Genomic DNA, 54738 nt, shown 5'->3' with positions numbered 1-54738 from the left:
GGAGCGCGTGCTCGACACCTTCCCCCGGCTCGCGGAGCGCCTGGCCAACGGCGGCGACCAGCTCTCTGGCGGCGAGCAGCAGATGCTGTCCATAGGCCGCGCGCTGATGACGCACCCGCGCCTGCTCATCCTCGACGAAGCCACCGAAGGCCTGGCCCCCCTGGTCGTCGCCGAAATCTGGCGCGTGATCGCCGCCATCCGCAGCACCGGCATCTCCACCCTGATCGTGGACCGCGACTACAAAAAGGTCCTGGCCCACACCGACCGCGCCGTGATCATGGCCAAGGGCCGGCTGGCGCTGCAGGCCGACTCGCGGGAGCTGCTGGCGCAGCCGGAGCGCCTGTCGGAGTTGCTGGGGGTTTGATCAGGGCTGGGCCGCCACTGGCGGCTGCGCCGCGAGCTTGACGTTCTGCGCATGCGTGGGCGGCAGCAGCGCCATGGTCAGGCTGCAGGTGCAGGTCAGGCGGCCGGTTTCGTCATGCAGTTCGATGGCCCAGACATGGGTGGTCTGGCCCAGGTGCACGGGGCGGGCCGTGCCCGTGACCCAGCCCTGGCGCGCGGCGCGCACATGGTTGGCCGAGACGTTCAGGCCCACGCTGCGCCAGCCATCGGGGATGGAGCAGGCCGCGGCCACCGAGCCCAGGGTCTCGGCCAGCACCACGTTCACGCCGCCGTGCAGGATGCCGTAGGGCTGGCAGGTGCGCTGGTCCACGTGCACGCGGCCGCGCAGGAAGTCGTCACCGATCTCGGTGAACTCGATGCCCAGGTGCGAGACGGCCGTGTCGGCGCTCAGCGAGGTGATGTCTTCAAGGGTGAAGCTGCGCTTCCAGATCGGCATGGGAGAAGTCCTGTGGGTGCAACGAAAAAGACGGCCCCGTGGGCCGTCCTTGCATGCTACGCCAGTCCAGGCAGCCATGCCGATGGCTGCCTGTAGCCCAGGAGACTGCGCGCTGGCGCGCTTGCGCGGTTCAGGCGCGCATGTCGCCCGTTTCGACAAAGCGCTGGTGCCAGCTCAGCGCTTCGCCCAGGATGTGCGGCGTGTGCAGCGCGCCCTGGCGCTGGGCGCGGTCGAAGTAGTCCTGCAGCTGGGGACGGAAGTCGGGATGGGCGCAGCGGTCGATGATGACTTGGGCGCGCTTGCGCGGCGACAGGCCGCGCAGGTCGGCCAGGCCCTGCTCGGTGACGATGATCTGCGTGTCGTGCTCGGTATGGTCCACGTGCGAGCACATGGGCACGATGCAGCTGATCTTGCCGCCCTTGGCCACCGAGGGCGTGACGAAGAAGGACAGGTAGCCGTTGCGCGCGAAGTCGCCCGAGCCGCCGATGCCGTTCATCATCCCCGTGCCCATGACGTGGGTGGAGTTGATGTTGCCGTAGATGTCGGCCTCGATCATGGAGTTCATGGCGATCACGCCCAGCCGGCGCACCAGCTCGGGGTGGTTGCTGATCTCCTGGGGGCGCAGGATGATGCGCTCGCGGTAGAAGTCGATGTTCTCCTCGAAGTCCCTGTAGGCGCTGCCGGACAGCGAGATCGAGGTGGCCGAGGCGCGGCTCATCTTGCCCGCGCGCAGCAGGTCCAGCATGCCGTCCTGCAGCACCTCGGTGAAGCCCAGCAGGTTCTCGAACGGCCCCGTCAGCAGGCCGGCCAGCACGGCGTTGGCCACGTTGCCCACGCCTGACTGGATGGGCAGCATCTCCTTGGGCAGGCGGCCCATCTTCATCTCGTGCGCGAGGAAGTCGATGATGGACGCGGCGATCAGGTTGGAGTTGGCGTCGGGCTGGGCGAAGACGTTGTCGCGGTCGCCCTTGTGGGTCTCGACCACGGCGACCACCTTGGCCGGGTCCACGCGCAGGTAGGGCTCGCCGATGCGGTCATCGGCATGGGTCAGGGCAATGGGCACGCGGCGCGGCGGGATGGCCGTGCCGTAGTAGATGTCGTGCATGCCTTCCATCTTGGCCGGCGGCTTGGTGTTGACCTCCAGGATCACCTTGTCGGCGATCTCCAGCCAGGTCTTGTTGTTGCCCACGGCGGTGGAGGGGATGAGGCGTCCGTCCTCGGTCACGCCCAGCACCTCGACCACGGCCACGCTCATGGGGCCCAGGAAGCCGAACCACGCATGCTGGGCCACGTGGGACAGGTGCATGTCGATGAAGTCGATCTCGCCGGCATTGATCCTGGCGCGGCAGGTCGGGTCGGTGTTGAAGGGCAGGCGCTGGCCCAGTGCGCCGGCCTCGGCCAGGGCGCCGTCCATCTCGGCAGCCGTGGAGGCGCCGGTCCAGACATTGATCTTGTAGGGCCGGCCGGCCGCGTGTTCGCTCTTGGCGTGCTGGGCGATGGCCTGGGGCAGGGCCTTGGGGTAGCCCGCGCCCGTGAACCCGCTCATGCCGACGTTGACGCCGTGGGGGATCAGGGCGGCGGCCTGCTCGGCCGTCATGGTGCGCGAAAGGAATTCTGGGAAACGTACGCGGTCTGCGAGGGACATCTATGGCTCCGGCTGACGGCTCGCGCCAGCCGGCAGGGTGCCGCAGCGCTGGCTTGCAAGCCTAAAAAAAACCGCCCCGTGCAAGAACGCAAGGGCGGTATATCTCCGGAAACCGATGGTAGCAGCGCTGGCAGCGGCCCTCGGGTTTCCCCGTAAAGGCCCTGCCGCGCAGTCAAAGGCTCAAAGAATGTTTGTGCGCGCTCACATTCAATGAATCAGCGGCTGATCGTCGCGTGCGTGATCCAGCAGCGCGTACAGGATGATGGCGCCGAAAGTCGCGGTCCCGATGCCGCCCAGCGCGAAGTCGCCGAACTTGAGCGTGAAGTCGCCCGTGCCCAGGATCAGGGTGATGGCCGCCACGATCAGGTTCTTGTTCTGCGAGAAGTCCACGCGGTTGTCCACCCAGATCTTGGCGCCGGCCACGGCGATCAGGCCGAAGACCACGATGGACACGCCGCCCATCACGGGCAGCGGGATCGCCTGGATCAGCGCGCCGAACTTGGGCGAGAAGCCCAGCAGCACGGCCAGGACGGCGGCCACGAAGAACACGGCCGTCGAGTAGATGCGCGTGGCGGCCATCACGCCGATGTTCTCGGCATAGGTGGTCACGCCGGTGCCGCCGGCCGCGCCGCTGACCATGGTGGCCACGCCGTCGCCGATGAAGGCCCGGCCCATGTACTGGTCCAGGTTCTTGCCGGTCATGGCGGTAACGGCCTTGATGTGGCCCAGGTTCTCGGCCACCAGGATGATGACCACGGGCACGATGAGCACCATGGCCGGGCCGCTGAACACGGGCGCGTGGAACTGGGGCAGGCCGAACCAGGCGGCATTGGCCACGCCCGACAGGTCCACGGGCTTGCCCATGCCCAGCACATTGGTGAACAGGCCGTACAGCAGGCTGGCGGCGATCAGGCCCACCAGGATCAGCAGGCGCTGCACCATGCCGCGCGTGAACACGGCCACCAGGCCCACGCAGACGAAGGTCAGGGCCTGCATCCACGACTCGAAGTTGTTGGCCGCCATGTTCTTGACGGGGATGGCCGCCAGGTTCAGCCCGATCACGGCCACCACGGCGCCCGTGACCACGGGCGGCATGAAGCGCTCGATCCAGCGCGTGCCCACCATCTGCACCACCAGGCCGATCAGCGCATAGACCGCGCCGCAGGCAATGATGCCGCCCAGCGCCACTCCGATGTTGCCGTTGGCGCCCTTGCCGCCATAGGCCGTGGCTGCGATCACCACGCCGATGAAGGCAAAGGACGAGCCCAGGTAGCTGGGCACCTTGCCGCCCGTGATCAGGAAGAAGATCAGCGTGCCGATACCGCTCATGAGCACGGCCACGTTGGGGTCGAACCCCATGAGGATGGGCGCCAGCACGGTGGAGCCGAACATGGCGATCACGTGCTGTATGCCCATCAGCCCGGTCTGGGGCCAGGGCAGGCGCTCATCGGGGCCGATCACGCCTCCCCGTTGCAGCTGGTCGGCGGATTTCTCCGTCCATTGGAAAAGGCCCATGTGGCATCGCTCCTTGTAAAAAATTGGCGCGATATTAGAGGCATTTGTTTTCTGGCAGGAGGGGGCGAGCGGAAATTTTTTCCCAGTGTTTGTGCGCAGATACGCGATCCGGCCCGCAGACTTTGTCGCCCAGGTGCCAGGCTAGTGGCTTTCCCGTCTGGGCTCGCGGGCAGCGCGCGCGTACCGTGGCCGGTCATGAGCCACACCCCTGCCTTCATCCCCCAGATCCGCCTGTACCAAGACTGGCTGCGCGAGCGCCACGGCCTGCAGTTCGACAGCTACGACGCGCTGTGGCGCTGGTCGGTGACCGACCTGGACGCCTTCTGGCAAAGCATCTGGGACTACAACGCGCTGCAATCGCCTACGCCGCACACGGCCGTGCTGGAGCGCAACACCATGCCCGGCGCCCAGTGGTTTCCGGGCGCCCAGATCAACTACACGCGCCAGGCGCTGCGCCATGTGGATGCCGCCCATGCGGCCGGCATGCCCGCCGTGGTCAGCCGCAACGAGACGGGCCGCCACCGCGAACTGTCCTGGCCCGACCTGCGCCGCCAGGTTGCCGCCCTGGCCCTGCACCTGAAGGCCCAGGGCGTGGGCCGCGGCGACCGCGTGGCTGCCTACCTGCCCAACATCCCCGAGGCCATGGTCGCCCTGCTGGCCACGGCCAGCCTGGGCGCCGTCTGGAGCATCTGCGCGCCCGACATGGGCACCAACGCGGTGCTGGACCGCTTTCGCCAGATCGCGCCCAAGGCGCTGATCGCCGTCGATGGCGTGCACTACGCCGGGCGCGATATCGACCGCATGGCCGTGCTGGCGGAGCTGCGCGCAGGCCTGCCCAGCGTGGAGCATGTGGTCCTTGTGCCCAACCTGGACCTGCAGGCCAGGCTGGCCGATGCCGCCGACTACGGCCAGGTCACGGCCCGCGACGACGCGGCCACGGCGGCCTTCGAGCCCGAATGGCTGCCCTTCGACCACCCGCTGTGGATCGTCTACTCCAGCGGCACCACCGGCCTGCCCAAGCCCATCGTCCACGGCCATGGCGGCATGGTGCTGGTGGCCCTGCAGCTCAAGGCCCTGCACAACGACGTGGGCTGCAGCTACCACCCCAACAGCTGGGGCGAGCGCTACCACTGGTACAGCTCCACGGGCTGGGTGATGTGGAATGCCCAGGTCTCGGGCCTGCTGGGCGGCACCACCTGCGTGATCTTCGACGGCAGCCCCGGCGGCAGCAAGGACAGGCCCGACTGGGGCGTGCTGTGGCGCTTCGCGGCCGAGACCGGCGTGACCAGCTTCGGCTCGGGCGCGGCCTTCTACGCCAACTGCATGAAGGCCGGCATGGACCTGGCCCAGTGCGGCGACCTGTCGCGCATCCGCAGCCTGGGCACCACGGGCTCGCCGCTGTCGCCCGAGGTGCAAAGCTGGGGCACGGCGCAGTTCGCAGGCATGGGGCGGCCTGACATCTGGTGGAACAACATCTCGGGGGGCACCGACTTTGCGGGCGCCTTCATCGGCGGCCACCGCGAACTGCCGCAGCAGCCGGGCATCATGCAGTGCCGCCAGCTGGGCGCGGCCGTGGAAGCCTGGAACGAGCAGGGCCAGCCCGTCATCGACGAGGTGGGCGAGCTGGTCTGCACCCAGCCCATCCCCTCCATGCCGCTGTACCTGTGGGGCGATGCGGACGGCAAGCGCTACCTGTCCAGCTACTTCGACATGTACCCGGCCGGCCATGGCCGCGCGCCCGGTGGCGGTGACGGCCCCGCCGCCATGGGCCCGGTCTGGCGCCACGGCGACTGGATACGCATCCTCCCGGACGGCGGCTGCATCATCTACGGCCGCAGCGACGCCACCATCAACCGCCACGGCCTGCGCATGGGCACCAGCGAGATCTACAGCGCCGTCGAGGCCCTGCCCGAAGTGCTGGACTCCATGGTCGTGGACCTCGAATACCTGGGCCGCGAAAGCTACATGCCGCTGTTCGTGGTGCTGCGCCCGGGCGTGGATCTGGACGACGCCCTGCGCGCGCGCCTGCAGGACGCCATCCGCCAGGCCCTGTCGCCGCGCTTCGTGCCCGACGAGATCGTGCAGGTGGCTGAGATCCCGCGCACGCTCAGCGGCAAGAAGCAGGAGCTGCCCATCAAGAAGCTGATGCTGGGCCAGCCGCTGGACAAGGTGGTCAACAAGGAGGCCATGGCCAACCCGGGCTGCCTGGACTGGTATGTGGGTTTTGCGGCGCAGCATGCCAAGGCACAGGTTGCCTGATATTCAAACGGTATCAGTGGCTCGGTTTTTAATATTGGACTGCGACAGACCGGCTGCCTAGAGTGGGGTCCAACCATGGAGCCCTGCAATGAGCGTGCTTGATTCCCTTGCCCTGACCCGCATCCCCGCCGAGGACGAAGCCCTGCGCGCCGAGGTGCGCGCCTTCCTCGCCCAGGCCATAAGCGGCCTGCCGCCCCATGTGCGTGCGCGCTCCTGGGGCGGCTACAGCGCCGAACTGAGCCGGCAGCTGGGCGAAAAGGGCTGGATAGGTGTCACCCTGCCGCGCGAGTACGGCGGTGGCGGGCGCAGCGCCTTCACGCGCTACGTGCTGGTGGAGGAATACCTGGCCTGCGGCGCACCCGTGGGATCGCACTGGATTGCCGACCGCCAGAGCGGCCCGCTGATCCTCAAGTACGGCACCGAGGCGCAAAAGCAGTTCTACCTGCCGCGCATCTGCCGGGGCGAGGCCTTCTTTTGCATCGGCATGAGCGAGCCCGGCGCGGGCTCGGACCTGGCCAGCGTGAAGACGCGCGCCGTGCCGAACGGCAAGGGCTTCGTGCTCAACGGCCAGAAGATCTGGACCACCAACGCCCACCACTGCCATTACATGATCGCCCTGGTGCGCACCTCGGGCGAGGCGGGTGACCGGCACAAGGGGCTGTCCCAGGTCATCGTGGACCTGTCGCTGCCGGGCGTGACCGTGCGGCCCATCACCGACCTCTCGGGCGACAGCCATTTCTGCGAAGTCTTCTTCGACAACGTGCAGCTGCCGCCCGACGCCCTGATCGGCCAGGAAGGCCAGGGCTGGGAGCAGGTCACGGCCGAGCTGGCCTTCGAACGCAGCGGGCCCGAGCGGCTGTTCTCCAGCATCGTGCTGTTCGACGAATGGCTGGCCTGGCTGCGTGCAACGGGCGAGCGCAGCGAAGGCGCGCTGCGCCTGGCCGGCCGCGTGTTCACCGAGCTGGCCCCGCTGCGCGCCATGTCGGTGGCCGTGCAGGACAAGCTGGTGCGCGGCGAAAGCCCCATCGTCGAGGCGGCCCTGGTCAAGGAGCTGGGCACGACGCTGGAGCAGTCCATTCCCGCCGCCATTGCCGACGACCTGTTCGCACGCGAGGCGTCCGAGGTTCCGCTGGAGCTGCTGCGCACCCTCAACTACGTGACGGAGGTGGCACCTTCGTATTCGCTGCGCGGCGGCACGCGCGACATCCTGCGCGGAATGATCGCGCGTGGCCTCGGCCTGCGTTGAATAAGGTTCCCCTTGAGTTGGGGCGCGCCAGTTTCAAACGGAACGCCCAAGGCCTGGCGTCATGTGTCATGAATGGAGAGAGACATGGAAGACGATTTGTTTGCCGATGCCGCACGCCAGCTGCTGCAGGGCGAGTGCACGCCCGCGCGGGTGCGCGCCATCGAGGCCGGGGGCTCGCCCCGGGCGCTGTGGCAATCGCTGGAGCAGGCCGGCTTTGCCGATGCCCTGGTGCCTGAGCACGCGGGCGGCGCGGGGCTGGCGCTGGCGCAGCTGTTCGATGTGTGGTCGCAGGCCGGCGCCCATGCGCTGCCCGTGCCGCTGGGCGAGACCATGCTGGCGCGCGCGCTGCTGGCGGGGGCGGAGCGTCCACCAGGCGCCATCGCGTTGGCGCAAGGCCTGCTCCAGCCGGATGGCAGCCTGCACTGCGCACCCGTGCGCCTGGGCGCGGTGGCGGACAGCGCGCTGGTGCAGCATGCGCAGGGCTGGAGCCTGCTGCCCGTGGCGCAGGCGCAGTCCGAGCCGGCGGCCTTCTGCCTGGACGTGAACCTGCGCTGGAGCGCCGATCAGGTCCGCGCAGCACCTGCTCCCGATATCGCCCTGCCGGATGGGCTGGACCTGCGCACGCTGCAGGCCGGCCTGGTGGCGGCGCAGCTGGCGGGCGCGCTCATGGAGGTGTTCCAGCGCACGCTGCAGTACGCGAACGAGCGCCAGCAGTTCGGGCGCCCCATCGGCAAGTTCCAGGCCATTCAGCACCAGCTGGCGGTGATGAGCGAGCATGTCTTCGCCGCGCGCATGGCGGCCCGGCTGGGCTGCGCGGGGCAGGGCATCTTCCCCGATCGGCTGCGCGTGGCCGTGGCCAAGGCGCGCTGCAGCCAGGCCGCGCTGGCCGTGGCCGAGGCGGCCCACGCCATCCACGGCGCCATGGGCTTCACCGAGGAATACGACCTGCAACTGCTCACGCGCCGCCTGCATGCCTGGCGCCAGACGGCGGGCTCCGAGTCGTACTGGCACGGTGTGGCAGGCGCCGCGCTGGTCCATGGCCACGCGGGCAGCACGCTGGACCTGATCCGTTCGACCACCGACATCACCGCATAAACCCTTGCTCAAGGAGTCTTCTCCATGTCCTTTCTGAACATCGCCCGCGACGGCGCCATCTGGACCCTCACCATGAACCAGCCCGAGACGCGCAATGCGCTCACGGGCAACACGGCCGTGGAGGAATTCGTGCAGGTCTGCGACGAGATCCGGCGCGACGCCTCGGTCAAGGCCGTCATCCTCACGGGCGCCGGCCCCATCTTCAGCTCGGGCGGCAACGTCAAGGACATGCAGCGCTTCTTCGACGACGCGCTCACGCCCGACGCCATCCGCGAGGAGTACCGCCAGGGCATACAGCGCATTCCGCGCGCCCTGACCCAGCTGGACGTGCCCGTGATCTGCGCCGTCAACGGCCCGGCCATCGGCGCGGGGCTGGACCTGACCTGCATGTGCGACATCCGCATCGCCAGCGAGACGGCCACCTTTGCCGAGAGCTTCGTGCGCGTGGGCATCGTGCCGGGCGACGGCGGCGCCTGGCTGCTGCCGCGCGCCGTGGGCCGCGCCAAGGCGGCCGAGATGGCGTTCACGGGCGAGGCCATCGACGCGCAGCAGGCCCTGGCCTGCGGCCTGGTCAGCCGCGTCGTGCCGGCGGACCAGCTGCTGCCCACGGCACGCGCGCTGGCCGACAAGATCGCCGCCAACCCCGGCGCCGTGATGCGCATGACCAAGCGCCTGCTGCGCGAGGGCGAGCACAGCACGCTGGAATCGCTGCTGGAGCTGTCGGCCGGCTACCAGGCCCTGGCCCACAAGACCGCCGACCACCGCGAGGCCGTGATGGCCTTCGTGGAGAAGCGTAAGCCCCGGTTTCAGTGACCGGGCCTGCCCGGCCCCCGCCACGGGGGCATGGGCCGTGTGTGACACAACACAAATGGACACTCCCCGGTGCCGGCCTCCCGGCGGGAGTGGGCGCCCATGTACTGCACACACAGTACACTTTGCGCGTCGAGAGGCAACTCTCCCATCCACCGCACTCCCAGTCCCATGGCCGTTGAAACGACGAGTACTGCCCGCCCCAGCTTCGACCTCAAGAGCGCGCAGCTGCCCGTGGTGGCCGTGGCCCTGCGGGACACCGATGTCAGCGTGCTCGTGGCCGACCTGGCCCAGCGCCTGGCCGACGACCCGGATTTCTTCGACAACGACCCCGTGCTGATCGACCTGGCCCATGTGCGCGAGGCCGAGGAGTCCATCGACTTCGCCGTGCTCGTGGAGGCGCTGCGCTTTCACCGCACCGTGCCCGTGGCCGTGCGCGGCGGCAGCCCCGCCCAGATGGAGGCGGCGCGCGCCGCAGGCCTGGCGCCCGCGCCCGAGGCCGCACCCGTGCGGCCCACGGTGCCCGAGATCGAGATCCAGGAAGTCGTGCGCGAGATCGAGGTGGTGCGCGAGGTGCCTGCTCCCCAGGCCGACGCTCTCATCGTGGACAAGCCGCTGCGCTCGGGCCAGCGCGTCTATGCGCGCGGCACCGACATCGTGGTGCTGGCCATGGTCAGCTATGGCGCCGAAGTCATCGCCGACGGCAATGTCCATGTCTACGCGCCGCTGCGCGGCAGGGCCATCGCCGGGGCGCGCGGCAACACCGAGGCGCGCATCTTCAGCACCTGCATGGAAGCACAGCTGCTGTCGATTGCCGGCATCTATCGCACAATCGAGACCGATCTCCCGGCGGATGTGGCCGCCAGGCCCGCCAAGGTACGTCTCGACGGCGAGAAAATCCTCATCGAGCCGGTATGACACCGGACCCTTCTTCTTTGCTCTCCAGTCTTTAAGGAACCGTGCAAACATGGCCAAAATAGTCGTCGTGACCTCCGGCAAGGGTGGCGTGGGCAAGACCACCACCAGCGCCAGCTTCGCATCGGGCCTCGCATTGCGCGGGCACAAGACCGCCGTCATCGATTTCGACGTGGGCCTGCGCAACCTGGACCTGATCATGGGCTGCGAGCGCCGCGTGGTCTACGACCTGATCAACGTCATCCAGGGCGAGGCCAACCTCAACCAGGCCCTGATCAAGGACAAGCAGTGCGACAACCTCTTCGTGCTGGCCGCCTCCCAGACGCGTGACAAGGATGCGCTCACGCAGGACGGCGTCAAGAAGATCCTGGACGACCTGGCGAGCATGGACTTCGAGTACATCGTCTGCGACTCGCCGGCCGGCATCGAAAGCGGCGCGCTGATCGCCATGCACTTCGCCGACGAGGCCCTGGTCGTGACCAACCCCGAAGTCTCCTCCGTGCGCGACTCCGACCGCATCCTGGGCATGCTCAGCTCCAAGACCGCGCGCGCCATCGCGGGCGAGACCGTCAAGGAACACCTGCTGATCACGCGCTACAACCCCAACCGCGTGCAGGACGGCCAGATGCTGTCGCTGGAGGACATCCAGGACATCCTGCGCATCGAGCTGATCGGCGTCGTGCCCGAGTCCGAAACCGTGCTGCAGGCCTCCAACCAGGGCATTCCCGCCGTGCACATGCAGGGCTCGGACGTGGCCGAGGCCTACCAGGACGTGGTCGCGCGCTTCCTGGGCGAGGAAAAGCCCATGCGCTTCACCGAAGCGCAAAAGCCCGGCTTCTTCAAACGCATGTTCGGGGGGAGGTAAGCGGCCATGTCCATGCTCTCTTTCCTGCTCGGAGAAAAGAAGAAGACGGCCTCGGTGGCCAAGGAGCGCCTGCAGATCATCCTCGCGCGCGAGCGCGTGGGCGGCAATGGCGGCGGTCCCGACTACCTGCCTGCGCTGCAAAAGGAGCTGATGGCGGTGATCTCCAAGTACGTGGACATCGACGTCAACGACATCAAGGTGCACCTGGAGCGCCAGGAAAACCTGGAAGTGCTCGAAGTCAAGATCGAACTGCCCGACGCCGCGCGCTGAGCGCCGCCCGGCGCCGTGCTCAGCCCAGGCGCAGCGTGCAGCGCAACCCGCCCAGCGGGCTCGGCCCCATCTCCAGCGATCCACCATAGGTCTCGGCGATGTCGCGCACGATGGCCAGGCCCAGGCCGTGGCCCTGGGCCTGTTCGTCGAAGCGGACACCGCGCTCCATGGCCTGCGCGAGATGCTCCGGCGCCAGGCCTGGGCCGTCGTCATCGATCTGCAGCAGCGTCGTCGTGCCATCCTGGCACACGGCCAGCGTGACGCGGCTGCGTGCCCACTTGCCGGCGTTGTCCAGCAGGTTTCCCGCCATCTCCTCCAGGTCCGAGGCCGCGCCGCGCCAGCGCAGCCCATGGCCGGGCAGCGGCGTGGAGGTCTGGATGGACCAGGACAGGCGCCGCTGGGCGTGGATCTGGCGCATGGCATCCAGCAGCCGGGCCAGCACCTCATCCAGCGCCACGCTGCCGGCGCTGCCGGCGCCGCTGGCGAAGCGCGCCAGATGGCGGTCGATGGTGTGGGACATGGCCTGTACCTGGTCACGCAGCCACGGGCCATCGACCTGATGGCCGCGTGCCTGGATGCCGAGCACGGCCAGCGGCTTCTTGAGCGCATGGCTCAGGTCGGCCGCCTGGTGGCGCGCGCGCTCCACGACCTGGGCATTGCGCTGCAGCACCTGGTCCACGGCCTCGGCAATCGGGTCCAGGTCGGGGCCGAAGTGCCGCCCCAGCTGCGTGCGTGTGCCGTCTTCCATGTCCTGCAGCGCCTGCTGCAGGCTGCGCAGCGGCTGCAATCCCAGGCGCACCAGCGCCACCGTGCACAGCAGCAGCGCGGCGACCAGGCCCAGCTCGGTGACCAGCAGGATGCGGTCGATGCGGCGCCATTCCTGGCGCGTACCGTCCAGCGGGCCGAAGACATGCAGCTGCACGCGCCGGCCCGCGACATCGAAGCTGCGGCGCAGGCCCAGCAGTTCGCGCCCCTGCGGCCCGCGCAGCGACAGCAGCGTCTCGCTGCCCTTGTGCCGGGGCCAGGGACGGGCGTCGTCCAGCTCCAGGCTGTCGTCCCAGACCGAGCGCGACTGCTGCAGCCGCCCGTCCTGCTCCAGTGTCCAGTACCAGCCCGAGAAAATGCGGCCGAACTCGCCGCGATTGAGCCGCGTGCCCTGCCCGGTCAGGGGCCCCGGGGACTGCAGCTCGGCCTGCAGCCGCTCGGCGCGGTCCTGCAGGCCGGCCTTGAAGCCGCGCAGCACCGCATCGTGCAACTGCTCGCGCAGCAGCCAGCTGGCGGCCGTGCCGCAGGCCAGCGTGGCCACCAGGCTCAGTGCCAGCAGGCGCTCCGACAGGCCCCAGTGCCTAGGACGCATGGTCGCCGCTGGCCTGCTGCAGGCGAAAGCCCCGTCCGCGCTCGGTATGGATCAGGCCATGCGGGGACAGTTTGCGGCGGATGCGGCCGACCAGCACGTCCACGGTGTTGGAGTCCGGGTCCAGGTCGCGTGCGTAGACATGCTCGCTGATGTCGGCGCGGCTGACGAGCTGTCCATGCCGGTTGGTCAGAAAGCTCAGGATGCGTTGCTCCTGCGCGGTCAGCGCAAGCGGCCGACCTTCGAGCGTGAAGCGGTCTGCCATGGTGTCGTAGGCCAGCGGGCCTATCTGCACCAGGGGCCGGCTGCTGCCTGCTGCGCGCCGGTGCAGCACGCGCAGCCGCGTGACGACCTCCTCGTGCAGAAAGGGCTTGGTCAGGTAGTCGTCTGCGCCGGCCTGGAAGGCCGTGAGCTTGTCGCTCCAGCGGTTGCGGGCCGTGAGCACCAGCACGGGAAAGGAGCGGCCCTGCTCGCGCCAATGGCGCAGCACCGAGACGCCGTCCTGTCCTGGCAGCCCCAGGTCCAGCAAGGCGGCGTCATAGTGTTCGACGCTGCCCAGTTCCTGGGCGAGGCGGCCGTCCGCGCAGCACTCGGCCAGCATGCCGGCCTCCTGCAGGATGGCCTGCAGGCCTGCAGCAAGATCGGCGTCGTCTTCGACGATGAGCACCCGCATCAGCGCAGTCCGTCCTCTTCGATGGGCTGGCCGCTGTACGCATCCACATGCACTTCGATGCTGCGGCCGGCGCTCAGCTGCAACTCGACCTCGTAGTAGGCGCGCTGCCGGACGTCGATCTTGAGCTCGGCCTCTGTGGCGCGGGCCTGGTACTTGCGCTCCAGTTCCTCAAGAATGCGCGGCAGCGGTTGCAGCGTGGCGGCCTGCTCCCGGCTCAGGACAGGCTCCACCAGGATGCGGCCCGTCTGGGCGTCGGCGCGCAGCAGCTGCTCACGGCCTTCGCGCGTGAGCAGCTGGATCTCGTAGTAGGGCCTGGGGCTGCGCGTTTCCTCCAGCTCGATCTGCAGCACGGTGCCGGGATGCAAGCGGGTGACGGCTGCCGCCACGGCGGACATGGGTATCAGCACGGCGGTGGTCGCGCCCGGCCGGGGGATGTCCTGTCCCGTGACTGCATCGATATAGATCTCCGTGCGCTGGCCATTGGCGAGCTTGATTTCGTACCAGCGCCGGCCGTCGGCGCCGCGCTCGAGTTCGATGTCGATGACGCGCCCTTTGTGGCGCTGCTGCACGTCCTGGAGGATTTCCGCCAAGGGCCGCAGGCGCTTCGACTGCACCTCGCGGCGCACGCTTTCATGCTCCGCTGGCGTGGTGGCAGAGGCGGGCGCCAGCGGCAGGGCCAGCAAGGCAGCAAGTGCGAGGCGGAGTTTCACGGCCACGCATCTTATGTGCACGTTCTTAAACAGTGCATGAACGCGCCATTCATGCGCGGTTTAGGCGCCTTTGCCGACACTGCAGGCGGTTGCACCGATGGCCTCGCCGCGGTGCCTTTTCATCTGTTTCTTTCTGGCATCGAACACCATGCATTTTCTTCGCTTTTCCCGCTCTGCCCCGCCATTGCACCGGGTCCTGGGCGCTGGCGCGCTCTCGCTGTCCGTGCTGCTGGCCGCCTGCGGCGGTGGCGGCGGCGGGGCTGACAAGCCCGCCCCCACGCCGGTCACTCCCAGCGCCAGCTATGCGTCGGGCACCATTGACGGCTTCGGCTCCATCCTGGTCAATGGGGTGCGGTATGACGAGCGCCAGGCCCGGATCACCGATGGCGATGGCGTCCTGCTGGCCAGCGATGCGCTCAAGCTGGGCATGGCGGTCCATGTCACGGCCGACCCCGTGACCACCGGCAGCGATGGTGTGGCGCGCGCCATGGCCCGCCAGATTCTTGTGCGCAGCGATCTGGAAGGTCCGTTGAGCGCGGTCGTGGGCGACCGGCTGACCGTACTGGGCCAGACCGTGATCGTCGATGCGGCCACGGTGTTCGAGGACGGCCGCGCGGCGGCGCTGCAGGTCGGCCGTGTGCTGGAAGTCCACGGCCTGCGCGATGCGCAGGGCCGCATTCTTGCCAGCCGCATCGAGATCGAGGATGACGCCGACGAGCCCTGGCGCCTGCGCGCGCCTGTGGATGCCGTTGACATGTCGCGCCGCACCCTGCGCATCGGCGAGGCCGTCGTCAACTGGAGCGGCGTGCAGGTTGCCGCCGCGCTGGCTGCCGGCGACGTGGTCAGCCTGCGCCTGGCGCGCCAGCCCGATGCCGCCGGCCTGTGGGTGGCCACCGCACTGTCGGTGCAGCGTCCCACGCTGCCCGAACAGGCGGGCGTGGAGGCCGACGTCACCGGCCATATCACCCGCATGGACTCGCCGACCCGCTTCGTCGTGGACGGCCTGAGCGTGGACGCGGGCAGCGCCACAAGCCTGCCCGCAGGCCTTGCCGTGGGCGACCTGGTCGAGGTCGAGGGCATGTTCCAGGACGGGGTGCTTCGCGCCTCCGAGGTCGAGCGCAAGCTGCGGCTGGACAGTGACGATGGCTTCGAGATCGAGGGCCGCATCACCGCTGTCGACAGCCTGGCCGGCATCTTCGAGCTGCGCGGCGTGCGCGTGGACTATCGCAATGCGCGCTTCGAGGATGGCAGCGCTGCCCAAATTGCCGTGGGGCGCGTGGTCGAGGTCAAGGGCCGGCTCTCGGTCGATGGCGCGATGGTGGTGGCCACCGAGGTCGAGTTCGACTAAGGGTTCGCGTTCGCCGCAGGCCGCATCGCCTCGCTCTGCGCACGCGCGGCGGCGGGGCGCACCCACAGCAGGTAGGCGGCGCCCAGCAGCACGATCCACAGGCCGCCCACGACCAGCGCGGCACGGGTGTGGGGGAAGTAGCCGAGCACGCCCAGCACCAGCAGCATGAAGCCGATGGCGGCCAGCGGCGCGGTGGGCCACAGCGGGACCGGGAACTTCAGCGCGGCCACCTGCCGCGGGCTCATGCGGCGGCGCGCCGCGAACTGCGACAGCAGGATCATCAGCCAGACCCAGACCGTGGCGAAGGTGGCGATGGAGGCGATCAGCAGGAACACGTCCTCGGGGATCAGATAGTTCAGCACCACGCCGGCCAGCAGCGCCACGGCCATCACCACCACCGTCATCCAGGGCACGCCATGGCGCGAGACACGGCCGAAGCCGGCGGGGGCCTGGCCCTGGTGCGCCATGCCGTAGAGCATGCGGCCGGCGCCGAAGATGTCGCTGTTAATGGCCGACACGGCCGCGGAGATCACCACGATGTTGAGGATGGTGGCGGCCGAGGAAATGCCCAGGCCGCTGAAGATCTGCACGAAGGGGCTGCCCTGGCTGCCGATCTGCGGCCAGGGGAAGATGCTCATCAGCACGAACAGCGTGAGCACGTAGAACAGCAGGATGCGCAGCGGCACGGCGTTGATGGCGCGCGGGATCACGCGCGCCGGGTCCTTGGCCTCGCCGGCCGAGATGCCGATGATCTCGATGCCGCCGAAGGCGAACACCACCACCGCCAGCGAGGCGATCAGGCCCGGGAGGCCATTGGGCATGAAGCCGCCGTGCGCCCACAGGTTCTGCATGCCGGTGGGCGCCTGGCCGGCCGCCATGCCGAAGCCGAACACCATGATGCCCAGGCCGCCGCCGATCATGGCGATGATGGCTGCCACCTTGAGCAGGGACAGCCAGAACTCCATCTCGCCGAACACCTTGACCGAGCACAGGTTGAGCGCGCCGATGAAGCAGACGATGGACAGCACCCAGATCCAGCGCGGCACCTCGGGAAACCAGAAGCCCATGTAGATGCCGAAGGCCGTCACGTCGGCCAGGCAGACGATGACCATCTCGAAGGTATAGGTCCATCCCGTGACGAAGCCGGCGAACGGGCCCAGGTAGTCACTGGCGTACTGGCCGAAGGAGCCGGGCACGGGGTTGTGCACGGCCATCTCGCCCAGCGCGCGCATCACCATGTAGACCGCCGCGCCCGCCAGCAGGTAGGCGATCAGCACCGAGGGCCCCGCCTGCTGTATGGCCTTGGCCGAGCCGTAGAACAGCCCCGTGCCTATGGCCGAGCCCAGCGCCATGAAGCGTATGTGGCGGGCCGACAGCCCTCGGTGCAGGCTGCCTGCAGATGGTGAACTCATGTGCTGTCTCCCCCCGTCATTGGTGAAATGGCCGCCGCATCCACGGGCTTCATCGGCCTGCGGATGGGTCTGCGATCAGATGTATAAGCCTGTATATACAATATGCGCAGACACCGATTTCCCGGACCGGGGATTACCCGGAGGCGGGAAGGCACGGGAATGGGGGAGCTGCCGAGAGAGCCGACGAGAGGGCTGCCGCGGGCCCGGGCTCAGCCCAGGCCGCCCGTGTGCATGCGGCCTGCGTGGTACAGCAGCGGCGTGTGTCCGGCCTGGTGGCTGCACTGCTCGACCTCGCCGATGAAGATCACATGGTCGCCCTCTTCATGGCGATGGCGATTGCGGCACTCGAAGACGGTGGTGGCTTCGGACAGCAGGGGCACGCCTTGTGCCGAGCTGCGCCAGGCGGTGTTGGCGAAGCGGTCCACGCCCTTGCGCGCGAACAGCTCGGCCAGGGGCTTTTGCGAGGCCGACAGCACGTGGATGGCGTAGTGCGAGCAATGCTGGAACACGGGCAGCGAGGCCGCTGACAGCGCCATGCTCCACAGCACCAGCGGCGGTGTGAGCGAGACGGAGTTGAACGAGCTCACGGTGACGCCCACCGGATGGCCCTGCGGGCTGCGCGCGGTGACGATGGTCACGCCCGTGGCGAACTGGCCCAGCGCGTCGCGGAACTCGCGCGACGAGAACGGGGCCTGAGGGGCCAGGTTGGCCATGGCGGCAGGAGGCAGGGCGGAATTCACGGGTGCAAGAACCAGGCGGCAGCAAGGCGGCAGCAGGGCTGCCGCGTTTGGGACGGGCGCCCGTAGCCGGGCAGCAACCGTGCATTATGGGTGCGGATGCCGGCAGATGCGGCCGATGGGGATTTGGCCAGGGAGGTCTTTGCCTTGCGTGCGCCGTGCCGGCTCACAGCGCCATGCGCATCTGGGCGGGCGCGGCGTTCTCCTGCAGCCAGCCTGCCATGCGGGCGCGCGCGCAGCGCTGCAGCCGCATCAGCAGGGCATGCTCGGGCCAGGCCAGCGCATAGCGCCGGCACAGGTCCTGCTGCATGCGCGCCAGCAGGGCGGCGGCCATCTCGGCATCGGCCAGCGCCCGGTGGGCACGCTCGGCCACGGGCAGGCCCAGGTGGGCGGTGAGCCGGCTCAGACTGTGGCTGGGCGCGTCGGGATAGATGCGGCGCGACAGCAGCACGGTGCAGGCAAAGGGCTGGGGCGCGGCCTCGCCGGCCAGGGCCAGTTCGGACTGCCAGAACTTGCTGTCGAAGGCCGCGTTGTGCGCCACCATGGGCGCGCTGCCCACGAAGCGGGCGGCATCGCGCATCACCTCCTCGGCGGGCGGCGCGGCTGCGACCATGGCATTGGTGATGCCGGTCAGCCGCGTGATGAAGGGCGGTATCCAGGCACCCGTGCGCATCAGGCTCTGGAAGCGGTCCACGACCTGGCCGCCCTCGATCAGCACGATGGCGACCTCGGTGGCACGCGCGCCCTGGGCGGGCGCCATGCCCGTGGTTTCAAAGTCGATGACGGCAATCGGCTGCGGCATGGGGCGATTGTGCCCGGCAGTGCCCGACCGGCGTGCCGGGGCGGCTATTCCTCGGCCTGGCTGCCGTCGGCCGCGCCCAGGCGCTGCACGACCTGGTCGAGCAGGGCGTAGAGCTGCTCGATCTCTTCATGGCCCACCAGGCGCTCGATCTCGGCATAGGTCTCGGAGGAATGCGGCGCGATCTCGGCCACGATGGCGTGGCCGGCCGCCGTGAGTTCGAACTCGGCGCCGCGCATGTCGCTGGCGTGGCGCGAGCGCTCCACCAGCTGCCGGCCTTCCAGCGTCTTGAGCAGGCGCGAGAGGCTGGGCATGCTGATGTAGGTGGCCTGCGACAGCTCCATGGGCCGCAGCCTGTGCGTGACCGCCGCCATGGCGCGCAGCACGCGCCACTGCTGTTCGGTCAGGCCATGGGCGCGCAGCATGGGCCGAAAGCGCACCATGACCGATTCGCGGGCGCGCAGCAGCGCCATGGGCAGGGAGCGCGAGAAGGCGCGCAGCGGCTCGGGGGCAAAAGAGGGCGTGGTCTGGGGCATGTTCGGCAGCATCTGTCGGCTGGATTCTATGCAGCCGCCGCTCCCTCCCCGGAGCGGCGTTGCGCGCGCCTTGTCAGGCCGGGGCCTCAATAGGTCTGGCTTTTCGGCGCGGGGGCCGCTGCCTGCTTGAAGCGCGCAGCCAGCGCGCTGGTGGCCTGAACCAGCACGCTGGTGTCCAGGCCCACGGCCGTGAAGGTGCAGCCCAGCTCCAGGTACTTGCGCGCCAGGGCCTCGTTGGGCGTGAGGATGCCGGGCGCCTTGCCGGCGCGGCGTATGCGCGCGATGGCGTCGGCAATCGCCTCCTGCACCTCGGGATGGCCGGGGTTGCCGATGTGGCCCATGGAGGCCGACAGGTCGGCCGGGCCGATGAAGACGCCGTCCACGCCCTCGGTGGCGGCAATGGCGTCCAGGTGGGCCAGCGCCTGGCGCGTCTCCACCTGCACCAGCACGCAGACCTGGGCGTTGGCTTCATGGGCGTAGTTGGCGCGCCGGCCCCAGGCCGAGGCGCGTGCGCCGCCCATGCCGCGGATGCCGCCCTGGCCGTCGGCCTGCGGATAGCGCGCGGCGCGCACGATGCGTGCGGCCTGCTCGGCCGTGTCCACCATGGGCACGAGCAGGGTCTGCACGCCGATGTCCAGGTACTGCTTGATCAGCATCTCGCCGACCTCGCCGTGTCCCATGGGCACGCGGGCAATGGCATGGCTGTCGGGATAGGCCGCGATGGCCTGCAGCTGCGCCAGCAGGGTGCGCGTGTCGTTGGGCGAATGCTCGCCGTCGATCAGGAGCCAGTCGAAGCCGGCGCCCGCGCAGATTTCCGCCGAATAGGCGTCGGCCAGGCCCAGCCACAGGCCGATCTGGGGTTGGTCGGCCGCAATGGCGGCCTTGAAGCGGTTCACAGGTGTCTGCATGGTGTGATTGTCCGGGCCTCAGTGGCCCATGCACAGGTACTTGGTGCTCAGGTATTCCTCTATGCCGGCGGCGCCGCCCTCGCGGCCCATGCCCGACTGCTTGACGCCGCCAAACGGTGCCACGGCCGTGCTGATGATGCCGCTGTTGATGCCCACCATGCCGTACTCCAGCGCCTCGCCCACGCGCCACACGCGGCCCACGTCGCGGGCGTAGAAGTAGGCAGCCAGGCCGTACTCGGTGTCGTTGGCCATGCGGATGGCCTCTTCCTCGGTCTTGAAGCGGAACACGGGCGCCACGGGGCCGAAGACCTCTTCCCTGGCGATGCGCATGCGGTCCGTGGCGCTGGCCAGGATGGTGGGCTCGTAGAAGGTGCCGCCCAGCGCGTGGCGCTTGCCGCCCAGCACGACCTCGGCGCCGTTCTTCACGGCGTCGGCCACCAGCTCCTCGACCTTGTCCACGGCGGCCTGGTCGATCAGCGGGCCCTGGTCCACGCCGGCCTCCAGCCCGTTGCCCACCTTGAGGGCCTGCACGGCGACCTTGAGCCTGGCCATGAAGGCGTCGTACACGCCGTCCTGCACCAGCAGGCGGTTGGCGCACACGCAGGTCTGGCCGGTGTTGCGGTACTTGGAGGCCATGGCGCCTTCCACGGCGGCATCCAGGTCCGCGTCATCGAAGACGATGAAGGGCGCGTTGCCGCCCAGCTCCAGAGACATCTTCTTGAGCGTGGGCGCGCATTGCTCGGCCAGCACGCGGCCCACTTCGGTGGAGCCCGTGAAGGTCAGCTTGCGCACGGCCATGCTGGCCGTGAGCACGCCGCCGATGGCGCGCGAGGAGCCCGTGATCACGCTGAACACGCCTTCGGGAATGCCGGCGCGCTGGGCCAGCTCGGCCATGGCCAGGGCCGACAGCGGTGTCTGCTGCGCGGGCTTGACGATGATGGTGCAGCCCGCCGCCAGGGCGGGCGCGACCTTGCGCGTGATCATGGCGGCCGGGAAGTTCCAGGGCGTGATCGCGGCGCACACGCCCACGGGCTCCTTGGTCACGATGATGCGCTTGTCGGCCCAGGGCGCCGGCACGGTGGAGCCGTAGATGCGGCGGGCTTCCTCGGCAAACCACTGCACGTAGGAGGCCGCGTAGGCGATCTCGCCGCGCGACTCGGCCAGGGGCTTGCCCTGCTCGCTGGTCATGATCAGGGCCAGGTCCTGCTGGTTCTCCATCATCAGCTCGAACCAGCGATGCAGCAGGCGTGCGCGGGCTTCGGCGGTCTGCTGCTTCCAAAGGGTAAAGGCGCGCTCGGCGGCGGCGATGGCGCGCTGCGTCTCGGCCTCGCCCATGCGGGGCACATGGCCGACGGCTTCGCCCGTGGCGGGGTTGTGGACGTCGATGCGGCTGCCATCGTCGGCGGCCAGCCATTGGCCGTCGATCAGGCAGAGGTTCTTGAGCAGGCTGGGGTCGCGCAGTGCAAGCGGCATGGGAAATCTCCAATAAGGGCGGGGCAGGCGTCGGGACGACGGCGCCTAGACAAAACGGAATTGCAGGCGGCCCAGCGGGCCGTAGTCGGCATCGAACAGGTCGCCGGCCCTGGCCGCCACGGGGCGCGTGAACGAGCCGGCCAGCACGGTCTGGCCGGCCTCCAGGGCCTCGCCCCAGGGCGAGAGCTTGTTGGCCAGCCAGGCCACGCCGATGGCGGGATGGCCCTGCACGCCGGCAGCCAGGCCGGTCTCCTCGACCACGCCGTTGCAGCGCAGTATGGCGCCGCACCAGGGCAGGTCTATCACCTGGGGGTCAGCGCGGCCGGCGCCGGTGACGATGCCCGCATTGGCCGCGTTGTCGCTGATGGTGTCGTAGACCTTGCGCATGGCCTTGGTGTGGCGGTCGAACTGCTCGATGCGCGCGTCGATGATCTCGATGGCCGGGGTCACGTGGTCGGTGGCGTCCAGCACGTCCTGCAGCGCGATCTCCTTGCCGCCGGGCAGGCCCGGGCCGCGCAGCGGCGCCTTGAGCACGAAGGCCAGCTCCACCTCCACGCGCGGCGCGATGAAGTGGGCGGCCGGGATGTCCAGCACCTGGCCCGGCGTGCAGCGGTAGAGCATGCTGTCGAGCAGGGTGCCGTAGTCGGGCTCGTCGATCTGGCTCGATATCTGCATGGCACGCGAGGTCAGGCCGATCTTGTGGCCTATCACCTTGCGCCCCGCCGCAATCTGCAGGCGCACCCATTCGCGCGAGACGCGGTAGCCATCCTCCACGGTCATGTCGGGAAAGCGCTTGGAGAAATGCTCGACCTGCACGCGCGTCTTCTCGCTGCGGTCCAGCTCCTGGGCCAGTTGGGTCAACAGTTCTTGGGAAAACATTTCAAGGCCTGGAAAAGAGGGGATGAAGGGTGCTGTGCTTGCCGTCATACACCTGGCCCGGGCTTTCATCGACCTGAACGGTCAGGCCCAGGTGGCGCTGCGCGAACAGCGGCTGCAGATGGCGGCGCGCGCAGGCCAGCAGGGCGTCGCCGGCCTGCTGCTGCACGGCGGCCGAGCGGCCCCGGCCCATGCGCAGGTTGATGTAGATGAAGCCGTAGTCGCCATCGCCGCCCGCTGCGCGGCCCGCAGCCCCGCCATCGGCCACGGCGCTGTGCGGCGCGGGGTAGGCCAGCACGCGCGTGCCGCCCGTGGGAAAGACCTGGGCGCCGTCTTCGGCGCGCACGGTGAGCATGGTGTCGGCCAGGGCGCGGCACAGCTGCGTCATGTCGGTGTGCGCGTCCAGGCTGGCCGTGTAGAGGATGACCACGTGCGGCATTCAGGCCACCTCCATGGTGGCGGCCGTGCAGCTCACGGCGAAGATGGGAATGGGCTGGCAGTACAGCACCTGGCCCGCGCCGCGCGCGGCGGCGGCCACGGCGATGAAGCTGCGGATCTCGAAGCCGCCCTGGCCGCCGTCGCGGTAGGTCTCGGCGTCGGTGTACGACAGCAGCGCGTCCCGGTCGTTGCGGCACCAGCGGTCCATGAACTGCTGGTCCCATTCCCAGTTGACCTTGCCCGAGTCGGGCGTGGCCGGCCAGTGCGAGATGCCGCCCGTGCCCACGATGGCGATGCGCTCGGGCGCCTTGTCGCAGGCGCGGCGCAGGGCCTCGCCAAAGGCCCAGGCGCGGTGCAGCGGCGTCAGCGGCGGGCCCTGGCAGTTGATGTTGACGGGGATGATGTCCTTGTCATAGGCCGGCGTCAGAAAGTGCAGCGGGACCATGATGCCGTGGTCGAACTTCCACTCCTCGGCAAAGGCCACATCCACGGTCTGCATGACCTCGGTGATCAGGCGCCGCGACAGCTCGGCATTGCCGGGGATGCGGTGGCGCTCTATGCCCAGCCAGGCCGGGTCCTCGATGGGTCCTTCGTAGTGGTCTGCCATGCCGATGGCATAGGCCGGCATGTTGTTCATGAAGAAGTTGGCGAAGTGCTCGGCCGCGATGACGATCACGGCGTCGGGCCGCGCCGCCTCCAGCCGTGCGCCCATGTCGCGGAAGGCGGCATGGAAGGCATCCCTGGTGGCCGGATCGGCCAGGTGTGCGCGGCCCGTGATGCCGGGCGCGTGGCTGCAAACGCCTGCAAATACCAGACTCATCTCAAACTCCTGCGATCTTTTCGTTGGTGGCTGTCGTCATCGCGTAGACGCCCGCGCGCACCGGTCCGTGCTTTTGCACGCCGTCGCGCATGGCCTGCAGGTAGTCGGCCCAGGGCATGCCCAGCAGTGGCGCGAAGTGCATCAGCAGCTGGCCGTTGCAGCCCAGCACGTAGAGCTTGCCGATGTCGCCCTGGAACATGGCTTCGTACTCCTCGGGCTCCAGCGCGTACTCGGCCAGCAGCGCGGCGCGGTCCTCGGCAAAGCGCCGCTGCACCTCGGGCTCGCGGTTGAGCTGGAACAGGAATTTCTGCATGGTGTACAGGCTCATGGCGGCTCCCGGTGTCTGCCTCAACCCAGCGTGATGTTGGCGCGGCGGATGATGGCTTCGTACTTGGCGATTTCGCTGGTGACGAAGGCCGCGAACTGCTGCGCCGTGCCGGCCTGCGAGACGATGCCGCCGCGCGCGAAGGCGTCCACCACGGCGGGCTCGGCCAGGGCCTTGACCACGGCGGCGTTGATGCGCTGCACCAGCGCATCGGGCGTGGCGCCGGGTGCCAGCAGACCCTGCCAGGAGTTGGATTCCAGCGCCACGCCCTGCTCGGCCAGCGTGGGCACCTGGGGAGCGAACTGCGAGCGCTGGCGCGTGGCCATGCCCAGGGCCACCAGCTTGCCGCTTTGCACATGGCCACGGAACTCGGGCCAGTTGCCGAACATCACGTCCACCTGGCCGCCCAGCAGGTCGGCCAGCGCCGGGCCCTGGCCCTTGTAGGGGATGTGGACCATGTCGATGCCCATCTCCTGGCACAGCAGCGCGCCCGACAGATGGGCCGAGGTGCCGTTGCCGAACGAGGCATAGCTGAGCTCGCCGGGCCTGGCCTTGGCGCGGTTGCGCAGATCGGCCAGCGTCTTCAGTCCGCTGCCCGGGTGGGTGGCCAGCACATGCTCGGACAGGCCCATCAGCGCCACGGGCTTGAGGTCGCGCGTGGTGTCGTAGGGCAGGTTCTTCACCAGCGTTTTGTTGGCCGTGAAGCTGTTGGCCACGCACACCAGGGTGTAGCCGTCGGCCGGCTGCTTGGACACATAGTCCACGCCGATCACCGTGCCCGCGCCGGGCTTGTTCTCCACGATCACAGGCTGGCCCAGGGACTTGCCCAGCTCGGTGCCCACCAGGCGCGCCACCAAGTCGGTGGTGCCGCCCGGCGTGAAGGGCACGATGATGCGCAGCGGCTTGGCGGGCCAGGTGCCGGACGCGCTGCCGGGCTGGGCCTGGGAAAGGCCCGGGAGCATCAGCGCTGCGGCCGTGGTGGCTGCGGTGGATTGCAGGAAATGGCGGCGTTGCATGTCTTGTCTCCTCGGTTCTCTTTGTCGTTGTCGCTGGTCGCCCGTTCAGACGCCCCAGTGCGGAATATGGTGCGAGCCCAGCGATACGGCCACGTTCTTGGGCTCGCAGAAGACCTCGTAGCTCCAGCTGCCGCCCTCGCGGCCCGTGCCCGAGGCCTTGGTGCCGCCGAAGGGCTGGCGCAGGTCGCGCACGTTCTGGCTGTTGACGAAGCACATGCCGGCCTCGATGGCGGCGGCCACGCGGTGGGCGCGGCCCACGCTCTCGGTCCAGACGTAGCTGGACAGGCCGTACTGGATATCGTTGGCCAGGCGCACGGCCTCAGCCTCGTCGCTGAAGGGGATGATGCAGGCCACGGGGCCGAAGATCTCGTCCTGGGCGATCTGCATGCGGTTGTCCACGTCGGCAAACACCGTGGGCAGCACGTAGTTGCCCTTGCGCACGCGCTCGGGCAGCACGGGCGCATCCAGGCCGCCGCACAGCATGCTGGCGCCTTCCTTCTGGCCCAGTTCGATGTAGTGGCGCACCTTGGCCAGGTGGCTGGCGCTGATCATGGGGCCGACGATGGTGGATTCGTCCAGCGGGTCGCCCACGGTGATCTTCCTGGCGCGCTCCACGAAGCGGTCCACGAACTTCGCATAGATGCCCTTTTGCACCAGGATGCGGCTGCCGGCCGTGCAACGCTCGCCGTTGTTGGAGAAGATCATGAACACGGCCGCATCCAGCGCGCGCTCGAAGTCGGCATCGTCAAAGATCACGAAGGGGCTCTTGCCGCCCAGCTCCATGCTGAACTTCTTGAGGCCGGCGGCCTGCACGATGCGGTTGCCGGTCTGGGTCGAGCCCGTGAACGAGACGGCGCGCACATCGCGGTGGCGCACCAGGGGCTCGCCCGCGTCCTTGCCGTAGCCGTGCACCAGGTTGAGCACGCCGGGCGGAATGCCGGCCTCCAGCGCCAGCTCGCCCAGGCGCGCGGCCGTCATGGGCGACAGCTCGCTCATCTTGAGCACGGCCGTGTTGCCGAAGGCCAGGCAGGGCGCCACCTTCCAGGTGGCCGTCATGAAGGGCACGTTCCAGGGCGAGATCAGCGCGCACACGCCCACGGGGTGGAACAGGGTGTAGTTCAGGTGCGTGGGCGTGGGATAGGTGTGGCCGTCCACGCGCGTGCACATCTCGGCAAAGTAGTAGAAGTTGTCGGCCGCGCGCGGCACCAGTTGCTTGCCGGTCTGGGCGATGACCTGGCCGCAGTCGTTGGTCTCGGTCTGCGCGATCTCGGGCACATGGCGGGCGATCAGGTCGCCCAGCTTGCGCACGATCTTGGCGCGTTCGGTGGCGGGCGTGTTGGCCCATTTCGGAAAGGCGTTCTTCGCGGCGGCGACGGCGGCCTGCACCTCGGCCTCGCCGCCAGCGGCAACCTCGGCCAGCACCTCCTGGGTGGCGGGGTTGACGGTCTCGAAATAGTCCTTGCCGGCGACGGCCTTGCCGTCGATCAGGTGGTCAATGCGCATGGGAGTTCCTTGGCGTGTGCGGTGGGTTCAGGAGGCGGCCGGCGCGTCGCCGACGATGGTGTTGACCAGGCGGCCCAGGCCTTCGATCTCGGTGACGATCTCGTCGCCCACGCGGGAGTCGGCCACGCCGTCGGGCGTGCCGGTGAGGATGAGGTCGCCGGGGTTCAGCGTCATGAAGCCCGACAGGTGGGCGATCAGCGAGGGGATGTCATGCACCATGTCGCGCGTGCTGCCGTCCTGCTTGAGCTCGCCGTTGACCCAGCTGCGCAGGCGCAGGTTCATGGGGTCGGGCACATCGGCCGCATCGACGAACCACGGGCCCACGGGCGTGGCGCCGTCGCGGTTCTTCACGCGCAGGTTGGGCCGGTAGAAGTTCTCCAGGTAGTCGCGTATGGCGTAGTCGTTGGCCGTGCAGTAGCCGGCGACCACGCCGTAGGCGTCTTCGCGGCGCACGTTGCGGCAGGTCTTGCCGATGACCACGCCCAGCTCGCATTCGAAGTGCATGTAGGCCACGTCGGCGGGCCGGTACGTGCGGCCGCGGTGGCCGTTCAGCGTGTTCGGGCCCTTGAGGAAGACCAGCGGCTCCTCGGGCGCCTTGTTGAAGGCGATTTCCTTGGCATGGTCCGCATAGTTCAGGCCCAGCGCGAAGACGGTGCCGAACTGCAGCGGCGGCAGCCACTGCACGGCGGTCTCCGCCACCAGGCGGCCATCGGGCAACTGCACCTGTCCGTGCGGGCCTTCGGTGACCTGCAGGGTCTGTCCTTCGAAGATGACGCGTCCGTGCTTCATGCTGCTGCTCCCTGTTCTGCCACCACCGAATGCGTGAGCCGGCCCAGGCCGGGCACCTCGATGACCACGCGGTCCCCGGGCCGCGCCAGCGGTGCGCCTTCGCCCGGGCCCAGCAGCAGCACGTCGCCGGGCGACAGCGTCATGAATTCGGTCACGTCGGCCAGCAGCCTTGCGGGCGGGCGCACCAGGTCGGCAAAGCCGCGTTGCCAGACCTGTTCACCATTGATGGACACCGTGAGTTCTGCCGCTTGCGCATCGAAGCCTGCGCCGCGCACCAGCGTGCCCAGCGGGCAGAAACCGTCGCGGCAGCGCTGGCGGATGGCGGGGCGGTAGTAGTTCTCGTGCGGCAGCGTGAGGTCGCTGGCGATCAGCCAGCCGGCCACATGGTCCAGGGCCGTTGCTTCGCTGACGCGCGTGGCGCTGCGGCCGATCACCAGGCCGATGCTGGCATCGACGCGGACCTCTCCGGGATCGGCCGGCACGGCCACCGCCGCGCCATCGCGCGCCCAGGTATTGCGCGGCTTGAGATAGAGCACGGGAGCGCGCGGAGCGGCCTTGTAGGGCGCGCTGTCGAACTGCGGCGACAGGCGCTGCACGGTGGCCTGCTGGTTGAGCAGCGTGCCGTAGACCGTGCCCAGCGCAAGGCCGTCATCCAGGAGAAAGGGCTGAATCTGCATGGTGTGAATTTAGTTAACGTGGTAATTATTGTTTTTGCAACAAGCCCCGTCAACACGGTGGATTCAGGGTTTTCCCAGGCCGCAGCAAAAAGCCCCTGCGCGGCAAACCGTGCAGGGGCTTGAAGGGGCGCCGGGCGCTGCCGGTGCTGGCGGGGGCTGGCGTCAGCCGCGGCGGCGGCGCAGTGCGGCCATGCCGCCCAGGGCCAGCGCCAGCAGCGCCTGGGCCAGTGTGGACAGGCCGGGCACGGGGGTGGCCGTGGCGCCGGGCGGCAGGGCCGCAGGCGCGGCCACCGCCACGGGGTCCACGATGACGCCGTTGACGGTCAGGTCGCTGTCGCCCGTCTGCCCGTCGGTGATGTCGAAGCTCACCGAGCGGCGGTCGGGTGCGAAGCGGTAGGCCGACGCGGCCAGCTCATACCAGTGCGCCGTGGGCGTGGCGGCCGTGGGGCCGTACTTCCAGAGCGTGGCCTGGGCGGGCGCGGCTTCAGGCAGGTCCATGCGGATGGTGGCCATGGAGCCCGGCGTGCCGCCCATGAGCACGAAGCTCAGGCTGCCGTAGGGCAGGCGCAGGTTGCCCGGCAGCGGGCTTTGCGAGGGCGCAGGCTGAAAGCCTGCCGAGTTCGAGGCGAACTGCCATTGGTCCGCACCCACATTGCCCGTGCCGTTGCTCACGCCCGCCGTGTTGCTGCCCGTGCCGATCTGCGTGCCGATGGGCACAGGCTTGCTCAGGGCCAGCACAGCCGGCGCACTGGCCGTGCCCGATGCCGGCAGGTTGACCGCATGCACGCGGTAGCTCACGGCGGGGTCCAGGCCGGTGAAGGACAGCGTGGCAGCGGTATTGGCCGCGGTGCTGACCGTGTTGCTGGCAGGGGCCGGCAGGCCGGCGGCATCCAGGCCGGCCATGACCTGTTCCCAGCTGGGGACGGGCGCATTGGCAGGCAGGGCCACGGCGCGCAGGCTGCCGGCCACGCTGGGCGTGGCCTGGACCACGGCCGATGTCTGGTCCACGGCCTGGGCGGACAGGGCCACGGTGGACAGCGCCGGCACCGCCAGACTGTCCAGGCGCGCCTTTTTCCAGGCGGCATAGGGCAGGTCCTTGGCCACGGTGCCATCGCCGTAGAAATCGGCATCGCCGCAGTCGCTGAGGATGTCCACGCTGCCGCCTGCGTCCAGGCTGGCGGGCATGGCGCCTATGCCTTCGGCCGAGCAGGCGGTATGGGGCGCGGTGATGGCGGCCAGGTCGGCAGCGCGCGGGCGCAGGTTCAGGGCCAGGCCTGCGCTGTTCACGCGGCCATCCCAGGAATAGAGCTGGAAGTTGCGCGGCGCGGTGCCCGTGGCGCTGGCCGAGGGACCGGCAATGATCAGGTACTCGCCCGCCGCGTTCTTGCGGATTTCGCGGATGCCGCGGCCGCCCAGGTCCAGGCGAATCGGCTGGCCCATGGACGCGCTGCCCTTGCTGCCGCCATCGGCCGCAGGCAGGGCCGCGAAGTTGGTCACGGGCACGATCAGCGCATGCGTGCGGCCCGTGGCGTCGTCGGCCGTGACGGCGGGCGCGCCCGGCGCCGGCACCAGCGGCGCGCGAAAGCCCAGCCATGCGGCGGAGTCGTCGGGGCTGGTGGACATGCCTTCGATGGAGAAACCGCTCATCGTCTCGGCCTCGGGCGCCTTGGTGGCGCCGCCGTCCGAGCTGGCCACCAGGCCCAGATAGTTGGCGGCAAGGCCGTCATGCGCGGCCGCGTCCCAGCTGCGCAGGTCCTCGCGCAGCCAGCGGTAGTAGCCACTGGCGGTCAGCGCCGTGGAGGCGCCGGAGCCGGTCACATCCATCGCCGCCAGGCGCCAGCGGTCGGTGCGCGACTTGCCGCTCTTGTTGTTGGAGTGCGAGCCCGCCACGTACACGCGGCTGCCCAGGGCAAAGCTGGCCTCGATGTCCATTTCCTCGTCGCTCTTGCAGCTGTCCAGGCCCGTGAGGCCGGGGGCGGTGCAGGCGGCGGCATCGGCCAGGCCCAGGGCGGTCCTGTCCAGCATCAGCGGCTTGACGGGCAGCCCGCCGGCCGGGCCATAGGCCGAGAAGGAGTTGCCGGCCGGCAGCGCATTGCCCGAGGCATCCTGGGCAGGCGCCTCGTCGTCGCCCACCAGCATGGTGGCGGCATCGATGACGATGGCCGTCGATGCGTCCGAGCGCCCGGCCAGCCAGCGCGGGCTGGTGTTGGCTGCGGTGTTGGCCGAGGCCGCGTACTTGATGGTGCGGCTGACGGAGGCGCCGCCCGCGTTGGTCAGCGTGACGGTGATGTCGGCATAGCCCACGCCCGTGGGCGTGATCCTGAGCACGGCGTTGCCGGCCTGGTTGGACGCGGCCAGGCCGGCGTCGGCCACCACGGCCTGGTTGCTCGAACGCGCAGTGACCTGTACGCCGCCAGCGCCCCCCGCATCCTGCACCGTGAAGCCGATGCCTGCCGAGGCCAGCGGGTCGTTGGCGTCGCCGACCACGCCGGAAAACGCGGTCAGTTCGGGCAGCGAGGCCGTCGGCGGGGCCGAGGCCATGAAAGGCACGCTCACTGCAGCCGTGCTCCCGCCGAGGCCGTTGACGGCGCGCACGCGCAGCGTATAGCTGCCGGGCTGCAGGCCTTCCAGCGCCTGGCTGTTGCCCAGGGCCACGGCCGTGGAGGCTACCGATGCAAAGCTGTCCTGCGACAGCTCCACCACGTAGTAGGCTGCGCCCGGCACGGCGTCCCAGGCGGCCGTCACGCGGTTGCCGGCCGGGGTGGCCGTCAGGTTGGAGGGGGCGGCGGGCACGGTCGCCGGCACGGTCTCCAGCGGGGCCCAGGCCACGCCATAGAACACGCCGTCCTGCGGCGCGGCGATGGACTCGGCCGTGCCCGACAGCGTGCCGGCGTAGCCGCCGTGATCGAAGGCGCGGTACAGGCGGCCCGTGGTGTCGGTGGCCATCAGCATCACATTGCCGCCGCCGGTATCGAAGGCGGCCAGGCCGTGGACCTTGGACAGGCCGGCAATGGAGCCTGCGGGCTGCCAGCTGGTGCCGTCCATCGAGAGGCGGAATTTCCGGATGGCGCCGGTATCGTTGTCCGCCACGTAGACGGTGTTCGCCAGCGCGGGGCCGCCATCGAGTTGCAGGAAGGCGATGCCGCGGTAGGTGGAGGGCGTCAGGCCCGCCAGGGGCAGGGCCGTCTGGATGCCCGTGGTCGGCAAATTCGTGCCGATCTGGTTGAGCGAGCCGCCGTTGATGGCGGCGATCAACTGGCCGCCGGCGACCGCCAGGCCCTGGACATTGCTGCTGTTCAGTTGGGAGATGCCCGTGCCGTCGGCAGCCACGTGCCAGATGCCGTTGTTGGCCGTGGCCGTACCCTTGCCGCTGGCCCAGACGGCGCCGCAGTCGCTGCTGGCTGCACCGCGGATGGTGTCCTTGCTGAAGGCCGTGGTGCCGAGCGGGCGCAGGCTTTTCACGTCGGAGTCGAACCCCACCACGGCCACGGCGCGCGGGGCCGCCGCTGCCGTGACGCCGTTGGGCTCGGTGCCGCCGGTGGCCACGGCATAGCCGGGAACCACCAGGCACAGGCCATTGTCCGAGCGGTTGAGCAGGCCTTCCGAGCCCTTGCTGCTGGCCGTCAGCGGCGTCGCTCCGCCTGACAGCGGCAGCGATTGCACCAGGGTGCCGTCCACGCGGTACTCATCCAGGAACACGGGCAGCGCGCCTGTGCCCGTGCCCACGCGGTAGGCCACCAGGTTGCCCGGGGTGAAGGGCGCGGACCATGCAGCGCCACACAGGGCCAGGCAGGCCGTTGCAATCGCCTTGTGCCGCCAATCCAAAGTACTCGCGCGCATGCTCACCATCCCCTGTGTGACAAATCGCGCGACTGTAAGAGGCGGCTGTGACAGCCCGGTGACGGCAGGCCCGCAGGATGGTGGGAAGGCACCATGCAAAAAAAGACGGCTCCCTCAGGGGAGCCGTCCTTGCCTCATTGCGCCGTGATGCCCGCGCTTTGCTTTTTCTGGTTATGGGCGCTGCGTGTGCACGGGGCAGCGTATCGAGCGGTCGATCAGCGGATCAGCAGCACAGGCACCTGGCTGCCGGCCAGCACCTGGGTGCTGACCGAGCCCATGACCAGGCGGCCCAGCGTGCCGTGGCCATGCGTGCCCATGACCAGCAGGTCGAACTTGCCTTCTTCGGCCGCCTTGATGATGGAGTCGGCAATCGGGCCGACCTTGCTCAGGCGGGCTGCCTGCACGCCGTGCTCGGCCAGGTAGCTGCACACGGGGTCCAGCACCTTGGTCGACTCCTCGGCGTAGTACTCGTCCACCACGTCCTTGCCCAGGGCGGCGCGCGCGCGGGCCGGCAGCTGGGGCTGGACGGTGATGGCGCTGTAGCTGTGGGCCGAACCCAGGATCTCCGGGTGCGAGGTCAGGTAGGCCAGCATCTTCTGGGTGTAGGGGCTGCCATCGACAGCGAGCAGGATGTTCATGAAGGTCCTCCTTGGATATGGCCCGAGACTAAGCCCAAGCCGGGGTGGAGTGCTTGATCCAGGTCAAGCACGGGCCGGTGCCTCTGCCGCCCCTGCGGTCGCATGCACCGGCAACTCGATGGTAGAGCGCGGCGAAAACCCCTCCTGCTCGCCCTTGCGCGCGTAGCCCAGCGGGTTGGCCACCACGCGGCAGCGCCAGGCGCTGCCATCGCCGCGCAGGCCCTCGGCCACATAGTCGCTGGGCGAATGCAGGTGGCCGTGCAGCCACAGATCGGCAAAGGGCAGCAGTTCATCCAGCACGTTGCAAAAGCCGGCCGTGCCCGGCACCAGGCCGTAGCGCGGGTCGGAGCTGCGCAGGCTGGGCGCGAAATGCGTGACGGCCACCGTGGGGCCATCGAAGGGCCTGGCCAGCGCCTGGCGCAGCCATTGCTGGCAGACCAGCGACTGCTCGCGCATGGGCTCGGCCAGGAAGGGCTCGCCGTCGCGCGTGCCGCCGGTCTTTTGCAGGTAGAAATTGGCGGCGCGAAAGGCCTTCTCGCGCAGCTTGAGCAGCCGGGCCAGATCGGTCACGCCTTCATGCATGGACATGGCGTCGTAGTCGCTCCACAGCGTGGTGCCCACGAAGCGCACGCCGTCCAGCACGGCCGTCTCGCGCTCCAGCCAGACCATGCCCATGCGCTCGCAGGTGGCACGCAGGCGGGCGTGGGCGGCGTCGAAGTCCTGCATGTCGTACTCATGGTTGCCCGGCACGAAGATCACGGGGCAGGGCCAGCCCGCGTACTGGGGCAGGGGAGAGAAGCGCTCCAGCCCGAAATCCTGGCCCGGCAGCAGGCTGCCGCTCTGGTAGGAGCCTATGTCGCCGGCCAGCACCAGCACGTCGGCATCGGGTGCGGGCTCTGCGGTGAAATGCGGATGGGCCTCGAGGTGCAGGTCGGACAGCAGCTGGATCTTCATGCGGCCAAGTGTAGAACCTGCGCTGGCGCGGGCGCCCCGCAAACGGCGCTCAGGTGTGCGGGAAGGTCGCCTCTGCAGAGCGCGTGAGCGTGCGCAGCAGCCAGTCGTAGGCCTGAGGATGCTGGCCGCGCCGGCGCCACAGCGCGTCCACGTGCACGGGCTGCACGTCGAAGGGCAGCTCGCGCAGCACCAGCTTGTCGGCCATGCCGGTCACGGGCACGAAGTGGCGCGGCAATATGGTCAGCAGATTGGAGGTCATGACCACGCGCCCGGCCGTGAAGAACTGGTTGACGGTAAGCACCACCTGGCGCGTGCGGCCCAGCGAGGCCAGGGCCTCGTCGATGAAGCCGAAGGAGCGGCCCGAGAAGCTCACCAGCATGTGGCGCGCCGCGCAGTAGTTGTCCAGCGTCAGCGGCACATCGGCCAGCGGATGGCCCTGGCGCATCACGCACAGGTACTCGCCTTCATACAGGCGCCGGCTGTCGAAGGCCACCAGGGCGCCCGACTGCGCGCGCGCCGTCAGGTCGGCCAGCGCGGCGGGGAAGTAGCCCACGGCCATGTCGGCCTCGCCGGCCTCCAGCAGGCTGCGCGGGTCGCGCGTGGTCAGCGGCAGCACGCGGATGCCGATGCCGGGCGCCTCGCGCTCCAGCAGGCTGAACATGGGAGGAATCAGCGTGGCCGCCGTGGCGTCGGCCATGGCCAGCACAAAGGTGGCGGTGGCGGTGGATGGGTGGAATTCGCCTGGCGTCAGCGTGTCCTGCAGCTGCTGCAGCGCCTCGCGGATCACGGGCCACAGCGCCAGCGCGCGCGGCGTGGGCTCCACGCCCTGGCCCTGGCGCACCAGGAGCTCGTCGCCCAGCGCCTCGCGCAGGCGGCGCAGCGCATTGCTCACGGCCGGCTGGGTGATGGCCAGCTTGTGGGCCGCCCGCGTGAGGCTGCGCTCCGCCATCACCTCGTCGAAGACGCGCAGCAGGTTCAGATCCAGTGTGCGGAAGTTCAGGGCGGACATGGCCGTGGCAGCGAGCGCTGAGTCATCACTGGTGTGAATGCTACAGATTCAAGATATAAATTTGAAGAACTCTAGGGTAAACCCTATAGTTACCCCTAGTCGCCCGCCACGCCGTCAAAAGCGGCCATTTAACTGGGTTTATCTGCCATGAGCAACTTCATTTACAACTCCTACTGTGTCGAGCACCCTGGTGTGGTGCATGTCTATCAAGCCGCCGACGACCGCAAGAGCGCCGTCAAGCGTTTCTCCGGCAAGCGCGGCGCCAGCGCCCTGCTGCTCGCTGCCCTGGTGGCCGCGCTGATGGTGGTGGTCAACGAGGTGGCCCACAACTGGACCGACGGCCACATGCTGGGCGCCTGGGTCGTGCTGTGGGTTGCCGCCTTCATGGGCCTGGCCCTGTTCTCCGCCCCCGCCCGCCGCGCCGCCATGATGGCCCGTGCCGGCTACCGCGCCTGGACCGAGAGCCGCCAGCAGGCCGCCGCTGACGAGCGCATCTGGAACGCCGCCCTGCAAGACGCCCGCCTGATGGCCGACCTGGCCCGCGCCATGGATAGGCAAGGTAGCTGATCTCTGCCTGGGGCGCCTTGCGGCGCTCCTCCAAAAAAAGCCGCTGCCCACAAGGCGCGGCTTTTTTGTTGTCTGGGGGCGTCGTTGAAACGCCACAAAAAAAGCCTCGCACTGCGAGGCTTTTTCCATGGGTCGAGAGCTACTCAGGGATTCATTGTTCTGTGCATCTTCCACAGTCCATGAAACTGGCGCTGCCCAAAGCAAGGGGCACCGAGGAAGGGCCGCCCCGCACCGAGGGTGCCGTCCCCCCCGCGAAGCGAGAGGGGGAAGCGGCGTAGCCGCTCAGGGGGAGCTTTATGTCCCCAGGCGCTTTTCCAGTTCGGCCTTGGTCACCAGCAGCTCCTGGGGCAGCTTGTGGGCCAGCTTGTCGAAGTGCTCGGTGTGCAGCTGCATTTCCTCGGCCCAGGCGGCCTTGTCGATGCTGGTCACGCTGGCGAACTGGTCGGCGGAGAAGTCCAGGCCGGTCCAGTTGATCTCGGCGTACTGGGGCGCAATGCCGAAGGCGGTCTGCTCGCCCTGTGCCTGGCCTTCGAGGCGGTCGATCATCCACTTGAGCACGCGCATGTTCTCGCCGTAGCCGGGCCAGACGAACTTGCCGTCGGCATTCTTGCGGAACCAGTTGGTGGTGAAGATCTTGGGCAGTGCCGCGCCCTGGGCCTGGATCTTGGCGCCCAGCGTGAGCCAGTGCTGGAAGTAGTCGCTCATGTTGTAGCCGGCAAACGGCAGCATGGCGAAGGGGTCGCGGCGCACCACGCCCTGGGCGCCGAAGGCGGCGGCCGTGGTTTCCGAGCCCATGGTGGCGGCCATGTAGACGCCTTCGGTCCAGTTGCGGGCCTCGGTCACCAGCGGCACGGTGGTGGAGCGGCGGCCGCCGAAGATGATGGCGTCGATCTTCACGCCCTTGGGATCGTCCCAGGCTTCGTCCAGCGCGGGGTTGTTGGTCGCGGCCACGGTGAAGCGGGCGTTGGGGTGGGCGGCCTTGGCGCCGGTCTCGCGGGCGATCTGGGGCGTCCAGTCCTTGCCTTGCCAGTCGATCAGGTGATCGGGCAGCTTGCCGGTGTCCTTGTCCATGCCTTCCCACCACACGTCGTTGTCGTCGGTCAGCGCGACGTTCGTGAAGATCACGTTCTTGTCGAGGCTGGCCATGCAGTTGGGGTTGGTGTGGTAGTTCGTGCCCGGGGCCACGCCGAAATAGCCGGCTTCGGGGTTGATGGCGCGCAGCGAGCCGTCGGCCTGGGGCTTGATCCAGGCGATGTCGTCGCCGATGGTGGTGACCTTCCAGCCTTCGAAGACCTTGGGCGGCACCAGCATGGAGAAGTTGGTCTTGCCGCAGGCGCTGGGGAAGGCCGCAGCCACGTGGTACTTCTTGCCTTCGGGGTTGGTCACGCCCAGGATGAGCATGTGCTCGGCCAGCCAGCCCTGGTCGCGGCCCATGGTGGAGGCGATGCGCAGCGCAAAGCACTTCTTGCCCAGCAGGGCGTTGCCGCCGTAGCCCGAGCCATAGCTCCAGATTTCGCGCGTCTCGGGGTAGTGGACGATGTACTTGGTCTTGTTGCAGGGCCAGCTGGTCTGGTCCTTCTCGCCTTCGGCCAGGGGCGCGCCCACGGTGTGCACGCAGGGAACGAACTCGCCTTCCACGCCGATCACGTCATACACGGCACGGCCCATGCGGGTCATGATCTTCATGTTGACGGCCACATAGGCGCTGTCGGACAGCTCCACGCCCACGTGGGCGATGGGCGAGCCCAGCGGGCCCATGGAGAAAGGCACCACATACATGGTGCGGCCGGCCATGCAGCCGTCGAACAGCGGCTGCAGCGTGGCGCGCATCTCGTTCGGGGCCATCCAGTTGTTGGTCGGGCCTGCGTCTTCCTTGTTGGCCGAGCAGATGTAGGTGCGGTCCTCGACGCGCGCCACATCGGACGGATCGGACCAGGCCAGGTAGCTGCCGGGGCGCTTGACGGGATCGAGCTTCTTGAAGGTGCCGGCATCGACGAGCTGCTGGCACAGCTCCTCGTATTCCTCCTGCGAGCCATCGCACCAATGGATTTTGGCGGGCTTGCACAGTGCGGCCATCTCGGCCACCCAGGCGATCAGGCGGCTGTTCTTGACATAGGCGGGGGCCTGGATGTTCAGGCCTTGCATGACGGGTGCGTTCATCGCGGAGCTTCCTTCAATTGAAAAAACCAGTTTTTCAAAGGGGACGCGCCTGCTGCACCGCGCCAACTTTGAGAAACGGGCTCTCGTTCAGTCGGCGCGCGAAGGAAGCTCTTCTCTGGGCGGCGAAGCGGCGCTGGCGGAAGCTGGCGGCGCACCGGCTGGGGATTCGATTCTAGGGAGCGGTCACGAATTTGTCAGCAAACGAATGGCAAAAACTATGCATTCTATGCATTGAAGTATGCAATATGAACGATGAAATTGCCTGTTGAAAAGGCAAGCAAAAAGCCCCGCAAAGCGGGGCCTGGTGCAGGGGCAGGAGGGCCGGAATCAGGCCATGTTGACGGCAATGAAGGCCAGCAGAAACATCAGCACGGCGCCTGCCAGGGGCAGGATGACAGGCATGTAGGGGACGACGGCCTCGGTGGCGTCTTCGGGGGCCGGCTGCTCGCCGTGGTGCGCTGCGGGATCGTGCGTCATGCAAAAGCTCCTGGCTTGCCAATGGGGATGCCTGATTCTAGGCAGGCCTGTCCCCTGGCGCCTTCGGGGAAAGCCATGACACCGGGCCTGCTAGACGGCATTGACCTGCATGCCTTCGGCCTGAAGGGCGGCTATGACCTCGTCGATATGGGCCTTGTTGCGCGTCTGCAGCACCAGCTCGATTTCCACGCTCTGCGCGGCCAGCATGGTGAAGGCGCGCTGGTGGTGGACTTCCTCGATATTGGCGCCCGCTGCAGCCACCGTGGCCGTGATGCGCGCCAGCACGCCGGGCACGTCGCGCGCGCTGACCTTGATGCGCGCCAGCCGCCCGGAGCGCACCATTCCGCGCCCGATGATGGCTGCCAGCAGCAGCGGATCGATATTGCCGCCCGACAGGATCATTCCCACCTTCTTGCCCGCAAAGCGCTGCGGATGGCGCAGCAGCGCGGCCAGGCCTGCGGCGCCCGCGCCCTCGACCAGGGTCTTCTCGATCTCCAGCAGCATGAGCACGGCCTGCTCGATGTCGCCCTCATCGACCAGCAGCATGTCGTCCACCAGGCGTGCCACGACTTCCTGCGTGATCGCGCCGGGCTGGGTGACGGCAATGCCTTCGGCGATGGTCGAGGTGCCCATCGGCAGCTCGGCCTGGCGCACGGCATTGAACATGGACGGAAAGCGCTGGGTCTGCACGCCGATGATTTCGATGTCCGGGTTCAGCCCCTTGGCCGCCGTGGCCACGCCCGCGATCAGGCCGCCGCCGCCAATGGCCACGACCAGCAGGTCCAGATCCGGCTGTTCGGCCAGCATTTCCAGCGCCAGGGTGCCCTGGCCCGCCGCGATCTGCTCGTCGTCATAGGGATGGACAAAGCACAGGCCCTGCTGCTCGGCCAGCGCGTAGGCGTGCTGGCGCGCCTCGGCCAGGGAGTCGCCGTGCAGCACGACCTCGGCGCCGAAGCCGCGCGTGCGCTCCACCTTCACCCCCGGCGTGAAGCGCGGCATGACGATGACGGCACGCACCCCCAGGCGCTGCGCGTGGTAGGCCACGCCCTGGGCATGGTTGCCGGCGCTCATGGCGACCACGCCGCGTGCGCGCTCCTCGGGCGAGAGCTGGGCCAGCTTGTTGAGGGCGCCGCGTTCCTTGAACGAGGCCGTGAACTGCAGGTTCTCGAACTTGAGATACACCTGCGCGCCCGTGATCTGGGACAGCGTGCGCGATTCCACGCAGGGCGTTTCGAGCACGGCGCCGCGCAGGCGGCCGGCGGCGTTCTGGATGTCTTGGAGGCTGAGCATGGCGCATTGTGGCGCACACGCGGGCCTGCCCGCGCCAGGCCATGCAATGGATTCCCCGCAGCCAGCGTGGTGCAGGGGGCTTTCATAAAATAAGAATCATTCTTGTCTGTGGGGCGCGCACCGCTCCGGCTGGCCATGGCTTTCTCCTCTGTCCAAACACCTGCACGCCCTCCGCGCTGGCTGGGGCGGGGCACGTTGCGTGCCTGTGACTTCAGCGGGCCCGACTACCGCATCCTCGATGCCGAGGTCACGGCGCAGGATGCGCTGCTGGCCGGTCACCTGCAGGCCTGGCAGGTCCAGCCTGGCCTGTGGCTGCATGGCGTGGAAGCCCGCGACCTGCGCACCATGAGCACGCGTTCGCCGGCCGTGCCGGGCCTGCACATGGTCGTGCTGCTGGAGGGGTGCGTGGACGTGGCCTTCGGCAACCAGGGCCTGCAGCTGCAGGTGGCACCCGCCAGCGCCGCCGGTGCCCATGTGCAGGCCTGCGGGGCCGTCATCCACACGCGGCCCGGCGACATGTTCATGCGGCAGTGGCGGCGCGGCAAGTTCGAGCGCAAGCTCAGCATCACCGTGCAGCCGCAGTGGTTTGCCGCGCAGACCCTGCCCATGGCGGCGCCGCCGCTGCTGCAGCACTGGATGGAGCAGCAATTGCTGGCCATACGGCCCTGGCAGCCCTCGCCGCGTGCCGTGGCGGTGGCCGAGCAGATCATCCAGCTGGCACGCGAGGGCTCGGCGCCCTTGCTGCTGGCCAGCCGCACGCTGGAGCTGGTGCACGAGGCCGTGCAGTCCCTCGAGGCGCCCGAGCCCGATCCGGCGCAGACCGTGCCGGGCGTGCTGGGCGTACGCGAGCACCGGCGCATGGCGCGCCTCAAGGCCCTGCTGGACAGCGGCGGCGACGGCTGCCGCACGCTGGCCGAGATCGCACGCGAAGTGGGCCTGAGCGCCAGTGCGCTGCAGCGCCAGTTCCGCCTGGCCTATGGCTCCAGCATCGACGAGTACCGGCGCGAGCAGCGGCTGGCGCGCGCCTGGGCCGCGCTGGAGCAGACGGGCTGCAGCGTGGCCGAGGTCGCGCATGGGGCCGGCTATTCCAGCGCGGCCAACTTTTCCACGGCCTTCAAGCGCCGCTTCGGCATCTCCCCCAAGCTGGTGCGTGCCCGGGTCTGACGCCCGACGGGCGTCTTTGGCGCGTGGCGCAAACATCGGCAGGCCTGCCGCAAAGCCTGCTTGCGCCAGGCGGTGCTGCAATCTGGCAAAAGAAAGGACATACGCGAATGACACAGCTGCAGGCGCGCACCTCGGTGCACATGGACAGGCCCGACGAAGCCATTGCCGCCATCGTCGGGCACATGCAGGAGCACGACATCACCGTGCGCCGCGAAGGCACGCGCTGGGTGGCCGACTACGAAGGCGGCCGGGGCCAGCTGTGGCTGGAGGGCCGGCAGGTGCATGCCGAGGTGGCCGCGCCCGGCGTGGAACTGCTGCAGGACATGAAGCTCATGCTGGCCCACCTGCTGCTGGAGGCCACGGGCGCCGCCGACGGCTCCCTGGCCTGGGAGGGTGACGGTGCCGCGCTGCAGCGCCCGCCGGCCTTCCGCGAGCTGCGGGTGCTGGCCGTGCGCGATCTCACGCCGCACATGCGCCGCGTGCGCTTTGCCTGCGACGACATGGCGCGCTATGCGCAGGACACCCACATCCACGTCAAGCTGCTGTTCCCCCAGCCCGGCGTGACCGAGCCCCAATGGCCCACGCTGTCGGCCAGCGGCCTGCTGCGCCTGCCCGAGGGTGACATGCGCCTGGACATGCGCACGTACACCATGCGTGCGATGGGAATGGCCCAAGACGGCGCCGACGGATGGATCGACGTGGACTTCGTGCTGCACGAGGATGCAGGCCCCGGGTCGGCCTGGGCCGCGCGCGCCCAGCCGGGCCAGCGCATCGGCATGACCGGCCCCGGCGGGCGCACGGCCACGCCGGCCGACTGGATGCTGCTGGCCGGCGACGACACCGGCCTGCCCGCCATGCTGCGCATTGCGGCCGCCCTGCCGGCGCACACGCGCGGCCATGTGTTTGCCGAGGTCCAGGGTCCGCAGGACGAGCAGCCCGTGCAGGCGCCCGCAGGCCTGCAATGGCACTGGCTGCACCGGGGCGCTGCCGAGGCCGGCACCACCACGCTGCTGATCGACGCGCTGCGCGCCGTGCGCTGGCCGGATGCGTTGGCCGGTCATCCCGCCAGCCGCTTCGTCTGGGCCGCTGGCGAATTCGACACCGCCCAGGCCGTGCGCCAGTGGGCGCGCGAGGAGCGCGGGCTGGAAAAGCACGAGCAGCTGGTCGTGGCCTACTGGCGGCGGGGCATGAGCGAGTCGGATTTCAAGGCCGCGAAGTAGGCCGCGAAGCAGGTCGCGAAGCAGGCCACGCAGGGGGCCGGCGCCTCAGGGGGCGCTGCGCTCCTGACGCAGCAGAAACTTCTGCAGCTTGCCTGTGGGCGTGCGCGGCAGGCTGGCCGCAAAGACGAATTCACGCGGGATCTTGTAGCGCGCCAGCCTGTCGGCCAGGAATTGCTGCAGCGCCTCGGTATCGGGCGCGGTCTCGCCGCGCAGCACCACATGGGCGATGACGGTCTCGCCCCATTCGGGGTGGGGCCGGCCCACGACGGCGACGTCGGCGACCTGGGGATGGGCCGAGATCGCATCCTCCACCTCCTTGGAATAAACGTTCTCGCCCCCTGTGATGACCATGTCCTTGGTCCGGTCCACGATGAAGAGATAGCCCGCGTCGTCCAGGCGCGCAAGATCGCCCGTGCGGTACCAGCCGCCGGGCGCGAAGGCGGCGGCCGTGGCCTGGGCGTCGTGCAGGTAGCCGTCCATCACGCTGCCGGTGCGCAGCCAGATCTCGCCGGTGTCGCCCGGGCCGGCATCCTCGCCGTCGTCGCGCACCACGCGCATGTCCACGCCGGGCAAGGCCACGCGGCCTATGGAGCCTGCGCGCTCCACCTGCTCCTCGGGGTAGAGCGTGGTGCCCGTGGGCCCGGTCTCGGTCATGCCGTAGACCTGGTAGAAGCGGTCGCTGCGGTAGGCCGTGGCCAGCTTGCGCGCCATGTCGGCGCCGATGGGGCCGCCGCCGTAGACCCAGGCGCGCACGCTGCTCAGGTCGTAGCGGGCAAAGTCGGGCAGCATCTGCAGCGGCGCGAAGTAGGAGACGGGGGCGCCGAAGTACAGCGTCACGCCCTCGTCCTGCACGGCCTGCAGGAAATGCTGCGGGTGGTACTCGCGCAGCAGCACCACGGTGCCGCCCATGTACAGCGTGCCGCCAAACCAGTTGTTGAGCGGCGAGGAATGCCAGATGGGCATGGCCATCAGCGTGCGTTCCTCGCGCGTGATGGACAGGCCCAGCGCGGCCGTGATCGCCGCCAGCGTGACGGCGCGGTGGCTCAGCAGGCAGCCCTTGGGCCGGCCCGTGGTGCCGGAGGTGTAGAGCACCTGGGCGATGTCGCCATCGGCGGGCCCCGCGCCTTCCAGGGGCCTGGCGGCCGCCACCAGCGTGTCCCAGTCCTGGACACCCGGGACGGCCTCTTGCGCCTCGGTCACAAGTCGGGCGCAGGGGTGCTGCGCGGCGGCGACCACGGGCGCGAGTGCGGCGTCAAACACCAGGGCCTTGCACTGCGCGTGGCCGAGGATGTACTGCAGCTCGGGCGCCTGCAGCTTGTGGTTGACGGGCACCAGCGCGGCGCCCAGGCGCCAGGCGCCGAACAGGGCTTCGACAAAGCCCGGCGTGTTCAGGCACATCAGGGCCACGGTATCGCCCCGGCCCACGCCCTGGGCCTGGAGGACGGCGGCAGCGCGCTGCGAACGCCGCTGCATGTCGGCATAGCTGATGGAGGCGCCGCGGTCGCGCAGAAAGGCCTTGGCAGGCGTCTTGCGCACGGCGCTGTCGAAGGCGTCGAGCAGGTTCATGTCTTGTCTCCTTGTGCTTTGTTGTGTGGCGGGCCGGCCACCGCTTCAGGCGGGCAGCGCGCGCTGCAGGATGGCGGCAATGTCCAGGCCTGCGGGATCGAAGGCGCCCGCCACCATGGCGCCCTGCTGCGCGCCCAGGCGCGTGGCGATGAAGCCGTCGGCCATGGCGGGCGGCGCATGGCGGCGCAGCAGGCAGGCCTGGGCCAGCAGCACCAGGTCCTGCACCAGGCGGCGTGCCTGGGCCTCGAGCTGGTCAGGCGGGCCGGACAGGCGCCGGGCCAGCGACTGCGCCTGCTGCAGCAGCGCGGGCTCGCCCGCCGCCGTGTCGATCAGGTCCTGCAGCAGCAGCTGCGCGCCGTCGGGCTCGCGCGAGATGGCGCGCAGCACGTCCAGGCACATGACGTTGCCCGAGCCTTCCCAGATCGAGTTCACGGGCGCCTCGCGGAACAGGCGCGCCATCACGCCCGTGTCCACATAGCCGTTGCCGCCCAGCACCTCCATGGCCTCGCCCGTCAGCTCCACGCCGCGCTTGCAGACCCAGAACTTGGCCGCCGGCGTCATGATGCGTTTCCAGGCGCGTTCCAGCGGATCACCCTCGTCGCCTCCACGCTCATAGGCCTGGGCCAGGCGCATGGCGATCTGCAGCGCGGCCTCGCTCTCCAGCGCCAGATCGGCCAGCACGCTGCGCATCAGCGGCTGCTCGGCCAGCCGCTTGCCGAAGACGCTGCGCCGGCGCGCATAGGCCAGGGCCTGCACCGTGGCCGAGCGCAGGATGGCGGCGCTGCCCAGCACGCAGTTCAGGCGCGTGTAGGTGGCCATCTCGATGATGGTGGGAATGCCCCGGCCTTCCTCGCCCATCAGGATGCCCCAGGCGTCCTCGAACTCCACCTCGCTGCTGGAGTTGCTGCGGTTGCCCACCTTGTCCTTCAGGCGCTGCACGCGCACGGCATTCCTGCTGCCGTCCGGGCGCCAGCGCGGTACGTAGAAGCAGGCCTGCCCACCGCCTTCCCCCATGCGCGCCACCACCAGGTGGGCATCGCACATGGGGGCCGAGAAGAACCACTTGTGGCCGCGCAGCAGGTACTCGCCGCCACGCCCGCCGGCGTGCACCGGCATGGCCACCGTGGTGTTGGCGCGCACGTCGGAGCCGCCCTGCTTCTCGGTCATGCCCATGCCCAGCCACATCGATGCCTTGTCGGCGACGGGCAGGTCGCGCGGATCGTATTCGTGGCTGAACAGCTTGCCCTGCAGCTGCTGCCACAGCGCCGGTTCCTTTTGCAGCAGCGGGATGGCGGCCGTGGTCATGGTGGCCGGGCACAGCGTGCCCTGTTCGACCTGGCCGTGCAGGTAAAAACCTGCGGCCCAGGCGCTCCAGCGGCCCGCGCTGCTGTCCTCGAAGGGCAGGGAGATCAGCCCCTGCTGCCGGTATAGTCCCAGCAGCGTGTGCCAGCTCGGGTGGAACTCCACGGCGTCGATGATGCGGCCGCGTGCGTCGAAGCGGTGCAGCTCGGGCGTGTGGCGGTTGGCCTGCTCGGCCAGCTCCCAGGTGGCGCGCTCGCCCAGCTGCTGCGCATAGCGCGACAGCGAAGGGATGTGGCGCGCAGCGCCGCTGCGCTGCAGGGCCTCGGCCAGGGCGGGGTCGGCCTCCAGCAGGTTGAAGTCGGTGAGTTCGTCGACCTGGTTCAGGACGTCGTGCGTGTTCCAGGTGTGCCGTGTCTGCAAAGTCTGGCCGGTGCTCATGCGTGTCTCCGTGATCTTGGGTCTCAACCAACGCAAAAGTCTAGGAAAAATGCCCAGCAAAGGTGTTCGGGTTTCAAGGCAGCAGCCGCAGCCGCCCAAAGTGCGGCGCCGCCCCCTGCAATCGCGCGCGCAGGCCACCTCGCAGGCGCTGCAGGACGCCTTTGTTCGGCTTGTGATCGAGCAGGGCTACGAGCGCACCACGGTGCGCGAGGTGGCGGCCGTGGCCGGCGTGGGCCTGGGCACCTTCTACGAATACTTCGGCAACATGGACACGCTGGCGGCCATGTGCATCCACCGCCAGGTGCAGACCCTGCATGCCCAGGGACTGCAGACGCTGCAGGGATGCGCCGGCATGGCGCCGGCCACGCGCGTGGACCGGCTGCTGGACACCTTGGTGGACGGCATTGCGCGCGAGGCGCCGATGTGGTCTGCGCTGTTCATGCTCGAGCGCAAGGTGTCCGCGCCCGAGCCCTTCCGGCGCCACTACCAGGCCTATGTGCAGCTGTGGGCCATGGCGCTGCAGGACTGCGATCCGCCGTTGCCCGAGCCGGCCCAGCCCCTGGCGCGGCTGCTGCACACGATGACCTATGGCTGGGTGTCGCAGTCGCTGCTGGCGCTGGGGCCGCAGCAGACGCCGCAGCAACTGCGCGAGCCGCTGGGCTGGGCCATTCATGCGCTGCTGCGCAAGGCGCAGGCTGCGTAGTCCCTCAGGGCCCAGGGGCCCGAGACTCAGATGCGCGGAAAGCGCAGCGTGAAGCGGGCGCCGCCCCGCTCGGAATCGTCGGCCTCCACGCTGCCGCCCTGGGACAGGGTCAGCGCCTTGACGATGGACAGGCCCAGGCCAGAACCCTCGCGGCGGCGCTTGCCGGGCACCTGGGCAAAGCGCTGGAAGGGATGGGCGCGCAGCTCGCTGGGCAGGCCGGGGCCTGCATCGCTGATGCGCAGCACGGTCCAGGCGCGGCCTTCGATATCGGACTCCACCGTGAGCGCCACGCCCAGCCATGCGCCGCTGGCCGCATGGCGCATGGCGTTGCTGACCAGGTTGGAGAGGATCTGGCGCATGCGGTCGGCATCGGCGCGGATGTCGGTAATGCCTTCGTCGGTGGGGCCGGGCAGGGACAGGTCCAGCTGCATGCCGTGCTGCTGCAGCTGGGGGTGGAGCTGGTCCAGCGTCTCGGCCACCAGCAGGGTCAGGTCCATGCGCTGCTTTTGCAGCGAGAGCTGGCCTGCATCGGCCATGGACAGCGTGTGCAGGTCGTCCACCAGCCGGCCCAGGTGCTCGACCTGGGACAGCAGGGTGTTCAATTCGGTGTCGTCCGCCGCGATGACGCCATCGCAGATGGCATGCAGTCGCGCCTGCAGCACCGTCAGCGGCGTGCGCAGCTCATGCGAGATCGAGGCCGCCGTGGCGCGGCGCTCGGTCTCCAGCGTCTCCAGCGAATCGATCATGCGGTTGAAGGCCACCACCATCTCGGCCATCTCGCCGTGGGCCTTGCCGGGCAGGGCGCGCGCGCTGAAGTCGCCCAGCTCCACGCGCTTGGCCACCTCGACCATGGACGCCAGGGGCCGCGTCACCAGGCGAGACACCCAAAAGCCCACGGCCAGTCCGAAGGGCAGGCACACCAGCAGGCCGATGACCAGCGACCATTTCTCGCCGAACAGCAGATCGCCCGTCCAGTACTGGCCATAGATCTGCATGGCGCGCGGGCTGTCCTCCAGCGACTGGGCGTTGAGTTCGTCCAGCTCGATCTGCACGGCCGGCGGCAGGCTGTTGTAGAAGTCGCGGTACTGGATCTCGGAGAACACCAGCACGCCGATGGCCAGCAGGGCGATGGTGCTGAGCACGGTGGCCGTGATCCACAGGCCGAAGCGCACCCAGATGCGGTTGGGCCTCAGTCCCAGGGCCATAGCCGGTAGCCGATGCCACGCACGGTTTCGATCAGGCCTTCCTGGCCGGCCAGCTGCAGCTTGCGGCGCAGCTTGGACAGGTGCGAGTCGATGACGCGCTCCAGCGCATCGCTCTCGGGCAGGCAGTGCTCGATCAGGTGGGAGCGCGAGAAGCAGCGCCGGGGCTGGGCCGCCAGGCAGGCCAGCAGGCGGAACTCGGTCAGCGTCAGGGGCAGCGGCAGGGCGCGGCCCTCGTTGTCGTAGACCACGGCGCTGTGCGCCTCGGTATCGATCTCGATGGGGCCCACGCGGATGGGCGCGGGCGCCGGGTTCTTGCGTGCCTGGGTGCGGCGCAGCACGGCGCGCACGCGGGCCACGACCTCGGGCGGATTGAAGGGCTTGACCACGTAGTCGTCGGCGCCCAGGCGCAGGGCCAGCAGCTTGTCCACATCGTCGGCCAGGGCCGTGACCATGATCACGGGCGTCTGGCTGTCATCGCGGATGGCGCGCAGCACGTCGATGCCATCCATGCCGGGCAGGTGGATGTCCAGCAGCACCAGGTCGGGCCGCAGCTGGCGGAACAGCTGCAGCGCCTCCTGCCCGTCCGAGGCCATGCGCGAACGCAGCCCGTCCCGCTCGAGATAGGCCGTCAGGATGCTGGCGATGGCGGGCTCGTCTTCGACGACGAGCACGAGGGGGGTGGTTGCCGTTGGCTGTGCTGTGGAGTTCATGGGAAAGCTGGCAGGGCCAAGCACACATTATGGTGCGATGCCCTGCGAGCCGCAGCCCTCCATATTGGCTCCACGAAGTCTGCAATCGCGCGCAAGGCTGGCGCTGTTCATTTCCTGCAGGCCCATCAGCGGCTATTGGTAGCTCATCGTGAAGGTCGCCCTGCCATAGGCCACGCCAGGTGTCACGCTGCCGGCTGTCTGCACCAGACGCGCGCTCAGCGGAATCTTCAGGCTGTTCTGCCCCTGTGCGACCTGGCCCGCATTCCATTGGTTGGCATTGCCCAGGCTGCCGGAGTCGGGGCCGAAGCTCACGAGCACGTTGTTTCTCAGTACCTGTATGCCGACACCCCGGGCCTTGGAGTTTTGGGCCAGCGTCAGCGTGCTCGATCGGTTGGTCGCCTGGGTGGCATCCGTCAGCGTGATGAAGGCGGTCAGGCGTGTATTGGCTTCGCCTCCCGCGCAGGTCAACTCGATGCTGAAGTCCTTGGCTGCCGTGACGGTCCCGATTCCCTTGAAATCGGCGAACGGGGCGGGGGCCATGGCCACGTCGATCTTGCCCGTGGACACCCGGCAGGTCGGCGGCCTGGGGCGGCTGCTGACGTTGACGGTGATGCCACTCGAAAAGAATACCGTGGCCAGCAAGTCACGGGCATTGCTGGTCCCAGAGTAGATTCGTGCGAAGCTGCCATTCAGGAAACCGCCAGATGTGAGTTCCCCGGTTTTCACGAGCTCGATGGTCATGTTGTTGCTTGGCAGTGAATGGAATATGCCCTGTTTCAGCATGGACCCTGAATAAGGCGCGGCTCTTTCCCACGTGATTCTCATGCCCAGGTTGGGAATGGAGGTGGAATATATTCCACCGCTTTCCGTTCCAATGCCTTCTATGTAATAAAAATCATTGTCGCAAGAAATGTGGTAGCTGCCGGCCCCGGTATTTTGCAAAGCCATTGTCCTGGAATAGACAACGCTGCCAATCGGATAATTTTCGTTGACGATGGTGGGGGTGTTGGCCGAACCCGGAAACTGGGCATTCCAGCCCTGGGAGGAGCAACGCGCCCAGGATGAAATAGGGGCCATGAAGAAAATCAAGAGGAGCGGCATGGCCAATGCATGGCGCAAGATGGCTGTGAAAGGCATGCTGTGGACTCCAGCCAGGAAGATATGGATCAATGTCCTTGGGACAGGCGGCACCGGGCGCGATATCCGGTCAATATACCGACCTGTATGCGGCATTGGAATCGGAGTGTTCTGAAAATAAACTCGGAATCATCCGAGTCCGCGGTAATCTGGCGCGGTCCGCGACTGGCTCCCGCCCGGGATGGGCAAGAGAGGCTTGCGCACGGCGCCGCGTTCTCCATGTTTCCTCCATAAAGCCTGCAACCTCGCGCAAGCTTGGCCGCGTCCAATGGCTATCCGGGGACATGGTTCCCTGGCCTCGTTTTCCCGGTCCTCCCCCTCGATCATCCCCTCCCGCCTGTCCATCCCGTGAACCACGCCGCCGCGACGCAACGCCTCTCCAGCCTGTGCCTGGGCGCCGCCCTGGCGCTGGCCGGCTGCTCATCGCCGCCCCCGGCACAGCTCGACGGCTCGGTGCCTGCGCAGTGGACACAGCCCCTGCCCGCCGCCGCGCCGGGTGCACCTGGCTCGGCCGCCGCACCCGACCTGCAGGGCTGGTGGAAGGCCTGGGGCGATGAATCCCTCAACACCCTGGTCGAGGAGGCGCTGGCCGCCAACCTCGATCTGTCCCAGGCCCAGTCGCGCCTGCGCCAGCAGCGGCTGCTGGCGGGCACGGCCGGCGCTGCCTTCCGGCCCGTGTTCACGGCCGGTGCGCGCACGCTGCAGGACATCGCAGCCATCGACTCGTATTTCCACGCCAGCATCGACGTGAGCTGGGACCTGGGCCTGTTCGGCGCCCGCGAGGCCGGCGAGCGCAATGCCGCAGCTGCCGTGCTCGATGCACGGGGCCGCCTGCAGGCAGCGCGCGTGGCCCTGGTGGCCGACGTGGTGCACCGCTACCTGGACATCCGCATGGCCCAGCGCCAGCTGGCCCTGATCGACGAGCAGGCGCAGCTGGATGCGCGTGCCCTGCAACTGGCCCAGGTGCGCCAGCAGCAGCGCCTGGGCACGGCCGAGGCCGTGCGCCAGCTGCAGCTGCAGGCCGGCCAGAGCGCTGCCCTGCGTGCGGGCCTGCGTGAAACCCAGGCCCGCAGCGCCCACATGCTGGCCGCACTGCTGGGCCGCACACGGCCCGATGCGCAATGGCTGCAGGCCGATGCGACAGCGCCGCTGCCCGGCCCGCAGGCGCTGGGCGTGGCGGTCCTTCCGGCCGACCTGCTGCGCACGCGCCCCGACATCCAGGTGGCGCAGGCCGGCGTGGAACACGCCGCAGCCGAGCAGGGCATTGCGCAAGCGGCGCTGTACCCGCGCTTCGTGATCGGCGGCTCGCTGCTGTATTCGTTCAACATCACCCAGAACCTGCGCACCACGCAGGACAACGCGCCCACCTTCGGGCCGCAGATCGACATTCCCCTGTTCGACTGGGGCCGCCGCCGCTCGCAGGCCGATGCCAGCGAGCTGGCGCTGCAGGCTGCCATCCAGGGCTACCGCCAGAGCGTGCTGGACGGCGTGGCCGAGGTCGAATCCGCCCTGGCCGCCATCGGTGCCCAGCGCCAGCGCATCGCCGCGCTGCAGGACTCGCAGCAGGTGCTGGCCGAGCGCGAACGCGTGCAGCACCAGCGCCAGAAGCTGGGCCTGGACAGCGAGTTCGGTGGTCTGGCGTCCCGGCGCGCCGCATTGCAGGCGCGCAGCGAGCAGACCACCGCCCTGGCCGCCCATGCCCTGGCCTATGTGGCGCTGTACAAGGCCCTGGGCGGCGCGCCGCTGCCTGCCGAGGACAGGCCGGAGGACGATTCCGGCAACGGCCCTGCGCCCGTGGCTCAGGGGGCATCCTCATGATCGCGCTGGCGCGCAAGACGCTGGTGCACGAGTGGCGCCGGTTCATTCCCTCCGTCTTCGCCGTAGGTTTCTCCGGCGTGCTGCTGGCCATGCAGGCCGCGCTGGTGCTGGGCATCTTCGGATCGGCCGCGCTGTATGTGACGGCGTCCTCGGCCGATCTGTGGATCGGCTACCCGGGCACGCAGAGCGTGAATTTCGGCCGCACCATCGGCCGCGACGTGGACATGCGCCTGCGCATGGACCCGGACATCACTGCCGTCGAGCCCTACGTCTGGGTCGATGGCGACTGGCGCTCCAGCACGCCGGCCGGCGGCGCGGCCAGCGAACACGGCGGCGGCGTTTCGGTCTACCTGTCCGGCATTGCCACCGATGATGCCTCCATGCTGTTTTCCCGCGTGCTCCAGCCCTGGCAGCGGCAGCGCCTGCGCGAACCCGGCGCCGTGATCGTGGACCGGGCCGACCTGCAGACGCTGGGCGCCAGCGAGGGCGGCGTGGCCTGGGTCAACAACCACCGCGTGCAGGTGGTGGCCGCCGTGGACGGGCTGCGCGGCCTGGGCGGCGTGAACGTGCTGGCCTCGCTGGCCACGGCGCGCGAGATTGCCGGTGACCCGGGCCAGGGCAGCACCTACTTCGTGGCGCGCGTGCGCCCCGGCGCCTCGGCCAAGGCCGTCCAGCAGCGCCTGAACCAGTCCACACCCAGCTTCGGCCCCTACGAGGCATGGACAGCCAAGGAATTCGCGCGGCGCTCGCAGCGCTACTGGATGTTCGACACGGGCGCCGGCGCGGGCGTGCTGTTCATGGCCGTCATCGTCTGCCTGGTGGGCTCGGTGGTCACCAGCCAGTCGCTCAAGGCCGTGGTGGCTGCCTCGTCGCGCGAGTACGCCGTGCTCAACGCGCTGGGCGTGAGCCGCGCGGCCCTGGGCCGCGTGGTGGTGGAGCAGGCCTGCTGGATCGGCGGCCTGGGCTTCGTGATGGCCGCGCTGGCCAGCGCCGTGCTGCTGGCCGTGGCCACGGCCTACCGCGTGCCCGTGGCGCTGAACGCATCTGCCGTGCTGGCCTGTGCCGTGCTGGTGGCCGTGCTGTCCCTGCTGTCGGGCCTGGGCGCCATGCGCAGCCTGCTGCGCGCCGACCCGGCCACGCTGCTGCGCTGAAGACTTCCAGACACCATGAACGTGATGAATGCCTCTTCCCCCGCGCCCACGGCGGTGCCCCGCACGGCGCCCAGCCTGGAAGCCGTGCGGCTGTGCAAGTCCTTCCTGTCGGGCATGGTCAGCGTGCAGGTGCTGCAGGGCCTGTCGGTATCGCTGTACGCGGGCGAACTGAGCCTGATCTCTGGCCCTTCGGGCTGCGGCAAGAGCACCCTGCTGTCGCTGATGTCGGGCCTGCAGGCGCCGGACAGCGGCTACGCCATGGCGCTGGGCGAGGACCTGGGCAAGCTGGGCACGCGGGCGCTGGAGAAGTTTCGCCTGCGCCACACGGGCTTCGTCTTCCAGGGCTTCAACCTGTTCCCGGCACTGACGGCCATCGAGCAGGTGCAGCTGCCCCTGGGCTACATGGGCCTGCGCAGCGACGAGGCCCTGCGCCGCGCGCAGCAGGCGCTGGACGAGGTCGGCCTGTCCCACCGCGCCCACATGCGCCCGGCCGAACTGTCGGGCGGCGAAAAGCAGCGCGTGGCCATTGCGCGCGCCATGGCCAAGGCGCCGCAGCTGCTGTTCGCCGACGAACCCACGAGCGCGCTGGATGCCGAAAGCGGCCAGCGCGTCATCGACATCCTGCACCGCGCGGCGCGCAACCATGGCACGACCGTGCTGTGCGTGAGCCATGACCCGCGCCTGGTGCGCCATGCCGACCGCGTGCTCGGCATGGAGGACGGCGCCATCCGCAGCGACTGGCGCCAGACTTCCCCGTTGAAGGAAAAACAATGAAGCACCCCCTGAGCGGCCTTGCCGCTTCCACTGCCGGACTGGCTGCGGCGCTGGCCGCCGCCGCGCTGCTGGCGGGCTGCGGTCCTTCGCACGATGCGCCCGCCAATGCGGGCCAGGCCAGCTCCAGGGCGCAGCAAAGCGGCCCGGCGGCAGTGGCCGTGGCGCGCGGCAAGATCGAGGTGGAAGGCGGGCTGCTGGACCTGTCGCCCGCCGTGGCCGGCGTGGTGCAGCAGCTGTCCGTCAAGGAAGGCCAGTCCGTGCAGCGCGGCCAGCTGCTGCTGAGGCTGGCCGACGAGACGGGCCAGGCCGACCTGGCCGTGGCCGAGTCCGAGGCCCAGCTGGCCAAGGCCCGCCAGAAGGCACGCGCCGCGCGCCTGCCCCAGCTCAAGCAGACCCTGGCGCGCTGGCAGGCAGCGGCCCGCGAGGGCGCGGCCGACGCGCAGAACGTGGACGAGGCCGCGCAGGCACTGCGCGATGCGCAGGCCGAGATCGACGTGGCCGCGGCCGAGGCCCAGGTGGCGCAGCGCAAGCTCGAACAATTGCGCGCCCAGCACAAGCGCCAGGAACTGCGCGCGCCCGAGGCCGGCACCGTGGTGCGCCTGGCCACCCACGCGGGCAGCCAGGCCGTGCCCGGCACGCCGGCCGTGGTGCTGCTGCCGCAGCGCCCGCTGCAGGTGCGCGCCGAAATCAACGAAAGCTTCGCCGCCGCCGTGCGCGAAGGCATGCGTGCCACGGTGACGCTGGATGCCGATGGCTCCGCACAGCAGCAGCTGCCCTCGGCACGCGTGCTGCGCATCAGCCCCGTCTATGGCACGGCGCGGCTGCAGGACGACCAGCAGCGCGGGCCGGTGCGTGTCATCGAATGTGTGCTGGTCTTCGAGCAAGCTCCCGCCGCCGCCGTGCGCGTGGGCCAAAACGTAAGGGTGCAGTTCCATGAATAAGCGCATTCCCCTGTATCTGGACACCGCCGCGCCCGGCTGGATGGTGCAAAGCGATTTCGACGGCACGATCAGCCTGCTGGACGTGACCGACACCCTGCTCAACCGCTTCGGCAAGCCCGGCTGGCAGGAGCTGGAAGACGCCTGGGAGCGCGGCGAGATCGGCTCGCGCGAATGCATGAAGGGCCAGGTCGCGCTGCTGGACATGGACGAGGCCGAGCTGCGCGCCCACCTGGACACCATCGAGATCGATCCCGGCTTCGCCGGCTTCGTGGCAGCCGCCCAGGCCCACGGCATGGTGGTGCAGGTGGTCAGCGACGGCATCGACTACGCCATACGCCATGTGCTGGAGCGCCATGGCCTGGGCCATCTGCAGGTCATCGCCAACCGCCTGGTGCAGACCGGCGAGCGCAGCTGGCGCCTGGACTCGCCCTGGGCCAGCGCGCAGTGCGCGCGCGCCAGCGGCAACTGCAAGTGCGAGCGCCTGGCCGAGCAGCAGGCCCTGCACGGCCGCGTGCTCTATGTGGGCGACAGCACCTCGGACTTCTGCGTCTCGGGCCGCGCCGACTTCGTGCTGGCCAAGTACAAGCTGATCGCCCACTGCGAAAGCCGGGGCATCGCCCATGCGCCCTTCGAGCATTTCGAGCAGGCCACGGCCTTGCTCGACAAGGTCGTCCTGGGCCTGGAGGCGCTGGCATGACATACCACCCCCTGAGTCGCTTCGCGCCTTCCCGTTGCACGGCGCCCCCCAAGGGGGACGATACCTTCGGTGCGGGGCGGCGCGGCCGGCCAAGGCCCTTCCTCGGTGTCTCTGGCTTCAGGGCACGCCATTTTCATGGTCAGAGGGCGACGCGCAGCGTCATGGAAAATTGACATGAATTTGAGTGATGGGCTCTCCTTGGTTCAGCGCAGCGAGCCTGCCACGGGGCTGGACAGCGTCTGCGTGACCGAGCATGAATTCGTCATGCCCGGCACGGGCGCGGCCGCGCGCACCGGCGTGCTGCTGGTGCACGGGCTCACGGGCACGCCGGCCGAGATGCGCCTGCTGGCCAAGGGGCTGAACAAGCAGGGCTTCACCGTCTATGCGGTCCAGCTGGCCGGCCATTGCGGCAGCATGGAAGATCTCGTGGACACGCGCTGGACCGACTGGCTGGCCAGCGTGGAAGGCGGCCTGCAGCGGCTGTCGCAGCATGTGGACCATGTGGTGGTCGGCGGCCTGTCCATGGGCGCCGTGCTCTCGCTGGCCGTGGCCCAGCGTCATCCCGACAAGGTGGACGGCGTCTGCGCCCTGTCCACCACCTTCCGCTACGACGGCTGGAGCATCCCCTTCTACACGCGCCTGGCCTTTTTGCTGCCGCTGTTCCGCGCGCTGGGCATTGGCCGCCGCAGCGTGTTCATGGAGCAGCCGCCCTACGGCATCAAGGACGAGGCCCTGCGCGCACGCGTGGTCGAGCAGATGCACTCGGGCGACAGCGCGGCGGCCGGCCTGCCGGGCAATCCCTGGTGGTCCATCATCGAGCTGCGCCGCCTCTCGGCCCACGTGCTGGCGCGCCTGCCCCAGCTGCGCTCGCCCTGCCTGGTCATCCATGCGCGCAACGACGACATCTCGTCGGTGGGCAACGCCCACGACATCGTGCACGGCGCCAGCCAGGCCCATGTCGAGCTGGTGCTGCTGGACAACAGCTACCACATGGTCACCATCGACCGCGACCGCCGCACCGTGATCGCGCGCACCACCGAGTTCGTGGCGCGCATCGCCAGCGGCGCCGCCCCCCGCGAAGGCCGGGCTGTGGAGGCTGCGCCGCATGGGCAGTGATCTCTCGCC

The 54738-nt window shown here is 69.1% G+C and carries 52 protein-coding genes and 1 pseudogene (2 of these 53 cut by a window edge); 21 read left to right on the top strand and 32 right to left on the bottom strand.

Annotated elements, in window-relative coordinates; translation table 11 throughout:
* A protein-coding gene (locus tag ACF8ME_RS08175) for an ABC transporter ATP-binding protein (RefSeq protein ID WP_392416007.1) crosses the window boundary here: on the top strand, nucleotides 1-364 show its 3' portion. 350 nt of this gene lie to the left of the window's left edge; only the last 364 of its 714 coding nucleotides appear in the window; its start codon lies off the left edge, out of view; its stop codon occupies nucleotides 362-364.
* Here the strand turns inward: ACF8ME_RS08175 and ACF8ME_RS08170 are convergent, their stop codons facing one another.
* The 3 genes from ACF8ME_RS08170 to ACF8ME_RS08160 form a co-directional block, all read right to left on the bottom strand.
* Nucleotides 365-838: a hotdog fold thioesterase gene (locus ACF8ME_RS08170; RefSeq protein WP_017405693.1), complete on the bottom strand. Its 474-nt coding sequence runs from the start codon at nucleotides 836-838 to the stop codon at nucleotides 365-367.
* Nucleotides 839-968: 130 nt separating this feature from the next.
* On the bottom strand, nucleotides 969-2483 hold the full coding sequence (locus ACF8ME_RS08165; protein WP_012202025.1) for an acetyl-CoA hydrolase/transferase family protein: 1515 nt from the start codon (nucleotides 2481-2483) through the stop codon (nucleotides 969-971).
* A gap of 207 nt (nucleotides 2484-2690) precedes the next feature.
* The gene (locus tag ACF8ME_RS08160) at nucleotides 2691-3998 is read right to left on the bottom strand and encodes a solute carrier family 23 protein (protein WP_392416005.1); all 1308 of its coding nucleotides are present in this window, start codon (nucleotides 3996-3998) and stop codon (nucleotides 2691-2693) included.
* Nucleotides 3999-4193: 195 nt separating this feature from the next.
* Here ACF8ME_RS08160 and ACF8ME_RS08155 point away from each other — a divergent pair, with 195 nt between their 5' ends.
* From ACF8ME_RS08155 to minE, 7 genes are all read left to right on the top strand, one after another.
* Entirely contained in the window at nucleotides 4194-6257 is a 2064-nt protein-coding gene (locus ACF8ME_RS08155; RefSeq protein WP_392416003.1) for an acetoacetate--CoA ligase, read from the top strand.
* Between the two features lie 88 nt (nucleotides 6258-6345).
* Nucleotides 6346-7503: an acyl-CoA dehydrogenase family protein gene (locus tag ACF8ME_RS08150; RefSeq protein ID WP_392416001.1), complete on the top strand. Its 1158-nt coding sequence runs from the start codon at nucleotides 6346-6348 to the stop codon at nucleotides 7501-7503.
* An 84-nt stretch (nucleotides 7504-7587) separates the two neighbouring features.
* Entirely contained in the window at nucleotides 7588-8598 is a 1011-nt protein-coding gene (locus ACF8ME_RS08145; RefSeq protein ID WP_392415999.1) for an acyl-CoA dehydrogenase family protein, read from the top strand.
* A gap of 24 nt (nucleotides 8599-8622) precedes the next feature.
* The gene (locus ACF8ME_RS08140) at nucleotides 8623-9411 is read left to right on the top strand and encodes a crotonase/enoyl-CoA hydratase family protein (protein ID WP_034365864.1); all 789 of its coding nucleotides are present in this window, start codon (nucleotides 8623-8625) and stop codon (nucleotides 9409-9411) included.
* 168 nt (nucleotides 9412-9579) lie between these two features.
* The gene (minC, locus tag ACF8ME_RS08135; protein WP_392415997.1) at nucleotides 9580-10326 is read left to right on the top strand and encodes a septum site-determining protein MinC; all 747 of its coding nucleotides are present in this window, start codon (nucleotides 9580-9582) and stop codon (nucleotides 10324-10326) included.
* Nucleotides 10327-10375: 49 nt separating this feature from the next.
* Nucleotides 10376-11188, top strand: a complete 813-nt coding sequence (gene minD / locus ACF8ME_RS08130; RefSeq protein WP_392415996.1) for a septum site-determining protein MinD — start codon at nucleotides 10376-10378, stop codon at nucleotides 11186-11188.
* A 6-nt stretch (nucleotides 11189-11194) separates the two neighbouring features.
* Nucleotides 11195-11458 (top strand): cell division topological specificity factor MinE, encoded by a 264-nt coding sequence (gene minE / locus ACF8ME_RS08125; protein WP_016447328.1) that lies wholly within the window; start codon nucleotides 11195-11197, stop codon nucleotides 11456-11458.
* Between the two features lie 19 nt (nucleotides 11459-11477).
* Here the strand turns inward: minE and ACF8ME_RS08120 are convergent, their stop codons facing one another.
* From ACF8ME_RS08120 to ACF8ME_RS08110, 3 genes are read right to left on the bottom strand one after another with little or no spacing between them, the layout of a single operon-like run.
* Nucleotides 11478-12815 (bottom strand): sensor histidine kinase, encoded by a 1338-nt coding sequence (locus ACF8ME_RS08120; protein WP_392415994.1) that lies wholly within the window; start codon nucleotides 12813-12815, stop codon nucleotides 11478-11480.
* On the bottom strand, nucleotides 12805-13485 hold the full coding sequence (locus ACF8ME_RS08115) for a response regulator transcription factor (protein ID WP_016452258.1): 681 nt from the start codon (nucleotides 13483-13485) through the stop codon (nucleotides 12805-12807). Before ACF8ME_RS08115 ends, ACF8ME_RS08120 begins: the two co-directional genes overlap by 11 nt.
* Nucleotides 13485-14195, bottom strand: coding sequence for a PepSY domain-containing protein (locus tag ACF8ME_RS08110; protein ID WP_224986229.1), 711 nt, complete (start codon nucleotides 14193-14195; stop codon nucleotides 13485-13487). The genes ACF8ME_RS08115 and ACF8ME_RS08110 overlap by 1 nt, the downstream gene beginning before the upstream one ends.
* Before the next feature lie 148 nt (nucleotides 14196-14343).
* Between ACF8ME_RS08110 and ACF8ME_RS08105 the strand changes: the two genes are divergently transcribed.
* Nucleotides 14344-15543 (top strand): DUF5666 domain-containing protein, encoded by a 1200-nt coding sequence (locus tag ACF8ME_RS08105; RefSeq protein WP_392415992.1) that lies wholly within the window; start codon nucleotides 14344-14346, stop codon nucleotides 15541-15543.
* On the opposite strand, the gene ACF8ME_RS08100 is transcribed toward ACF8ME_RS08105, so the two are convergent.
* The 18 genes and pseudogenes from ACF8ME_RS08100 to ACF8ME_RS08015 form a co-directional block, all read right to left on the bottom strand.
* Entirely contained in the window at nucleotides 15540-16955 is a 1416-nt protein-coding gene (locus ACF8ME_RS08100; RefSeq protein ID WP_392415990.1) for an amino acid permease, read from the bottom strand. The two genes, ACF8ME_RS08105 and ACF8ME_RS08100, sit on opposite strands and share 4 nt — an antisense overlap.
* 209 nt (nucleotides 16956-17164) lie before the next feature.
* Nucleotides 17165-17668, bottom strand: a complete 504-nt coding sequence (locus ACF8ME_RS08095; protein ID WP_046986323.1) for a flavin reductase family protein — start codon at nucleotides 17666-17668, stop codon at nucleotides 17165-17167.
* A 190-nt stretch (nucleotides 17669-17858) separates the two neighbouring features.
* Nucleotides 17859-18494, bottom strand: coding sequence for a PolC-type DNA polymerase III (locus ACF8ME_RS08090; protein ID WP_016447334.1), 636 nt, complete (start codon nucleotides 18492-18494; stop codon nucleotides 17859-17861).
* 44 nt (nucleotides 18495-18538) lie between these two features.
* Entirely contained in the window at nucleotides 18539-19027 is a 489-nt protein-coding gene (gene hpaR, locus ACF8ME_RS08085; RefSeq protein ID WP_013800005.1) for a homoprotocatechuate degradation operon regulator HpaR, read from the bottom strand.
* An 86-nt stretch (nucleotides 19028-19113) separates the two neighbouring features.
* Nucleotides 19114-19935 carry an aldolase/citrate lyase family protein gene (locus ACF8ME_RS08080; protein ID WP_012202038.1) on the bottom strand — a complete coding sequence of 274 codons (822 nt, stop codon included), beginning with the start codon at nucleotides 19933-19935 and terminating at the stop codon, nucleotides 19114-19116.
* Between the two features lie 18 nt (nucleotides 19936-19953).
* Complete coding sequence (locus ACF8ME_RS08075) at nucleotides 19954-21408, bottom strand: NAD-dependent succinate-semialdehyde dehydrogenase (RefSeq protein ID WP_392415987.1); 1455 nt, start codon at nucleotides 21406-21408, stop codon at nucleotides 19954-19956.
* 45 nt (nucleotides 21409-21453) lie between these two features.
* Nucleotides 21454-22287 carry a 2-oxo-hept-4-ene-1,7-dioate hydratase gene (gene hpaH, locus ACF8ME_RS08070; protein ID WP_392415985.1) on the bottom strand — a complete coding sequence of 278 codons (834 nt, stop codon included), beginning with the start codon at nucleotides 22285-22287 and terminating at the stop codon, nucleotides 21454-21456.
* A gap of 1 nt (nucleotide 22288) precedes the next feature.
* Entirely contained in the window at nucleotides 22289-22723 is a 435-nt protein-coding gene (locus tag ACF8ME_RS08065) for a 5-carboxymethyl-2-hydroxymuconate Delta-isomerase (RefSeq protein ID WP_012202041.1), read from the bottom strand.
* On the bottom strand, nucleotides 22724-23542 hold the full coding sequence (locus tag ACF8ME_RS08060; protein WP_012202042.1) for an extradiol ring-cleavage dioxygenase: 819 nt from the start codon (nucleotides 23540-23542) through the stop codon (nucleotides 22724-22726).
* Nucleotide 23543: 1 nt separating this feature from the next.
* Complete coding sequence (locus ACF8ME_RS08055; RefSeq protein WP_043823357.1) at nucleotides 23544-23870, bottom strand: aromatic ring-opening dioxygenase LigA; 327 nt, start codon at nucleotides 23868-23870, stop codon at nucleotides 23544-23546.
* Nucleotides 23871-23890: 20 nt separating this feature from the next.
* A pseudogene (locus tag ACF8ME_RS08050) lies at nucleotides 23891-24886 on the bottom strand (tripartite tricarboxylate transporter substrate binding protein); the annotation flags it as partial.
* A 42-nt stretch (nucleotides 24887-24928) separates the two neighbouring features.
* Complete coding sequence (hpaE, locus tag ACF8ME_RS08045) at nucleotides 24929-26386, bottom strand: 5-carboxymethyl-2-hydroxymuconate semialdehyde dehydrogenase (protein ID WP_016447341.1); 1458 nt, start codon at nucleotides 26384-26386, stop codon at nucleotides 24929-24931.
* Between the two features lie 27 nt (nucleotides 26387-26413).
* Nucleotides 26414-27175 (bottom strand): fumarylacetoacetate hydrolase family protein, encoded by a 762-nt coding sequence (locus ACF8ME_RS08040; protein WP_016452249.1) that lies wholly within the window; start codon nucleotides 27173-27175, stop codon nucleotides 26414-26416.
* Nucleotides 27172-27852 (bottom strand): fumarylacetoacetate hydrolase family protein, encoded by a 681-nt coding sequence (locus ACF8ME_RS08035; RefSeq protein ID WP_065344931.1) that lies wholly within the window; start codon nucleotides 27850-27852, stop codon nucleotides 27172-27174. The genes ACF8ME_RS08040 and ACF8ME_RS08035 overlap by 4 nt, the downstream gene beginning before the upstream one ends.
* Before the next feature lie 162 nt (nucleotides 27853-28014).
* A complete protein-coding gene (locus ACF8ME_RS08030; protein ID WP_392415982.1) occupies nucleotides 28015-31692 on the bottom strand; it encodes an IPTL-CTERM sorting domain-containing protein in 3678 nt (1225 codons plus the stop codon).
* A gap of 215 nt (nucleotides 31693-31907) precedes the next feature.
* Entirely contained in the window at nucleotides 31908-32330 is a 423-nt protein-coding gene (locus ACF8ME_RS08025) for a universal stress protein (protein WP_016447345.1), read from the bottom strand.
* Between the two features lie 63 nt (nucleotides 32331-32393).
* On the bottom strand, nucleotides 32394-33284 hold the full coding sequence (locus ACF8ME_RS08020) for a metallophosphoesterase (protein ID WP_392415980.1): 891 nt from the start codon (nucleotides 33282-33284) through the stop codon (nucleotides 32394-32396).
* Nucleotides 33285-33333: 49 nt separating this feature from the next.
* The gene (locus ACF8ME_RS08015) at nucleotides 33334-34293 is read right to left on the bottom strand and encodes a LysR family transcriptional regulator (protein WP_016452246.1); all 960 of its coding nucleotides are present in this window, start codon (nucleotides 34291-34293) and stop codon (nucleotides 33334-33336) included.
* Nucleotides 34294-34440: 147 nt separating this feature from the next.
* Between ACF8ME_RS08015 and ACF8ME_RS08010 the strand changes: the two genes are divergently transcribed.
* Nucleotides 34441-34860, top strand: a complete 420-nt coding sequence (locus ACF8ME_RS08010) for a hypothetical protein (RefSeq protein WP_016447348.1) — start codon at nucleotides 34441-34443, stop codon at nucleotides 34858-34860.
* 294 nt (nucleotides 34861-35154) lie between these two features.
* Here ACF8ME_RS08010 and ACF8ME_RS08005 read toward each other — a convergent pair whose 3' ends face one another.
* Nucleotides 35155-37020 carry a phosphoenolpyruvate carboxykinase (GTP) gene (locus ACF8ME_RS08005; protein ID WP_392415978.1) on the bottom strand — a complete coding sequence of 622 codons (1866 nt, stop codon included), beginning with the start codon at nucleotides 37018-37020 and terminating at the stop codon, nucleotides 35155-35157.
* Here ACF8ME_RS08005 and ACF8ME_RS08000 point away from each other — a divergent pair.
* Nucleotides 37004-37255: a hypothetical protein gene (locus ACF8ME_RS08000; protein ID WP_126311565.1), complete on the top strand. Its 252-nt coding sequence runs from the start codon at nucleotides 37004-37006 to the stop codon at nucleotides 37253-37255. The two genes, ACF8ME_RS08005 and ACF8ME_RS08000, sit on opposite strands and share 17 nt — an antisense overlap.
* Nucleotides 37256-37347: 92 nt before the next feature.
* On the opposite strand, the gene ACF8ME_RS07995 is transcribed toward ACF8ME_RS08000, so the two are convergent.
* Together ACF8ME_RS07995 and ACF8ME_RS07990 are read right to left on the bottom strand one after the other, a co-directional pair.
* Complete coding sequence (locus ACF8ME_RS07995) at nucleotides 37348-37497, bottom strand: hypothetical protein (protein WP_016447350.1); 150 nt, start codon at nucleotides 37495-37497, stop codon at nucleotides 37348-37350.
* Between the two features lie 90 nt (nucleotides 37498-37587).
* A complete protein-coding gene (locus ACF8ME_RS07990; RefSeq protein ID WP_016447351.1) occupies nucleotides 37588-38787 on the bottom strand; it encodes a threonine ammonia-lyase in 1200 nt (399 codons plus the stop codon).
* Nucleotides 38788-38922: 135 nt separating this feature from the next.
* Here ACF8ME_RS07990 and ACF8ME_RS07985 point away from each other — a divergent pair, with 135 nt between their 5' ends.
* On the top strand, nucleotides 38923-39951 hold the full coding sequence (locus tag ACF8ME_RS07985; protein WP_046240613.1) for an AraC family transcriptional regulator: 1029 nt from the start codon (nucleotides 38923-38925) through the stop codon (nucleotides 39949-39951).
* Between the two features lie 107 nt (nucleotides 39952-40058).
* Nucleotides 40059-41171, top strand: coding sequence for a siderophore-interacting protein (locus ACF8ME_RS07980; RefSeq protein WP_392415976.1), 1113 nt, complete (start codon nucleotides 40059-40061; stop codon nucleotides 41169-41171).
* 45 nt (nucleotides 41172-41216) lie between these two features.
* On the opposite strand, the gene ACF8ME_RS07975 is transcribed toward ACF8ME_RS07980, so the two are convergent.
* Nucleotides 41217-42737, bottom strand: coding sequence for a class I adenylate-forming enzyme family protein (locus ACF8ME_RS07975; RefSeq protein ID WP_392415975.1), 1521 nt, complete (start codon nucleotides 42735-42737; stop codon nucleotides 41217-41219).
* A 45-nt stretch (nucleotides 42738-42782) separates the two neighbouring features.
* Entirely contained in the window at nucleotides 42783-44477 is a 1695-nt protein-coding gene (locus ACF8ME_RS07970) for an acyl-CoA dehydrogenase family protein (RefSeq protein ID WP_392415973.1), read from the bottom strand.
* A 49-nt stretch (nucleotides 44478-44526) separates the two neighbouring features.
* On the opposite strand from ACF8ME_RS07970, the gene ACF8ME_RS07965 reads away from it, so the two are divergent.
* Nucleotides 44527-45180, top strand: a complete 654-nt coding sequence (locus tag ACF8ME_RS07965; RefSeq protein ID WP_209670466.1) for a TetR/AcrR family transcriptional regulator — start codon at nucleotides 44527-44529, stop codon at nucleotides 45178-45180.
* A 26-nt stretch (nucleotides 45181-45206) separates the two neighbouring features.
* Here ACF8ME_RS07965 and ACF8ME_RS07960 read toward each other — a convergent pair whose 3' ends face one another.
* The 3 genes from ACF8ME_RS07960 to ACF8ME_RS07950 form a co-directional block, all read right to left on the bottom strand.
* Nucleotides 45207-46385, bottom strand: coding sequence for a sensor histidine kinase (locus ACF8ME_RS07960; RefSeq protein WP_392415970.1), 1179 nt, complete (start codon nucleotides 46383-46385; stop codon nucleotides 45207-45209).
* Entirely contained in the window at nucleotides 46370-47095 is a 726-nt protein-coding gene (locus tag ACF8ME_RS07955) for a response regulator (protein WP_016447358.1), read from the bottom strand. The genes ACF8ME_RS07960 and ACF8ME_RS07955 overlap by 16 nt, the downstream gene beginning before the upstream one ends.
* A 132-nt stretch (nucleotides 47096-47227) precedes the next feature.
* Nucleotides 47228-48232, bottom strand: coding sequence for a fimbrial protein (locus ACF8ME_RS07950; protein WP_392415968.1), 1005 nt, complete (start codon nucleotides 48230-48232; stop codon nucleotides 47228-47230).
* Nucleotides 48233-48580: 348 nt separating this feature from the next.
* Here ACF8ME_RS07950 and ACF8ME_RS07945 point away from each other — a divergent pair, with 348 nt between their 5' ends.
* From ACF8ME_RS07945 to ACF8ME_RS07915, 7 genes are all read left to right on the top strand, one after another.
* The gene (locus tag ACF8ME_RS07945) at nucleotides 48581-50050 is read left to right on the top strand and encodes an efflux transporter outer membrane subunit (protein ID WP_392415966.1); all 1470 of its coding nucleotides are present in this window, start codon (nucleotides 48581-48583) and stop codon (nucleotides 50048-50050) included.
* Nucleotides 50047-51201, top strand: a complete 1155-nt coding sequence (locus tag ACF8ME_RS07940; protein ID WP_016447361.1) for an ABC transporter permease — start codon at nucleotides 50047-50049, stop codon at nucleotides 51199-51201. The genes ACF8ME_RS07945 and ACF8ME_RS07940 overlap by 4 nt, the downstream gene beginning before the upstream one ends.
* Before the next feature lie 15 nt (nucleotides 51202-51216).
* Nucleotides 51217-51975, top strand: coding sequence for an ABC transporter ATP-binding protein (locus ACF8ME_RS07935; protein WP_016447362.1), 759 nt, complete (start codon nucleotides 51217-51219; stop codon nucleotides 51973-51975).
* Nucleotides 51972-52916 carry an HlyD family secretion protein gene (locus ACF8ME_RS07930; protein WP_061287508.1) on the top strand — a complete coding sequence of 315 codons (945 nt, stop codon included), beginning with the start codon at nucleotides 51972-51974 and terminating at the stop codon, nucleotides 52914-52916. Before ACF8ME_RS07935 ends, ACF8ME_RS07930 begins: the two co-directional genes overlap by 4 nt.
* Nucleotides 52909-53613, top strand: a complete 705-nt coding sequence (locus ACF8ME_RS07925; protein ID WP_013800030.1) for an MtnX-like HAD-IB family phosphatase — start codon at nucleotides 52909-52911, stop codon at nucleotides 53611-53613. The genes ACF8ME_RS07930 and ACF8ME_RS07925 overlap by 8 nt, the downstream gene beginning before the upstream one ends.
* 174 nt (nucleotides 53614-53787) lie before the next feature.
* Nucleotides 53788-54729: a carboxylesterase gene (locus ACF8ME_RS07920; RefSeq protein ID WP_277849194.1), complete on the top strand. Its 942-nt coding sequence runs from the start codon at nucleotides 53788-53790 to the stop codon at nucleotides 54727-54729.
* Nucleotides 54719-54738 carry the 5' portion of an EamA family transporter gene (locus tag ACF8ME_RS07915; protein WP_012202070.1) on the top strand. 349 nt of this gene lie beyond the right edge of the window, so 20 of the gene's 369 nt are visible here — the first part of the coding sequence; it begins with the start codon at nucleotides 54719-54721; its stop codon lies off the right edge, out of view. The genes ACF8ME_RS07920 and ACF8ME_RS07915 overlap by 11 nt, the downstream gene beginning before the upstream one ends.

This window comes from Delftia sp. WSY_7, assembly GCF_043104845.1.
GTDB classification, from domain to species: Bacteria; Pseudomonadota; Gammaproteobacteria; order Burkholderiales; family Burkholderiaceae_C; genus Comamonas; species Comamonas tsuruhatensis.
The sequence above is the reverse complement of the archived record's forward strand: the minus strand, read 5'-3'. Positions and strand labels throughout refer to the sequence as shown.

Excerpts from the sequence above, each read along its gene's own strand:
- ACF8ME_RS08170 (WP_017405693.1), bottom strand. The coding sequence starts at position 838 with ATGCCGATCTGGAAGCGCAGCTTCACCCTTGAAGACATCACCTCGCTG.
- ACF8ME_RS08165 (WP_012202025.1), bottom strand. The coding sequence starts at position 2,483 with ATGTCCCTCGCAGACCGCGTACGTTTCCCAGAATTCCTTTCGCGCACC.
- ACF8ME_RS08160 (WP_392416005.1), bottom strand. The coding sequence starts at position 3,998 with ATGGGCCTTTTCCAATGGACGGAGAAATCCGCCGACCAGCTGCAACGG.
- ACF8ME_RS08155 (WP_392416003.1), top strand. The coding sequence starts at position 4,194 with ATGAGCCACACCCCTGCCTTCATCCCCCAGATCCGCCTGTACCAAGAC.
- ACF8ME_RS08150 (WP_392416001.1), top strand. The coding sequence starts at position 6,346 with ATGAGCGTGCTTGATTCCCTTGCCCTGACCCGCATCCCCGCCGAGGAC.
- ACF8ME_RS08145 (WP_392415999.1), top strand. The coding sequence starts at position 7,588 with ATGGAAGACGATTTGTTTGCCGATGCCGCACGCCAGCTGCTGCAGGGC.
- ACF8ME_RS08140 (WP_034365864.1), top strand. The coding sequence starts at position 8,623 with ATGTCCTTTCTGAACATCGCCCGCGACGGCGCCATCTGGACCCTCACC.
- minC (WP_392415997.1), top strand. The coding sequence starts at position 9,580 with ATGGCCGTTGAAACGACGAGTACTGCCCGCCCCAGCTTCGACCTCAAG.
- minD (WP_392415996.1), top strand. The coding sequence starts at position 10,376 with ATGGCCAAAATAGTCGTCGTGACCTCCGGCAAGGGTGGCGTGGGCAAG.
- minE (WP_016447328.1), top strand. The coding sequence starts at position 11,195 with ATGTCCATGCTCTCTTTCCTGCTCGGAGAAAAGAAGAAGACGGCCTCG.
- ACF8ME_RS08120 (WP_392415994.1), bottom strand. The coding sequence starts at position 12,815 with ATGCGTCCTAGGCACTGGGGCCTGTCGGAGCGCCTGCTGGCACTGAGC.
- ACF8ME_RS08115 (WP_016452258.1), bottom strand. The coding sequence starts at position 13,485 with ATGCGGGTGCTCATCGTCGAAGACGACGCCGATCTTGCTGCAGGCCTG.
- ACF8ME_RS08105 (WP_392415992.1), top strand. The coding sequence starts at position 14,344 with ATGCATTTTCTTCGCTTTTCCCGCTCTGCCCCGCCATTGCACCGGGTC.
- ACF8ME_RS08100 (WP_392415990.1), bottom strand. The coding sequence starts at position 16,955 with ATGAGTTCACCATCTGCAGGCAGCCTGCACCGAGGGCTGTCGGCCCGC.
- ACF8ME_RS08095 (WP_046986323.1), bottom strand. The coding sequence starts at position 17,668 with ATGGCCAACCTGGCCCCTCAGGCCCCGTTCTCGTCGCGCGAGTTCCGC.
- ACF8ME_RS08090 (WP_016447334.1), bottom strand. The coding sequence starts at position 18,494 with ATGCCGCAGCCGATTGCCGTCATCGACTTTGAAACCACGGGCATGGCG.
- hpaR (WP_013800005.1), bottom strand. The coding sequence starts at position 19,027 with ATGCCCCAGACCACGCCCTCTTTTGCCCCCGAGCCGCTGCGCGCCTTC.
- ACF8ME_RS08080 (WP_012202038.1), bottom strand. The coding sequence starts at position 19,935 with ATGCAGACACCTGTGAACCGCTTCAAGGCCGCCATTGCGGCCGACCAA.
- ACF8ME_RS08075 (WP_392415987.1), bottom strand. The coding sequence starts at position 21,408 with ATGCCGCTTGCACTGCGCGACCCCAGCCTGCTCAAGAACCTCTGCCTG.
- hpaH (WP_392415985.1), bottom strand. The coding sequence starts at position 22,287 with ATGTTTTCCCAAGAACTGTTGACCCAACTGGCCCAGGAGCTGGACCGC.
- ACF8ME_RS08065 (WP_012202041.1), bottom strand. The coding sequence starts at position 22,723 with ATGCCGCACGTGGTCATCCTCTACACGGCCAGCCTGGACGCGCACACC.
- ACF8ME_RS08060 (WP_012202042.1), bottom strand. The coding sequence starts at position 23,542 with ATGAGTCTGGTATTTGCAGGCGTTTGCAGCCACGCGCCCGGCATCACG.
- ACF8ME_RS08055 (WP_043823357.1), bottom strand. The coding sequence starts at position 23,870 with ATGAGCCTGTACACCATGCAGAAATTCCTGTTCCAGCTCAACCGCGAG.
- hpaE (WP_016447341.1), bottom strand. The coding sequence starts at position 26,386 with ATGCGCATTGACCACCTGATCGACGGCAAGGCCGTCGCCGGCAAGGAC.
- ACF8ME_RS08040 (WP_016452249.1), bottom strand. The coding sequence starts at position 27,175 with ATGAAGCACGGACGCGTCATCTTCGAAGGACAGACCCTGCAGGTCACC.
- ACF8ME_RS08035 (WP_065344931.1), bottom strand. The coding sequence starts at position 27,852 with ATGCAGATTCAGCCCTTTCTCCTGGATGACGGCCTTGCGCTGGGCACG.
- ACF8ME_RS08030 (WP_392415982.1), bottom strand. The coding sequence starts at position 31,692 with ATGCGCGCGAGTACTTTGGATTGGCGGCACAAGGCGATTGCAACGGCC.
- ACF8ME_RS08025 (WP_016447345.1), bottom strand. The coding sequence starts at position 32,330 with ATGAACATCCTGCTCGCTGTCGATGGCAGCCCCTACACCCAGAAGATG.
- ACF8ME_RS08020 (WP_392415980.1), bottom strand. The coding sequence starts at position 33,284 with ATGAAGATCCAGCTGCTGTCCGACCTGCACCTCGAGGCCCATCCGCAT.
- ACF8ME_RS08015 (WP_016452246.1), bottom strand. The coding sequence starts at position 34,293 with ATGTCCGCCCTGAACTTCCGCACACTGGATCTGAACCTGCTGCGCGTC.
- ACF8ME_RS08010 (WP_016447348.1), top strand. The coding sequence starts at position 34,441 with ATGAGCAACTTCATTTACAACTCCTACTGTGTCGAGCACCCTGGTGTG.
- ACF8ME_RS08000 (WP_126311565.1), top strand. The coding sequence starts at position 37,004 with ATGACGGGTGCGTTCATCGCGGAGCTTCCTTCAATTGAAAAAACCAGT.
- ACF8ME_RS08005 (WP_392415978.1), bottom strand. The coding sequence starts at position 37,020 with ATGAACGCACCCGTCATGCAAGGCCTGAACATCCAGGCCCCCGCCTAT.
- ACF8ME_RS07995 (WP_016447350.1), bottom strand. The coding sequence starts at position 37,497 with ATGACGCACGATCCCGCAGCGCACCACGGCGAGCAGCCGGCCCCCGAA.
- ACF8ME_RS07990 (WP_016447351.1), bottom strand. The coding sequence starts at position 38,787 with ATGCTCAGCCTCCAAGACATCCAGAACGCCGCCGGCCGCCTGCGCGGC.
- ACF8ME_RS07985 (WP_046240613.1), top strand. The coding sequence starts at position 38,923 with ATGGCTTTCTCCTCTGTCCAAACACCTGCACGCCCTCCGCGCTGGCTG.
- ACF8ME_RS07980 (WP_392415976.1), top strand. The coding sequence starts at position 40,059 with ATGACACAGCTGCAGGCGCGCACCTCGGTGCACATGGACAGGCCCGAC.
- ACF8ME_RS07975 (WP_392415975.1), bottom strand. The coding sequence starts at position 42,737 with ATGAACCTGCTCGACGCCTTCGACAGCGCCGTGCGCAAGACGCCTGCC.
- ACF8ME_RS07970 (WP_392415973.1), bottom strand. The coding sequence starts at position 44,477 with ATGAGCACCGGCCAGACTTTGCAGACACGGCACACCTGGAACACGCAC.
- ACF8ME_RS07965 (WP_209670466.1), top strand. The coding sequence starts at position 44,527 with ATGCCCAGCAAAGGTGTTCGGGTTTCAAGGCAGCAGCCGCAGCCGCCC.
- ACF8ME_RS07960 (WP_392415970.1), bottom strand. The coding sequence starts at position 46,385 with ATGGCCCTGGGACTGAGGCCCAACCGCATCTGGGTGCGCTTCGGCCTG.
- ACF8ME_RS07955 (WP_016447358.1), bottom strand. The coding sequence starts at position 47,095 with ATGAACTCCACAGCACAGCCAACGGCAACCACCCCCCTCGTGCTCGTC.
- ACF8ME_RS07950 (WP_392415968.1), bottom strand. The coding sequence starts at position 48,232 with ATGCCTTTCACAGCCATCTTGCGCCATGCATTGGCCATGCCGCTCCTC.
- ACF8ME_RS07940 (WP_016447361.1), top strand. The coding sequence starts at position 50,047 with ATGATCGCGCTGGCGCGCAAGACGCTGGTGCACGAGTGGCGCCGGTTC.
- ACF8ME_RS07935 (WP_016447362.1), top strand. The coding sequence starts at position 51,217 with ATGAACGTGATGAATGCCTCTTCCCCCGCGCCCACGGCGGTGCCCCGC.
- ACF8ME_RS07930 (WP_061287508.1), top strand. The coding sequence starts at position 51,972 with ATGAAGCACCCCCTGAGCGGCCTTGCCGCTTCCACTGCCGGACTGGCT.
- ACF8ME_RS07925 (WP_013800030.1), top strand. The coding sequence starts at position 52,909 with ATGAATAAGCGCATTCCCCTGTATCTGGACACCGCCGCGCCCGGCTGG.
- ACF8ME_RS07920 (WP_277849194.1), top strand. The coding sequence starts at position 53,788 with ATGAATTTGAGTGATGGGCTCTCCTTGGTTCAGCGCAGCGAGCCTGCC.